The sequence below is a fragment of the Balneolales bacterium ANBcel1 genome (assembly GCA_029688905.1).
Taxonomy (GTDB): domain Bacteria; phylum Bacteroidota; class Rhodothermia; order Balneolales; family Natronogracilivirgulaceae; genus SLLW01.
In genome coordinates this window covers 230,687-288,357 of record JARULB010000004.1, presented here as the reverse complement: position 1 = coordinate 288,357, position 57,671 = coordinate 230,687, and the positions used below count along the sequence as shown (strand labels likewise).

Sequence of the window (57,671 nt, the reverse complement as noted above, 5' to 3'; positions counted from 1 at the left end):
CGTAGGTAACCGGGGCGCGGACCTCAACCCGGACGACATCGAAAGCGTGACCGTATTGAAAGGTGCCGCTGCCGCTGCACTCTACGGTTCAAGGGCCAAAGACGGTGTTGTTCTGGTTACCACCAAGCGTGGTACCCAGCAGGATCCGTTTTCCGTAACTATCAACTCCTCCGTACGGGTTTCTTCCGTTCTGGAGCTGCCGGATTTTCAAAATGAATTTGCCGCAGGTTCTGCCGGGAAATATAACCAGACCAGCCTGAATGGTTGGGGTGCACGCATCACCGGCCAGGAAGTGACCGATATTTTCGGTAATACGGTAAATCTGCAGGCTTATGAAAATAACGTAAGTGATTTTTATGAGACCGGGTTGCTCTCCGTACAGAGTGTCTCGTTTGCCACAGCAGATGAGAATTATGACCTGCGCCTTGGGATTACCCGCCAGGATCAGGAAGGTATTGTTCCCAACAGCCATCAGGGTCGAACCGCGATCAACTTCAATACAGGAAGCCGTCTTTCCGACCGTCTGAGCACCCGGATATCGGCTCAGTATACTGCGACCAATTCCAAGGGCCGCGCAGTAGCCGGTGGTAACGACCCCAACGTCATGACGTCAATCATGAACACACTTCCGAGAACCGTATCCCTTGACGATCTCAAGGATTACAAGGATGAGCTAGGAAATCAGACGAACACGTTGGGAAGCTTTACCAACAACCCCTACTGGATCGCCAAGGAAAACCAGTTTACCACGGAAGTGGAGCGGCTGTTCGGTAACACACAGCTTGTTTTCAACGCTACTCCCTGGCTGACCTTCACCGGCCGCGCGGGCCTTGACTACTACTCGGAGGATCGTCAGAATGTAAATTCCAAAGGAACGCTGGGTCGGATGGACGGACTCTTCTCCATGGACAACATCCAGGAGCGTCAGATGAACTTTGACTTCCTGTCGGAGATTCAGCGTGACATCAACCAGGATGTCTCTTTCCGCGGTGTACTTGGATATAACGTTAACATCATTGACCGTCAAATTTTAAGGAATGAGGGATCCGACCTTGAGGTCGACGGTTTGCTCAACTTTGCAAACGCCAATGCAAACACACCGAACAACCAGTTCCTCGAACGACGCCTTCATGGTGTATTTGGTGATGTTACTTTCGGATACCGCAACTACCTGTTCCTGAACCTGACGGGAAGAAACGACTGGTCATCCACACTGCCGACGGATAACAACTCGTTCTTCTATCCTTCGGTTAACCTGAGCTTCGTGTTTACAGAAGCCTTCAATCTTGCCTCCGATGTGCTCTCCTACGGTAAGCTTCGCGCCAACTGGGCACAGGTAGGTAGTGATGAAGATCCCTACCAGCTGAGATTTACCTACTCGCCGATTTCCAGCGTATTCGGCCAGTACGGTACCGGGGTCACCTTCCCATTTGGGGGCTTGACCGCTTTTGGTGCCACAAACACCATCCCGCCGGAAAACCTGAAGCCGCAAAACCAGGTTTCCGTGGAAGTTGGGGGTGAACTGCAGTTCTTTGACGGCCGCATTGGTCTGGATCTGACCTACTACGATGTAAGTACCGAAGATCAGATTATATCAATTCCGATTCCCCACACGACCGGGTACACATTGAACCGTACCAACGTAGGTGAGGTTTCGAACAAAGGAATTGAAGCGCAACTGTCGCTGAACCCGATTCGTACCCGTGACCTCAACTGGGTACTGGATGTCAACTTTACCAGAAACCGGAACGAGGTGGTTTCTCTGGCCGAAGGCCTGGATGAAATCGTAATTCAGAGCGGATTCAACTCACTGCAGGTGAAAGCCGAGCCTGGAAAATCCCTCGGTCTCTACGGACCCGGTTTCCAGCGTGATGAAGAGTCCGGCCTGCCCATCATTGATGCCAATACCGGCTTGAGGCTCGAAGGAGACATCATCCGCCTGGGTGATATTGACCCCGACTTCAGATTGAGCTTCAATAACTCATTCAACTTCAGAGGAGTGAACGTAGGCTTCCTGATTGACTGGAGACAAGGCGGAAGCCTCTTCTCACAGACGGTAGGTCTGCTTCGCAGAAATGGAATGGTTTCCGAAACTGCCGAAAACCGTGGCGGAACCTTCATTGATGAGGGTGTGATTGTGGAAGCCGACGGCTCTACCCGGCCCAATGATGTACCCGTAGCCAGCATGCAGAGCTTCTGGCAGCAGTATTCTGCCGCAGGTATCCATGAAGGCAATATCTTCAGCGCTACGAACGTCCGTCTGCGTGAAGTCCGTATCGACTACACCTTGCCGGCACGATGGATCGATTCCCTCCCGATCAGCAGTCTGGCGATCGGATTTGAGGCTCGTAACCTGTTTATCCTGTATAAAGAGGTTCCGCATATCGATCCCGAGACCGGACTCTTTGGATCAGCCTCTAACGGCCAGGGTATCGAATGGAACGTTCTGCCATCGACCCGCTCCTTCGGAACCAATATCCAATTACGATTCTAATCCATAAGTGTATCTATTATGAAATTATTCAAAGTATATCTTCTCACCGGATTGCTGCTGCTCTCGATGGCAGCATGTGACGGGTTTCTAGATGTGAATGAAGACCCCAACCGGGCTACAGAAGTTCCTGGCGATCTGTTGCTGCCGACCGTTCTTGTGAACGTGGCATCCAACAGAGCCATGGAAATCCAGCCCGGAACGGCATTCTTTATTAATGCCTGGGCATCTAACGGTTCTACGGGCGTATTCATCGACCCTGACCGGTACATCATCAGCTCCTTTTCAACAGGAAATACCTGGGTGAACTTCTATGCCACAGGCCTTAAAAATCTGGACCTGATGAGAGCTGATGCTGACGCAGTTGGCCGCGTGAATGTAGTTGCGCAGGCAGATATCCTCAAATCCTATCTTTTTTGGATGCTCACAGCCATGTGGGAGGATATCCCCTATACCCAGGCACTGGACGGGGACACCTATCCGCATCCCGAATTTGACGACCAGGAAACCATTCTCCGAGGTATCGTGGAAACACTTGAAAATGCCGTGGCGATGATCGATCCCGATGGCTTGCCGGGTGTGGATGATGGAGACCTCATCTTTGGTGGTGATATGGAGCAGTGGGAAAAATTCGCCAACTCCCTGAAACTCCGCACGCTCATGATGATCCGCAATCAGGATGCCGGTGTGGACAGCCAAATCGCCGCACTGCTGAACGAGCCGCTCATCCGTACCAACGCAGATGAAGCCGCCATTCCGTTTTTCGATGAAACCAACAATGAGAACCTCGTCTGGAGGCTGAATAACATGTTTGGTGGTTTCACCAATTCAATGAACGGCAACAGCTTTATCTACGCCGGAGAGACTTTGGTGGATCTTATGAAAGATCTCGGCGATCCCCGGATCGACACCTACTTCGAACTGGCGGTGGAAGATCATAATCAGTCACCTGATGGCGGCGGCGCAGCCACAACGGAGCATTTCGGCCAAACCGCCGGGGTTGCCAACTGGAACAACAGTGAGACCTCCATGGTCAGCCAGAACATCATCCGAAGGGACTGGCCCAGCCGTATTCTCCCCGCTGCTGAAGTCTGGTTCTATGAGGCCGAATTTCTTGCTCTGACCGGTGACCTCAATGGCGCTCATGCCAGCTATCTGCAGGGAGTGCAGGCCGCCCTGGACTTCTTTGACGGAAAGCCAGGTGCCATTGCCGCCGATGACAAGCAAGCTTACATTGACGGGTTGCCGGGCAGCTTTGGTTCTCAAGGTGTGGCACTAAACGCCATCCATGCCCAGCAGTATATTGAAGTTCTCGATCGTGCTCCTGAAAACTGGACACATTGGAGAAGAACCAAGTATCCGGATCTTCCGGTAGCCGAGCAGGCAGTTCTGGGTGACATCATCCGGCGCTTCCCGCTTCCGCCATCCGAGTTGTCCTCCAATCCAAATACCCCGGCCCCGCCGAATCTGGATGCGCCGATGTGGTTTGAAGGAAACTAATCTTGAACTTATATAGATGAGACAATCATTATGAAATATTTAAAAATAACGTTAATCATGGGGTTGGCTCTCCTCATTTATGCCGGTTGTGAGAATGTCGACAACCCGGTAAATGAAATGGGAGAACAAATCGGACCTTATGTACGCTTTCAAGCTGAAACTGCCGTAGGGGCACCTGAAAGCGTTGTAAACGTCATCGTCCAGTTGCCGACAACCATCGAGGAAGATGTGGATTATACCGTCTCCTTCGGTGGAGATGCGGTTTACGGCGAAGATTTCACTATCGTTGACACCGATGGCAATGTGCGTGGCGGCTTCTCCGCAGAAGGTGGTACCTCAACCATCTTCTATGATGCGGAAGAAACCAGCATCGACCGCGATACGCTGTTTGTCGCTATTGACTTTGACGCCGTTGACGGCAGACAGCTTTCGATCCAGCTTGTTGAAGCCGAATCGGCCTCGGGTCGTGAAGTCCTGCCCGGCCGGGGAGAGCTCTTTACAACCTTTGATCTCTCCCTTGAAGGGTTTGTTGACATCCCGGTCGGCACTTATGTCGGCAGCAGGGTAGGCTTCTCTCCCGCGGATGCAGAAGTGACCATTGCCAAACCGGATGGCGGCATCGATGTGGGTGGCGATCTCTACTTCTTCGAGATCTCCGACTTTACAGGCGCCGGTGACCTGTTCGGTGTTGGAATCCCCTGGGCTTTCAACGTAACCTCCGGTGGTACAGTGGTAGGTGCCGATGAATCCCATGTCTTCGATCTCGGAGCAGCAGTTTCCGGCACGTATAACTTCGACAGCCAGGCCCTGTCGCTGGATGTGGTTTATACTCAGAATGGTTCGGTATTTGAGTGGGCCGTGGTCGTTTCACTCGACGAATAACCTTTTCTGTTACTTTTGAAAAGGCCATCGGATGTAATCCGGTGGCCTTTTTTTTTGCCGATATGTGCAACTTGCTGTGCGCGGCGGCCGATTATGATCCGGCTGATGTTCCCTCGATCAGCAGAGTACAGGTGCTTGTAATATCCCTGTTAACTTGGCATGCATAAAGTTCTTATCTTTGCGGCAAGGCACAGAAATGTTATATCCAGAAAGTTGATCCGCACACTATGGAAGTAAGCACCCGAAGGACGAAACTGGTCTGTACCATCGGCCCGAGCACCAACTCCCCCGAAATGATCGAAAAACTGATACGGGGCGGGTTGAATGTCGTGCGTCTGAATTTTTCCCACGGCAATCACGAGGTCCACAAGAGAAACATTGACAATATTCGCCGCATATCGGAGCGCCTGGATGTCACTATCCCCATTCTGATGGACCTGCAGGGCCCAAAAATTCGTGTGGGACGCATGAAGGGTGAAGGAGCCGTGCTGGAAACCCATTCTTACGTCAAACTGACCCCGGATGATGTTGAGGGAGACAGTGAAATCATCCCCATAGACTACCCTAATCTGGCGCAGGATGTCAAACAGGGGAATACCATCCTCATGGATGACGGACTGATGGAGCTGCGGATCGTGAAAATATCGGATGGCGATATAACGGCACGTGTAATAAACGGTGGATTTCTCAAACCCCGAAAAGGGGTCAACCTGCCGGATGTTAAAACCTCCATTTCGGCAATTACCGAAAAAGACGAAGCCGACCTGAAGTTCGGTCTGGAGCAAGGCGTTGATTTTGTCGCTATCTCATTTGTCCGGTCTGCGGCCGATGTTCAGAGCCTGATATCCAAAGTACGTGTGCAGGGGAGCAACGCCGGAATCATAGCAAAAATCGAGAAGCCGGAAGCACTTAATGAAATCGACGATATCATCGAACAGGCCGATGGCATCATGGTGGCCCGCGGTGACCTTGGTATCGAAATCGCAAGCGAACGGGTTCCCCTGATTCAAAAAGATATCATCAACCGATGCAAAATCTCGGGCAAACCGGTGATCACCGCTACGCAGATGCTCGAGTCGATGATGAACAACCCCCGGCCCACCCGTGCCGAAAGTTCCGATGTGGCCAATGCCGTACTGGACGGGACCGATGCCGTGATGCTTTCCGGCGAAACGGCAGCCGGAAATTTCCCGATTGAGGCGGTGCAGCATATGGACAAGATCTGCCGCAATATTGAGGCAAAGGCACCTAAAATTTATCAAACCCTGGAATTTGTGCAGCCGGAGTGGCGAGAAAAACAGGTAGTAGAATCATTGAGCTACTCCTGCGTGACGATCGGTGAAGCCGTAGAGGCCAAAGCGATCGCTACCATTACCCACTCCGGAACAACCGCACGAAGGATTGCAAAATTTCGGCCAAAGGTTCCCGTTATAGCATTTACGGAAAGCGTTGAAGTACGCCGGCAGCTGATGCTGGTCTGGGGTGTAACCCCGGTGCAGCTGGACAAGATTTTCAACACGGATGTCAGCGTTAAACGCATAGAAGAGTACCTGAAAGATGCCGGCCTGGTGCAAATGGGAAATCGTGTGGTAGTTGCCACGGGAATGCCCATAACCAAACGGGGAAGCACCAACATGATCAAGGTCAGTACCATCGAGTAGGAAACACGGCAAGCACACACATGATTCGACTGGTCAGGCTTTTTGGAACCTTGCTCCTGCTTTCACTTTTTATGCAGAGTTGTTCCACAACATTGCGGAGCTCCTGGAGAGATTTCAACGCCTATTTCAATACCTACTACAATGCCAAAACCAGTTTTGAGCGCGGACTGGAGACGCAGGAGCAGCAGACCGTCGAGATAAATCCCGAGCGGCCCATCAGGGTGCACGTCACACCGCGGCAGGCGGGTCAAAATGATTTCGCTCACGCCGCAGAGAAAGCCGCCGACGTCATCAGGTTTCATCCACAATCCCGATGGGTGGATAATGCCATTAAAATCATAGGCATGTCGTTTTACTACCGCCAGCAGTATTTCTCGGCGGATCAGAAATTTGTGGAATTGCTGGCATCGACTACCGATCCAACGCTCAGGCAGGAGGCTATCATGTGGAGAGGCAAGGCCGCGCTGGAGATGGAAAACTATTCCGAAGGCATCAACTTCCTCCAGTCGCGACTGTTCTCCTCCGAGCTCGACTGGGATCCGAAAATTGAAGCAGGTGTCAAACTGCTCATCGCACAGATGTATGTTCTGCGCGGTGAGTATGAGGACGCCGAAGTGTATATGGCGGAAGCTCTCCCTGAGATCGGTGAACGGGACATGAGAATGAGGGCCTACTTCCTGCACGGCCAGATTCTGGAAAAACTGGAGCGTTTTGATGAAGCTTTTGAATCGTATGCCAAAGCCACACATCGTTCCAATCAGAACTATGACCTGCTCTATCACGCGGAACGAAAAATGGGCGTGGTTGCACGACTACGCGGGGACCTCGAATGGGCCTATGACCACTTTTCATCCATGAGCCGGGATGACCGGCACTTCGGGTATATGGCAGCCATTGAATATGAAATTGCAAGGACATTGCAGGAGCAGGCCAGTTATACCGCCGCAAAAAGAAGGTACGAGTACATTTTTGAACACCGTACGATGACCCCCCCGCCGGAGCTACAGTCGCGTATCTACTACGGCCTGGCTGAAATCTATCGCGATTTTTACCAGGATTATACTCTTGCGGCCGCCTATTATGACTCTTCAGCCCAGCAGGCCACCAACCGCCGGCTCCTGCCCGAAAACTTTGACGCGGATATTATGGCCAGTTCCTTTGGTGAATATTCCCGGTTGAAGGCGGAGGTCCACCATCTTGACAGCCTGCTGTGGCTTGGTTCGTTGTCGCCGGAGGAGCGCGATTCGGTCATCGCGGAAGTACGGGCACAACAAATCGCCGAAATGGAGGAGGAGGCCCGCAGACAGAACCGCGCCCGTATGGTCTCGGTAGATGGAATTGAAGAGGCGGGAGCACAGGCCGACGAGCACACCGATAACGGTTTTTTGAACCACCTTAATCCCCAGATCATGCAGCAGATGTCACAGGCGTTTCAGGCTTACTGGGGGCAGAGGGCCCTGGTGGATGACTGGAGGAGGATGGATATGGTGCGGGTTAATATTGTGCGGCAGGCCGAAGAGGGGGGAGAAGAGGTGGAAGATGTCGATGAAGTGCTGCAGGAAATGGCCGAACGACAAGCTCCGACCATCCAGATTGACCTTTCAGGGGTGCCTTTTACCGAAGAAGAGCAGCAGGAAACACGCCACAGGATTGCATCCTATGAATATGAGATCGGAAATGTGTTTTTTACATCTCTTGCAATGCCCGATAGTGCCGCAACGTATTTCCGAAGCGTGATGGGGAGATTTCCGGATTCCGAACTGGCCCCTCAGGCCATTTACTCTCTTTCGGAACTCTATCACGCCGCCGGCGATACTGTGCAGGCCCTCCAGTATGCCATGCAGCTGACGGATTTCTACCCCGGTACCATCTTTGCCCGGAGAATGTCCGACCGCTATATGCTGGATCTGGAGATTCCGGAGGAGGAGATGAGCCGTGAAGACAGCCTTTCACAAGTGTATAACCGCATTTTGTCATATGAGGATCCGATGAAAAGGGCGGAACAGTTGCGAAGGTTTGTCGTAGCATATCCCGATTTTGAAAAAGCTGCGGACGCTTTGTACCGGGCCGTCAATGAGTATGTGGCCGTGGCAAGGCAGGATGAACAGTATAACTTTAACCTCTATGAACTTTCGACCGTGGAATCAATCTGGCGTCAGGAACGTGCGACACGGGAATCGATGAACGAGTCTATCCAGGCAATGCTGGCCGATACCACCTTTATGGAGATGGTCAACGCATATACGATAGAGCCTGCAGTGACAGATACCTCCGAAACCGGATCTTCAGGTGGACTTCAGGATGATGGAGCAGGTGAAGAAACGGAATCGCAGAACGATGCTGGAGATCCGGAAGAATATCGCGACAGTGAAACGGAAACTGCAAATGGTACTCAAAATCGCCGGACGGAACGTGGTCGGCTTCTGGAAAGCGCTAATAGCGATCCGTACCGGTCCGCTGATGCGCAGGAAGTCTCCGAAAATCTCCAGGCGGACACCCTCCTGGCTGCTGAAGAACCGGAGGATACTACAGATTACGCCGAAGCTACAGAAGAAGCTCATGAAGCCGATGAGTCCGATTCCCGTCAAATGGACGAAAAGGACGAAGAAGCTGCAGAGGAAGCGGTTGCCGGTGTAACCACAGAGGAGCTGTTTCGGGATATTCTTTCGAAAGAGCTGCAGGAGCCCGACTTCAGTGAATGGTTCCCCTATGAGGGCGCTTATTGGGACAGTGCGCGAGTGGCGGTGTTTATTTTGCAAAGTAATTATCCGGACTTTCCCCGGCGGAGGGTGGTAACCGAACTGGCAAGAGAAATTGACGCGGATAGGGCCATATCCATAATGGTGGATCCGGATCGCGTACATGAATGCGGAGAACTTGAGAGCAAGCCGGAAATCATTGGTGGTTTTGATGCAACTCTCGAACAGAGCGGCTTGCAGGATGTGATCGATGCCTACCTGATTCGAGGTTCTGTGACGCTTTCTGTGTTGATCGACCCAGAGGGAAGTCCCGTCGAGATTGATTTTGCCGATATTGATTTGAGCGAATCCGCGCATGGTCTTCTTGAGCCTGGCACCACCGATAGCAACGATGAGGAAAACGTGGAAGCGTTGCGTGAAAATCCGGATCCGGTAGCAGACACGCTTGGCAACCCGCCGGATACGCTCGAACAATCAGCTGTGGTTCCGGATGGAGTTACGGAACGGGATTCGTTAGCGCAAGAAACAGAAGCGGTTGCAGATACGGCGGCTGTGATTGAAACGGGAGATGTGAGCAGTGAGGTCGGCGGTTTGGAGTCCGGACAGGAGCCGGTATCGGTGGAAGGGGAGCCCGATACAAGGGACGAGCAAGGGTCCGCGTCAGATGAAAGCGATGCCGGTGAGTTTCTCGAAGGTTTGCGAAGAGCCGTGCACGAACACCTGCGGTTCAATCCACCTGCGGTATTCGGGGTCTCTGTTCCGGCACAATGCGAGTACCATCTGGAATTCGAGCCACGCTCGCAATCAAGTGACGCCGGTCAGGCTGCCGTCGAGGAAGAGTGACATACACCGTCGGGCGGAAGTGAGGTGAAAGTCGATTATTCCGGATGATGCTGCGCCAGCCATGTGCGCATCGACCTGTGGCCGTTTTTGATAACAGCATCCGAAATGGCGCTGTGAATCGAAGGCAGCAGTGACGGGCCTTCATAAATAAATCCGGTGTAGACTTGCAGCAGATTGGCACCGGCTTTTAACACGCGAACAGCCCTCTCCGGTGCGTCAATTCCTCCGCAACCTATAATTACACGTGATTTTGGAACTTGTCGCCTGACATGCATAACGCGTGCTATGTTTCCCTCGAACAACGGAGCACCACTTAACCCTCCCGCTCCCGCGTCATTAACATTCTTTTCAGGAGTGACAAGACCCTCTCGGCCGGCAGAGGTGTTGGATAGCACATATCCGCTCACATTCTGTTCTTCACACACATCCAGCATGGCATCAAGTTCCTTAGTGGAAGAATCCGGAGAAAACTTTACCAGCAAAGGAGGATCTTCGGGTTCCACCACACCCTTCACCCCGTCAATCAGATCCTTTAGTGCATGGCGGTCTTCAAATGTCTTGCCCTCCCGGGTATTGGGACACGAAATGTTCAGTGTAATATATCCGGCAGTACTTTTCGCCTCGAGATAACTTGTAATATAATCTCTGATGGCTGCATCCCCCGTTATCTCCGGGCTGTGTGTTTTGGCGATATTGATTCCGACAGGAAATTGGTGAAAAAGATATGGGGAACGATATTTCAATGTTGATATGCGACGACATATCGTTTCCGCCCCCTCGTTGTTCAAGCCCATGCGATTGACAAGGCCCCGGTCGGACGGTAGTCGAAACAGTCTTGGTGCAGGATTGCCAACCGATGAAAGTGCGGAAATACTGCCGTACTCTGCAAAACCAAAACCAGATGCTCGCAGAAGATGAGTATGCCGCGCGTTTTTATCGAATCCGGCGGCAACCCCGACAGGAAGCGGGAACGGCATTCCAAGGCAGAACTGCTCCAGATTGGGCCATTTACCGATATATCGTTTGGTCAGTATTCGGTTAACAACAGGCAGGGATGCCAAACGTTCGCCCGCTGTGACGGCGAGGTGATGCGCTTTCTCCGGATCGAGCCGGAAAAAAAGTGGCTGAATGATTTCTTTGTACATCAATAACCGGTGCTTTCAAATTAATTCGTGCGTTACTGGCTGCAATATACGATATTCGAGGGCAGCTAACCGCACTGTTAACGCTCTGTTCTGGTGAATCGATTTTCAGATATTTCCGATGTGAACCGGTACCTTGACCGGTTGCCGTCTTTTCAGGTACACGGGGCCGTGGCGGCACGTCTGGGCCTTGGGCCCATGCGCGACTTTTTCAGCCGTACCGGGCGTCCCGAGCGAAGTGTGCCTGCGATCCATGTCGCGGGAACCAACGGGAAGGGGAGTGTGAGCGCAATACTTGCGAAAGTGTATCAGGAGGCCGGATTTACCTGCGGATTGTTCACCTCTCCCCATCTTATGGACCTCAGGGAACGGTTTCGGATTAATGGAATCATGATTGAGGAAGAGGAACTGATCCGGTTTTTCCAGCTGCATGCCGGGCTGCTGGAGGAACTGAAGCCAAGCTATTTTGAGATCAGCGTGGCGATCGCTTTTTGGTGGTTCCGGGAGCGGAATGTGGATCTGGCTGTAATCGAGACCGGTCTGGGCGGCCGCCTGGATGCGACCAATATTATCGTACCGATGATTTCGGTGATTACATCGGTCGGATACGATCACATGAACTTTTTGGGAAGTACCATTCGGGCAATCGCAACAGAAAAAGCCGGGATCATCAAGGAGGGGCGTCCTGTTGTTATCGGATCGATGCCCGCCACAGCCAGGGATGTCATCACTCGGATAGCTGAGAAGCACGGTTCGGAGCTGCTGGATGCGCGATCCATGCGGCCCCGGTTTACAGCGGAAAATCATACGAAGGGGATTCGGAGCCGTATCAGATTCAACGAAAATGGTCGAAGAATTGAAGTGAACACAGACCTCGCAGCCCCGGTTCAACGCTGGAATGTTGCCATGGCCAGACTCGTAACCATCCTCCTGAACCCGGACTATCCGGTTTCGCTGCCGTTGTTCCAGCGGGCGATACGCGATGTACACGGCCGAGGCTGGCTTCCCGGCCGTTTTGAACGGCTGCATCCCCGGTTGCCGTGGTACTTTGACGGTGCGCATAACACGGAAGCCGTTGGTTCGTTGATCGATACCATACAAAGGCACGAATGGGGCACTGAGCCCGTTATGGTATTGAGTTTGATGAAGGACAAGGCCGAAAAAAAAATCCTCACACCGTTTTCCGTTTTTAAAAAAAACTACTATTATACCTTGCACATGGAGAGGGCGGCAGATATTACGCAAATAACGCCATATTTGCCCGATATTAAACCTTTGCCCCCCCAGGAAGAGGAAATCATCGATTTCTTAGCAGGCTTAGAAGAACAAGTGGTAATTTTCACAGGAAGTTTCTATTTTTACTCTAGGGTCAAAAGATGGATTTCGAGAATCATCAGGACCTTATAGCTGTTTCCTCTCTCCGTATTGTTGCAAAACACCTCTTACCTATAGTCGCTGACTAAAATCCGCATAACCGGATTTTCGCTTATCCCTGATGAAATCGTTGCGCTTTCCAGCACTTCAGGAGGTATGCCTGCGGATTATGAATTTTACCTACACCAAGTTGGTATAGCATTGAAAGAACTGGATCATATACAAAACAAGACGCTTAAAGAATTGCAGGACCTGGCCAGAAAATCGGGCCTTAAACCTGTGACCGGATTGCGAAAACAAACACTCATCGAGCGGCTTCGGGAAGTTGCCAGCCAACAGGCGCAGCAGCTGATTTCCTTTGACGAAGAAAAGGCAGGTTCCGGGAGTAATCCCGATGTGCCCATGTACCGGAAGAAGGACCTGAGCAAGTACAAGAAGCCCCGGAAAGTGGAAGACGATTCCACATCGCGAAATCCTCAGAATGGACCTGAGACAGGTGAATCGCAAAATTCATTTGACCAACAGGAGCATCCTGGCAATATGAAGGAGAGCTCTGGACCGGGCGGGGAGTCACCGGCAGAGCGTAAGGGAGCGCCAGACCAGCATCGCAAAGAAGAGGGTTCCCGGAAGCCTGCCGATCAGGGCCGTAAGTCTGCCCCGGACACGCGTAAATCAGCGGGAGAGGGACAACCCTCCGGTTTCCGCAAATCCGACACGTCCGAAAGAAAGCCATCCCGAAAAGAGGGCGGGAAAGTCCGCGGTAAAAAGCAGAAAAGCAGAAATGAGCCACAGGCTCCATCCCCATCCCCCAAAAAACAAAAGCAGCAGAGCCAGGATCAGGAAAGCGGCAAAAAGCATGTGAATAACAAGCTTCCGATCTCTGAAGCCGAAACCCTGGAAGAGCGGCTTAGCGAGATTGAGCCCCAGCTCGGCGGACATTTAATGAACGAAGGCACTCTCGAAATTCTTCCCGACGGGTACGGCTTTCTGCGATCGGTCAATTATCACTATTCGGCCAGCCCGGATGATATCTATGTATCACCGTCACAGATCAAGCGCTTCTGCCTGAAACAAGGGGACAGTGTCATCGGGGTTATCCGGCCACCGAAAATCGGGGAACGCTATTTTGCCCTGCTTCGGGTGGATGGCGTCAACGGCCGGGTACCGTCGAATATGGATTCCCGGAAGGATTTTGATGACCTGCTTCCGGTCTACCCGGACAGCCGCTATGTTCTGGAGTACAGCGCTCCGGACTACACCACCCGGCTGGTCGATCTGTTTGCCCCTATCGGAAAAGGGCAGCGGGGCATGATTGTGGCCCAGCCCAAGACGGGCAAAACCACCATTCTGCGCAACATCGCCAACGCAGTGGCCGCCAACAATCCCGACACCAAAATCATCATTCTGCTGGTGGATGAGCGCCCTGAGGAAGTTACCGAAATGGAGCGAAATGTGACCAGCGCCGAGGTAGTTGCGTCTACCTTCGACCAGAAGCCGGAAAATCATATCGGACTTGCGGAGATCGTTTTTGAAAAAGCGAAACGCATGGTGGAGAGCGGACACGACGTGCTGGTGCTTATGGACTCGATTACCCGATTGGGACGCGCATACAACATCTGTTCCAACACCGGCCGCACCATGTCGGGCGGGGTGGATGCCGAGGCACTGAAAAAGCCTCGAAAACTTTTCAGCTCTGCCCGGAATATCGAAGACGGCGGAAGCCTGACGATCGTCGCCACCGCCCTGGTGGATACCGGCTCGCGGATGGACGATGTGATCTTTGAGGAGTTCAAGGGCACCGGTAACATGGAACTGGTGCTGGATCGCCGTCTCTCCGAGCGGCGTATTTTCCCGTCCATTGATGTGTTCAAGAGCGGTACGCGAAGAGAGGATTTGCTGGTTGACGAGGCCGAGCGTGAAAAAGTGGTGCTGTTGCGGCGTTACCTTACCACCATGACGCCCCATGAAGCCATGGAGTTTCTGCTCGATAAAATGAAGGGAACCCGAAGCAACCACGAGTTTCTTCTGTCGATGAATCAGTAGGGTTCAAGCGTCTTTCGGATGCCTGCAGCCGATGCCTGGATGCCAACGTCGGGGTCTGGCTGAGGTTCCTTGCTGGACTCTGGTTGCCGGTCATTTGCGGGAGTCTATCTGAGGTCCATCGCTGATGCCAGGTTGCCGGTCTATCGCCGGAGCAACGGAGCAGTATCGCTTCGGAGAGCCCGGGCTACTTGTTCCGGAGCACGAATTTCCGGTTTTTGTCACGAGTCACTTTGCCCGCCTTCTGGTAAACAGAATGGTAAAACAGCAGTGTTGCCTGATCGTGGTATGCCTGCTGCATCAGCAGCATTCTGGCTTTCCGGGCTTTGGTGATATCCGTATCGACCCTGCTCAGGACATAATGGTTCAGATGGAACTCGCTGGGGATGAGGTCGCCACAATAATAGGCAGTCTCTCTTCCGCTCCGGATTCGCACGATTTGGTGTCCGGGTGTGTGCCCGCCGGTACGGATGACGGTAAAACCGTCCAGAATTTCCTGCCGTTCCTTTTGGAGGAAGACAAACCTGCCGTCGGCAACCAGCCGGTAGAGGTCATCCGGGTCATAGCCCACTTCCCGGTTATACTTCCGGTTTTCCAGGCTGTGCATGGCGGCATCCCACTCGGCTTGCTGCACATAAATCCGTGCGTTGGGTAGCGAGGCGGTGACGTTGCCTGCGCGGTCGGTGTAGCTTAGCCCGGCGACGTGATCATAGTGGAGGTGGCTCAAAATGACGTGCCGTATATCTCCGGGGCGGTATCCGAATATCTCCAGGTTGGTTAGCAGGTTGGAGGTATTGCGGTCGGGTTCACTGGAGTCCAGGCCCATGCCCAAACCGGCATCCAGCAGCACCAGGGTGTTGCCGGTATCGATCAGCACGGGATCCAGCCCCACTCGCTGGACGGAAGCAAGCGCCGTCTTCTCCTGCTGATGATTTCGGATCTTCTGGATAGATCCACCGGAAGAGATTTCAAAAATTCCCTCACTCAGCTGTTCTGCCCGGAAACCACCGATGTCCATAGCCTGGTCCTGCGCGTGTTACCTGTTGATTTTAGTGGATTTTATGATCGAACGGAATGCGCGCAATCGCTGTGCGCGGATCGTTTCTCAATATATGAATAATCGGATCCAATGACTCCAGTTCCTTTAATCCCGGATTCATGAAATAGCGGATTTGTGCCTGTGCTGATCCGCTGAATAGATCAAAAAGGGATTTCGGTCTGGGAAGCATTTCTATATTATACTCGTCGATACCCGCTTTTTCCGCGGCAATGGAGATGGCGGTATCCAGTTCGCCGATAACATCCACCAGTCCGGTCTCCAGTGCGTCAGGCCCGGTCCAGACCCGTCCCTGGGCTACTTCATGCACGTCTTCGGGAGTCATATTCCGGCTTTCGGCAACCCGGTTCAGGAACACATCGTAAAAATCATCCACATAGCTCTGGATCATGCGGCGGGTCATTTCATCGAGTGGCTTGTCGGGAGAGCCCCATATTGCCTGCTCGTGTGAAGTTACTTCGTCGAAATAGATACCCAGTTTGTTGTTCAGGAGTTCCTGCATGTTCATATGCGCGCCGAAAACGCCGATGGAGCCGGTAATGGTCTGGGAAGACGCCACAATGGTGTCGGCCGACATGCCGATATAATACCCGCCGCTGGCGGCTACCGAGCCGAATGAGGCGATTACAGGCTTCTCTTCTGCAGCGCGTTTAACTTTGTGCCAGATAAGATCGGAGGTGGCACCCGATCCACCCGGACTGTTAATGCGGAGGACAATGGCCTTGACATCGTCGTCTTCGAGTGCGGATTCGATATTCTCGCTTAAATTCCTGGCTGTGATGTTGTCCGTAGACCCTGGGAACATGCCGGGTTCGCTGGTCTCGGGCATGATATTGCCATTGGCATAGATAACCGCAATTTTGTTGGAAGTGGATACTTGCTCCACCCCGGCACCTGAGGGGCTCACCCTGTTGTAACGGCCGAATCGGATGGTGCGCATTTCACGGTGCCCCATCTCCTTGATACGCTCCTCGATTCGGGTTTCCAGTTCATCAGGATAGACGAGCGCATCAATCAGGCCCTGTTCGTAGGCGCTTCTGGAAGTAAATATCTGCGCCTCGTTCATGATGGTATCCAGCTCATCCCTGGACATGCCTGTTCGCTCGGAAACGGCGCTCAGAAACGTGTCGGCCACATTGTCGATAATCGCCCGCATCTGCTCGCGGTTTTCATCCGAAAGATCGTTTCGGTACAGAGGCTCCATTGCGCTCTTGTAGGCCCCGGCACGGAAAATTTCCGCCTCCACACCTATTTTGTCGAGAAATTCACTGAAAAAGACCGTCTGCATGAAAAAGCCGTCAAATTCAAAAAATGTTTCAGGTGGTGAAAAAATGGAGTCTGCGGCGGTAGCCAGAAAATAACTCTGCTCATTAAAGCCGAGGTCATCGGTCGACACATAGATGAACTTGCCGGACTCTTCCCTGAACGTGAGCATCATCTCTCGAAGCGCGACCAGGTGGTTCCATGAGGCCGAGAGGTTGTTGACCTGGAACCAAACGCCTTCGATACGGTCGTCGGCGGCTGCTTTGGTCAGGCTGCTTTCCAGCCCGCGCAAGGTGACCGGCGCCCGTGAACTCTCCTGAAACAGCAGGCTGAGCGGATCATCCGGAGGACGTTCGCTGAGCGTCATACCCATGCGGATTTCAAGAACGGAACCGTCTCTTACATAGGGCTCCGTCTCCTTTTGAGACGAGATTACAAGGATCATGCCGATCAGGAACAAAAAGAAAAAGGAGACGATTATGGCCAGCAGAGTGGCAAAGAATGTTTTGAAGAAACCCATCATGTGTCGATTTTGTGGAAGGTGGCGGAAATGAAATTACGACTTTTGTACGTAAACAAAACTCGTAAATTGGCAGAATTATTCCCGTGCTGTACGAGTTTTTTGATAAAAATGTTTCAGTGAAGAATTTATTTCGCCATAAAAAATGGATATTAGAGGTAACTATTGAACAGCTATGATGTTATCGTAATCGGGTCGGGGCACAACGGACTCACGACGGCCTGTTATCTGGCAAAATCCGGGCATAAGGTGTGCGTGCTCGAGCGGCGGGAAACACCGGGCGGCGCCGTCTGTACCGAGCCCATGTTTGAAACGCCGGAGGCCCCGGAGGGCTATCGCGTCGATGTGGGCTCATCCGCCCATTTCATGATCCACCAGACACCGGTAATCCGCGATCTCGACCTGGAATCGTATGGGCTGGAATATATTGAAATGGATCCGTTCATGTCGTACCCCGTGCCGGGAGGAGGCGTGATCCATTTTCACCGGTCGGTGGAAAAGACCATGGAGTCGATCGCCGCCGTCTCGCCACCGGACGCGGCCGCCTACCGGGATTTTATCGATTTCTGGAAACGGATCAACAAGAGGGTGCTGACCACCTTTTTGACGCCTCCGGCACCCGGCGGACTGTTTCGGGAGATTTTGGCGGGGCAGCTCCGCGACGGCTCCATGTTCGGCAAAGGGGATCAGGTGGATGGAATTCGAAAGATATTGAGCAGCTACGGACAGGTAGTGGACGAATATTTTGAAAATGAGTCGGTAAAGACGGCTCTGTTGTGGTTTGCCGCGCAATCGGGTCCGCCGCCCGATCAGACGGCCACCGCCGATTTTGTCGGATGGCAGGCGATGCTGCATGAAAGCGGGGGCAAACGCCCGAAAGGAGGGAGCGGCATGCTGACGCAAGCGATGATCCGTATGCTGGAGGCCCATGGCGGGGAGGTCCGGTTGAACGCGCCGGTCGACAGGATTCTCATCCGGCCGGACGGCATCAGCGGCAGGGCGGTGGGCGTCAGGCTACAAAGCGGGGAAGAGATCGCCGCCCGGCGAGTGGTATCCAATGCCCATGTACAGACCACCATGCTCTCCATGGTAGGGCCCGAACATCTGTCACCCGCGCTGTTCAAACGGGTGGGCGATATCAATGTCGGGAACGGGTTCGGAATGATCATCCGCTGCGCGGTGGAAGAGCTGCCCGTATATGACGCATGCCCCGACGACCCGCTGATCCACAACGGACTGCAACTTCTGGTTCCATCCCGCGAATACATGGATGCCTCACTGGGGGATTTCAAGGCGGGAAGAACGCCGGAACATCCGTCGGTGCTGGCAATGACGTTTACCAAAATTGATCCCTCACTGGCTCCGGAAGGCCGCCATCTGCTCTATGCCTGGGCCCAGTGGCACCCGTGGAAGCTCTCCGGAGGACGGCAATGGGATGATATCCGGGAACAGGAGGCCCAAAAGATATACGATGTGGTCACCCGCTATGCACCCAATATGAAAGACAAGCTGATTGACTGGTACATCCAGGCACCTCCCGATATTGAACGAAAACACGGCATGCCGCGCGGCAATGTCATGCATGTGGAGATGACCTTCGACCAGATGTTCCTGTTCCGGCCTACTCCCGAACTGAGCCGCTATAAAACCCCGGTGAAAAATCTGTATCTTTCCAGTGCATCCTGCCATCCCGGCGGGGGGGTGTTTGCCGCGGCCGGATACAACGCGGCACACGTTATATTGAAAGACATCCGCAAAGAAAAACGATGGTTTGGCTGGAGGCGGTCCTGACCGTCCCCACAGATAACGCGAAAACAGAACAAGCGTGCACGGGCAACGGCTTACATATCGGAGAAGAACAGGCACCCGCCGTAACGGGCTCAGGATCACGATCGATCCTCTGTTGCCGGTAGTCATTATTTTCATGGCATGGATTCTCAGCGACCGCTACTTCCCGCAAATCATGTTCACACAGGCCACCTGGGTATACTGGGCCATGGGCATCGTATCCTCCCTGTTTTTGTCGCTTTCCATCTTTTTTCATGAGTACGGGCATGCGCTGGCGGCCCGGGCCCTGAAACTCCCGCTGGAACGCATTCATCTCTATCTGTTCGGGGGGATGGCCGAGTTGAAACAGCGGCCGATGAGGCCGGTCGAGGAGATGTTGATCGCCCTTGCCGGACCGGTAGCTTCTCTTCTTTTTGCCGGAGCCGCATGGGGGTTGTCACAGGTCATCCATCAGGACCACAACGAGGCGTTCCTCGTGCTTCAGTTTGTCTTCTACATGAATCTGCTCCTGTGCGGGTTCAATCTGCTCCCGATTTTTCCGCTGGACGGCGGCCGCGCCCTGCGGGCGGTACTCTGGCACTTCAAGCGATATTTCTACAAGGCATCCATCCTGACCTACTACATCAGTATCGGCATCATCATCGGGCTGCTGGTCATTACCCTGGTGCTTACATTCATTGAGGGCTTTAGAACCTCTTTCTGGGCCGCTCTGCTGGCCGGTTATCTCTGGTACACAGCCTACAGCGGGCGGGACGAGCTCATCTACCGGCCACGGTTTGAGGATCTGGTCTTCCGGATTCACGAAAAGCGCAGTCCGGCTTCCATCATCCGGCAGATCAACCGGATTGATGCCCGATACCTGCCGAACGCCGTGATTCCGGTATCCAGCAACGGAGAGCTGGAGTCGGTGGTTCTGGGCCGGGATATTGAAAAGCTTCCCGAGAACGAAGAGCCGCTCGACCATCTGTACCGGCCGGTTGAAAGGGGATACTTTGTGGATGTAGAGGATGAATCGACCTATAAACCCGGCGTCTCGCTGAAAGCGGACCTCCTCCCTGTGCTGAAGGACGGAACCATCCTGGGGATGAGCGACGCCAATGAAATTCGCTTTTGGTTATTGCAGCACAAGAGCGTAATATTTCCTCCGCAAAATAACGAGGAAGGTCTTGCATAAACCGCCGGAATTAACCGCGTCATGAACACCCTGTATCCGTTTTATCAATCCTGTCTGGAGCTGGACCGGGAGTCGTTGCGAGCCAACGCCCGGCAACTTCAGAAAAATCTGGCGCCGGGGGTACGGTCCATGGCCGTTGTCAAGGCCAATGCCTACGGGCACGGAGCCTCGTTGATTGCCCCCGTACTGGCGGACACGTATGATGCCTTCGCAGTGGCGAATGTTGCCGAAGGCATGGAGCTCAGGGATGCGGGTATCACCCGGGATATCCTGGTTTTCGGGGTGCCCGTCCGGGAGGCCGCCGGGACCTTCCTTTCACACGATCTGATTGCGGTAGTGAGCGCTCCCGACCATTTCCGTTTGTTGAAGTCAGGTACGCGCTATCATATGGAGATCGATACGGGTATGGGCCGGCTCGGTTTTTCGCATCGCGCCCTGGAGGAGGTCGCCCGGATGGTGGAAGAGCGGGCCGATCTGCATTGCGAAGGGGTGATGACCCACTTCGCTACTGCCGATGAATCCGGCTCCAGCCATATGGAACTCCAGAAAGAGCGGTTTCGGGAGATGCGCAGTTTTTTTTACGACCGTTTGCCGGATAGCCGGCAGATGATATTCCACGCAGCGAACTCCGCCGCTTCGCTCGATCACCCCGACAGCCATGGCGATATGGTGCGCCACGGCATCGCCCTGTACGGCTACGACCCGACGCCTGACCCATCACCGGAATTCCGCCCCGTGATGCGGTGGAAATCCCGGGTGGCCGACTGCAAGATCATCCGCAAAGGGGATACGGTGAGCTACGGCGCGACATGGGAAGCACCGGCGGACGGCCGGCTGGCAATCATTCCCTCCGGCTATGCCGACGGTTATCGCCGTAATTTGTCCGGGCTGATGCCGGTGGAAATCGACGGAAAGTGGTATCCGCAAGCAGGATGCGTAACCATGGACTATATCATGGTTTGGCTGGGAGATGACCGCTACAAGCCCGGTACGGAAGTGACGCTGATGGGAGGAGAGCGAAACCATGCCGCGCTGTGGGCAGATGCCATCGGTACCATCCCCTATGAAATATGTTGCGGGATTCATCCGAATATACCCCGAAAACTGGTCTGATTATCGCATCGTCAAGAGTTTCCGGCAAAACGAAATGAAAACCGGCGAAAATTGCGGCCAGACCCCGCGATATGTTTCGGAGCTGAAACCCTGCAGGGTGTTTCGTTTCGGCGGAAGTTAGTCCTGGAATGAAATTTCGATAATCTCGAAATCGAAAATCAGGGTGTCGCTGCCCAGCCAGTGGCCCGGGCTGTCTCCATAGCCCAGTTCCGGGGGGATGATGAGCGTCCGTTGTGTGCCTTCCCTTGAATAATACTTCCGTTCACCGTCCACATGTACCCCAACCAGGCCCTGGAAAAAGCCTCGAATCAGATCGTTTCTGCGGACATTCATGGAACGCGGACTGTCAAACTCGTTCCGGTAGGAACTGTCGAAAATTTCCCCGTCGGTCGTTCGGCCGGTGTAGCGTATCAGGACCTGGTGGACCTCTTCGGCGATCTGGGCTCCGTCTCCTTCCTGGTGTTCGTAGATGACCAGCCCTTCTTCGGTTTCGATGCGTTCAGCACCGGAGAGGTCGAAGGGACCAATATCGTGGTAACTGATGGATGTTATATTGTTGTCATCGCACGAGGCAAGTGCGACAGTCAGTGCCAGGGCCAGTGTAATAAATAGCAGGGAAGAGGAGGCGTTTTGATTCAACATGAATTCTTCGGGTTCTGTATGTGGTGTTGCGAATAATGATCATCCGGGAACAACTGATTAGGTAAACGAATACGTCATTCCCAAGTTGTGTTAAAAATTACCGGGATGATACGATTTTTTCCCGAAACATCTCTGGAGAATGCACCGGAGCACGACATTCAAAATCACGGCAGATGTAGGCGGTTGTTTGTCCGTTGCGGGCTTGCTTGTCACCGTACAACGCCTCGAACGCGGTGCCCTTGAAGGAGGTGTTTCCGGCGATTGTCACAAGATACGAAGACGGGTCGTAGTATTCTCGCCAGATGGCGGCCATTTTTTTTGCCACGGGATCGGTTTCGGGGGTGGATTCTGGCGGACATACGATTACGATTTCGTTGCCGGGATGGATGTGCCGATGCATCGTCTGAAGCAGATATCCGAAAGCGGTCGCGTGTTCGGCGGCGATTTCTGAAAGCGGCTCCATGGCAGTAACCGCGGTTCGAATCCATTCGGGGCGGCCGGCAAGGTGCCCGGCCCGGTACAGCGCGGCTATGGCTGCAGAGTTGCCGCCCGGCATGGCGTTGTCGAAAACGTCACGGGTTTCGGATACGAGCGGGGCCTGGCCGCGGGCGGAGTAGCGGAAAGCATTTTTATCCCGGTCGAAGAAAAGGTCCAGCATCCGTTCGGTCAGTTGTACGGCAAGCTCGAGCCGGGCGGGGTCGCCCGTGATTTCGAACAGGCGTGTGAATCCGTCCGTCAGCAGGGCATAGTCATCCAGAAAACCCGGTTGTTTGGCTGTGCCATGATTATCGATGATGCGGTAGAGGGTGTCGCCGGAGAGGGCGTGCCGGGTCAGAAAGTCACCGAGGCGAACCGCGTCATCATCACTGCGGCCGAGAGAGCGGCTGGAGTGGCACAGCGCGATGAGCATGAGCGCATTCCAGGATGTGATGATCTTGTCGTCCAGGCCGGGGCGGGTCCGTTTGTTGCGATAGTTCCGTATGGCCTCTTTTATTTTTTCCAGTTTCCGGTGGATGGATTCGGTGCTGCTGCCGCGGTCGGCGGCAAGCTCCCCGATTCCGGCAGCCCGGTGGAGGATATTGACTCCCTCCCAATTTCCGCCGGGTGTGAGCCCGAACCGGTCGGCGGCAAGCCGGAACAAATCGGGTTCCAGAAGCTCCTCCAGCTCCCGGAAGGAAAAGGTGTAGAATTTGCCTTCGACACCATCGGTATCGGCGTCGAGCGCGGTGTAATAGGCGCCGTTCTGGTGACGCATTTCCCTGTTCAGAAAACCGATGGTTTCCTCGACGGCGTCCCGGAAAAGCGGCGTGCCGGTAAGCTGCGCCGCCTCGGCCATCACCGGAATCAGCAGCGCGTTATCATAGAGCATCTTTTCGAAGTGGGGAACAAGCCATTCCCCGTCGGTGCTGTACCGGTGAAAACCGCCGCCTGCCTGGTCGTAAATGCCGCCGCATATCATTTTCTCGAGGCTGTGCAACGCCATTTGGTGGGCTTCCGATGTCGCCGGATCTGAAGGAGACGGAGGAGAGGCGGAGGTGTCTGAACGGGTACGGGTCGGCGCCGGATCGGGGGCGGATTCCGGTTTGCCGGGCTTGTGGCCGTAGCGCAGCAGGAAACCGATGCTCATGGCCATCGGGAACTTCGGCGCCTCCGAAAAGCCTCCGTGAATCGGGTCATAGTTCTGGGCATGAGCCTGAAAGGCACGATCAAGCTGCAACCCGGACAGGGCAGCGGGTTTCAGCCGGTCGTAGATATCACTGTTCAGAGCCTTTCGCATTTCGGCCGCTTGCTGTTGCACTTTCTCCGGGTACTGGCGAAAGGCATCGGCCAGGCGCCGGATGACGGTAGTGAACGAGGGCCGTCCATGATAATCTTGTGGCGGGAAGTAGGTGCCGGCGAAGATGGGAACCTGTTCGGGAGTCAGCCAGATGTTCAGGGGCCATCCACCGCGTCCGGTCATCATCTGCAGCGCCTCCATATAGACCGCGTCCACATCGGGTCGCTCCTCGCGGTCCACTTTGATATTGATGAAGTGGGTGTTGAGCAGGCGCGCGGTCTCCGGGTCTTCAAACGATTCCCGTTCCATCACATGACACCAGTGACAGCTGGAATAGCCGATACTCAGGAAAATCAAGCGTTTCTCGCGGCGGGCGCGTTCCAGAACCTCATCCCCCCAGGGGTACCAGTCTACCGGATTGTGGGCGTGCTGACGCAGATAGAGGGAGGACTCGTTAATTAGCCGGTTGGTCTTCATCATAAGTCATCGTTTGGAAGCAGGGTAGTGAAGTGGCCGGGTGCCATCCGCCGAAGGGGCCTCGTCTTCGGCAGTGGACCGGTGGTCGTTCCCTCTAAACGGTAGATTCCTCTAAATCCGTTTCCTCTGAAAACGGGATTGCCGGGCACTGCGAATTATTCCGGCCTGCCTTCCGGTCCCCATATTTCCCGGTCACGTTTCCTGTTAACCACCTTGCTGATGTAGATGCCCAGCTGGTAAAGCAGCAACAGGGGCACGGCGATCATGATCTGTGAAACCGGGTCGGGCGGTGTGAGGAAAGCGGCGAGGATGAAACAGACGATGATGGCCCATTTGCGGTGCTTTCTAAGTATTTCGGGGGTGAGCAGCCCGATTTTCGAAAAGACATAGCTTACCATGGGAAGCTGGAATATGATACCGCAGGAGAGGCTCCACATGGTCAGGGCCGAAAAGTAGGCGTTGATATCGATGTCGTTGCGCACCGAAGCGGATATCTGAAAGTTGCTGAAGAACTGCACGGCGAACGGTGTGAGAATCAGATATCCGAAGCCGACACCCATGATAAAAAGCAGAGTCATGTAAAAAACGAGCAGGCGGGTGCCTTTCTGTTCCCGCTTGTCCAGAGCCGGTGCGATGAAAGCCCATAGCTGGTAGAAGAGCACGGGAACCCCGATAATAAACCCGACCACCAGCAGTGTTCCCCAGTAGGTGAAAAACTGTCCGGGAAGGCGACGGTTCTGCAGGTCCAGGTCAGAGGCATTGATTCCGATCCATTCGTAGACAAAAAAGTCTGCTTTGGCCGGACCCAGCAGCACCTTGTCCATGATGAAATCGGAAAAAAAGAATGCTACGATCACGCCGATACCGATGCCCAGCAGGCCCTTCAGTATGCGCCAGCGCAACTCCTCGAGATGATCCAGAAAAGACATTTCATCCGGCAGGCCCGGTGAGGATGCTGCGGGCGGGATTTCCCCCATAACGCTGCGGTCGGTGGCTTCGCTTGTGGCCATGGCGTTTATTCAATCAGGCGACTACAAAGTCGTAGAGCGGGAATTTTTCGCACATATCGTGCACCTCGTTTTTGACCTTTGAAATGACGGTTTCGTCGGTCGGGTTGGTCATAACCCGGTCCATCATCCCGGCGATGCGCACAAACTCCTCATTGCCCATGCCGCGGGTGGTCATGGCCGGAGTGCCGATGCGGATGCCGGAAGTCACAAACGGACTCTCGGTGTCGTAGGGCACCATGTTTTTGTTGACAGTCAGCTCCGCCCGTCCCAGTGCTTCCTCGGCGGTTTTTCCGGTGATGCCCTTGTTTCTGAGGTCTACAAGTATGAGGTGATTATCGGTGCCGCCGCTGACCAGGTCGTATCCCATTTCCAGGAATTTGGTGGCCATCGCCTTGCTGTTGCTGATCACCTGTTTCTGGTAGCCTGCGAAATCCTTTTGCAGCGCTTCGCCGAAAGCGACGGCCTTGCCGGCGATCACATGCATGAGCGGCCCGCCCTGGGTTCCGGGGAAAACGGCCGAATCCAGCAGTTCGCTCCAGTTTTTGATACGGCCCGATTTCGGTGCGATTTTTCCAAGCGTGTTCTCGCCATCGCGGCCAAGCAGAATCATGCCACCACGGGGCCCCCGCAAGGTTTTATGCGTAGTAGTGGATACCACATGGGAATGGGGGAGCGGATCTTTAAGCAGTTTGGCGGCAATAAGACCGGCGGTATGCGCCATATCCATCCACAGAAAAGCATTTACCTCATCGGCGATCTGGCGGAAAGCTTCGTAATCGAAATCGCGCGGATAGGCCGAGGCGCCGATGGAGATCATCTTGGGGCGAACCTTTTTGGCGGTATCGCGGATGGCGTTCATATCCAGCCGGCCCGTCTCCTTGTCGACTCCGTAAAAACTGGCATTGTAGGTGATTCCGGAGAAATTGACCGGAGAGCCATGCGTGAGGTGGCCGCCATGAGAGAGATCGAGGCCGAGCAGCGTTTCTCCCGGCTGCATGAAGGTGAGGTAGACAGCGGCGTTGGCGGTAGCCCCGGAGTGGGGCTGTACATTGACCCATTCGGCATCGTAGAGGATTTTGGCACGGTCGCGCGCCAGGTCTTCCACAATATCCACATAACGGCATCCGCCGTAGTAGCGCTTGCCGGGCAGCCCCTCGGCGTACTTGTTGGTCAGCGACGAGCCCATGGCTTCCATCACCGCCTTGCTGGTGAAGTTTTCGGATGCGATGAGTTCCATCCCCCGGTTCTGCCGGTCGGTTTCTTTTTCAATGAGGCTGAATACTTCGGGATCCTGGTCTTTCAGATGCTTCATGGATGCGTTGAATGATTTGGGTTAGATATGCGAGTTCCGGGCAGGACCGGCGGAGTGACATGGGCAGCCGGCAGGCGCGAAACCATCCGTGCCGCCGCTGCGTCGCCGTCATCGCAAACGGGGTCAGTCACTGTTGGGGTTCACGGGTTTGATCTTCTCGACCCGGGTCTTGTGCCGGCCGCCTTCAAACTCCGTATTCAGCCAGATGCTGACAATGGAGCGCAGCTCCTCTTCATTGAGGTACTTGCCGGGAAGGCAGAGGATATTTGAGTTGTTGTGTTGCCGGGAGAGCCGGGCCATTTCATCGTTCCAGACCAAAGAAGCCCTGATTCGGGGATACTTGTTTGCCGTCATGCACATGCCCTGCCCACTGCCGCACAGGAGAATACCGACAGGATGCTCACGGTTGTTTACGGTCTGCGAAACCATGTTGGCAAAGTCCGGGTAATCCACAGACTCGCCGGAATCCGTACCGTAGTCGATCGTGGTGATGTCCATTTCGTCAAGTATGCGCTTCACAATTTCCTTGGCTTCGAAGCCGGCATGATCGGATGCGATCGGGATAATCATTTTTTCCTTTTTTTCCATTTTTGGAGTCCTTTCCAACCGTTATATGATATCGGGGAAATATGCGTAAAATACGCGTGAGATTAAAGTCTCATTGTGGCTCAATTTTCCCTGGTGAAAGCGTAAAGGAGCAGGTTAACACCCATCTGAAGGGATTTGTCGGTGATATGCTGCGGGTTGTCGTGCACGTCAAACGCCCAGCCGTCGGCCAGGTTGGATTCATAGGTGTAGTAAAGCGCCAGGCGGCCGTTGCGGAAGATACCGAACCCCCGGGGCGGCTTTCCGTCGTGCTCATGGATCTTTGGGAGGCCATCGGGAAAGTCGAAGACCATGGAGTATATGGGGTGCGATGCAGGCAGCTCGATCAGCTCTTCACCGGGAAAAATCTTTTCAATGACGGACCTGACATACGGGTCGAATCCGTAATCATCATCTATGTATAAAAAGCCACCATTGTCCAGGTAATCGCGCATGTTGGCCGCTTCGGTGGCGTTAACATCGATATTGCCGTGGCCGGTCATGAAAACGAACGGATAGGAGTGAAGATCGCGGCTGCCGATCGGAACATCGTCGTACTCGCGCTGAATCGATATCGGCAGGTAATCGACGGCAAAATCGATCAGGTTGGTTAGCGAGGACGGGTCGTTGTACCAGTCACCGCCGCCCCGGTATTCTATTCGCGCAATCCGGAACTTGTACTCCTCAGGCACCTCGTTGCGGAAACTTGCGGGTGCGTCGCCTGCCGGCTGCGCGTTAACGGATCCGGCCGGAGCCATGCCGAAAACGGCAAGTGCCGCAATGGTCAGTATCATCAGACCCGCCGCCAAAGATCGGTGAACCCATCCGGCATATCCTTTAATAAGACGCACTGGACCGCTGCAGGTTGTTTCGGACTTGCGAATTTCGAAATGATCCTGGCTGCCTGTTTCCTTTTGTCTACATCGCATATCTAACCGAATTGCTGGTGTGAAGTTGCTTCCGTTGCTTGTTGCCGCGTTGATTTGTCGTGTCTGATGATACGGACTTTATAACGCAACAGGCACCGGTATCGTTGTGGATGGTTTTGCATTGAAATCCGCCCATTTCATTTTTAATTCTGAAGGAGTTGTTCTATTTTGTAAGGGCTTACATTTTGTTTAATCACGGACATAATTACTATGACTATGGCTGGAAGATGGATTGTTGCACTGATGTTTTTGGTTTCGGTTTTGCCGTTTACGGCTGCGGAAGCGGTGGAGCCCGATCGGGTGGAACCGCCGTTCTGGTGGACCGGCATGAATGATTCCCGGGTTCAGTTGATGGTGTACGGAGAGGATATTGCGAAATCGCGCCCGTCGGTGGACTACCCCGGGGTTTCGCTGGAACGGATCATCGCCGTCGAAAACCCCAACTACCTGTTTATCGATCTGAAGATCGGAGAAAAAGCCCGGCCGGGTACCCTCGACATCCGCTTCCAGCGTGAGGATCGTTCCCATACCTGGAGCTACGAGCTTCGTGAGCGGCGAGACAATCGCATGCGCCACAGAGGGTTTGATCCATCTGATGTCATCTATCTCATTATGCCCGACCGTTTTGCCAACGGGGACCCCTCCATCAGTGAAATCGAGGGGATGTACGAAGGAGTGGACCGCAGCGAGCCTTTCGCGCGCCATGGCGGCGATATCCAGGGCATTATCGACAATCTGGATTATATCCGGGACCTCGGCATGACCGCCCTCTGGCTCAACCCCATCCTGGAAAACGACATGCCCTACGACTACAGTCAACAGATCGGATTCTACCACGGCTATGCCGCTACCGATAAATACCGTGTCGACCGCCGGTTCGGCACCAACGAAAAGTTTGTGGAAATGGTGGATCGTGCGCACGAAATGGGACTGAAAGTCATTATGGACATGATTCACAACCATATCGGCACCCACCACTGGTGGATGAAGGATCTGCCAACCAGCGACTGGATCCACGACCAGGAGGAGGTCGGTAATACCTCCTTCCGCACCAACACCATCATGGATCCCTATGCCTCGCGCAACGACTACGAGACCACCGTCAAGGGCTGGTTCGTTGATGAGATGCCCGACCTGAACCAGCGCAATGAGCTGCTGGCGAACTACCTCATCCAAAACACCATCTGGTGGATCGAGTATGCCGGCATCGACGGCATCCGCATGGATACCCACCCCTATCCCTACAAGGATTACATGGCCGAGTGGACCCGCAAGGTGCTCGAGGAGTACCCCGATTTTAACATAGTCGGTGAAGCATGGATGCCCAACGTGCCGACTACCGCCTGGTGGCAATACGACTTCCCCACCCAAAGCGGGTACAACTCCTATCTGCCGAGTGTTACCGACTTCCCGCTTTACAATGCCATTGTGGCCGGCCTCAACGAAGAGGAGGGATGGGATACCGGTATGAATCGCATCTATTTAACTTTGGGGCAGGACTTTCTGTATACCGATCCGCTCCTGAATGTCATTTTCGTCGATAACCATGATCTGGACCGCTTTTTCTCCTCCATCGGCGAAGATTACGACAAGTTTCGCCTTGGAGTGACCCTGATCTATACCACCCGGGGGATCCCGCAAATCTATTACGGGACGGAGATCCTGAAAACGGGCGCGGGTCCGGATGCCCTAAAACGCAAAGATTTCCCGGGCGGCTGGCCGGATGATCCGATCAACGCCTTTACCAGTGAAGGCCGGGCCGAACTTGGCGAAAAACGAGGCCTTCCGGTGTCGGATGCCTACGACCTGATCAAAACGCTGAGTTGGTGGCGGCAGGACAAGCCGGTGCTCCATTACGGCGACCTCACCCACTTTGTGCCGGAGGAGAATACCTATGTCTATTTCCGCCACAACGACGATGACGCCGTGATGGTGGTGCTGAACGCATCGGACGAACAGGCGGTACTGGATCTGAGCCGGTTCAGTGAGGTACTGGACGGCTACCCGGCCGCGCATGAGATCATTACCGATACACCGGTCACGCTTGATGGAATTCTGGAAGTGCCCGCGATGACCCCGATGGTGCTCGATTTGATGTCCGGTAAATAACCAGACAGCACGAGCTTGTCACCCGAATGCAAAAGCGGGCCGGATGGGCATTGCGCAAAGTTCATAACTTTTACCGCGCTATGAACGGCATGCATGGCCACCGGCTAAGTGTCTGCCGTAGGCATCCGCCTTCCGTTGAAAACCCAATTGTGACGAGTCGGCTGAGGTTGTTTGGCGGTGTGTCCCAGGTTCAGGGTTGCGGCGAAGGCGGGCGGTCGACCGTTACCAGGATATCCAGTTTCGACATGCCTCCGAACAGGCCGATTCCACCATCTACATGGTAGATGATGTTCTGGATTTCTCCGGGGGATATGGATCCTGCGCCCCCTCCGGCCTGCACCGGTTGTGAACGGAAGAAATCATAGGTGTTATTGTCGATGGAAAAGGTCGAAATGATATTCTGCCCGTAGAACGCGATCCCGATCCAGGGCATGCGCAGTGTGAGGGTGCCGTCGGGATTGATATCGAAATTCTCTTCATTGACAATACCGGTCCGTATGCGGATGGCATCGTCCAGATCGTCTGTGATGTCATCCCAGAAGGGTGTCAGATTTTCTTCGTACGGCTCAAGGGATTCGGTAGAATATATATAATGGTTTTGCCGGCCGGCCTGACGGTTGCGTGTAATCCGGAACTCGAGCTGTTCCGGGTCCTGGTAAACGGCCCGGTTGCGGACAACCTCCATCACCGAGAAAGTATCCGGGATGACGGTTTCCGCTTCTATACGGTGAAGGGTTCCGCTCGCAAGGGGCACATCGGCTTCCAGCCGGTACATATGGCGCGGCTCAACCTCTGTCGCCCGGTCCGGTTCCGCCGGAATGTAAATACCGCGCTCTTGTTCGATATAGCGGAAGCTGGACCGGCGCTGCCCGCCCTCATCATACCATGAGATGGTTATGTCGGCATCGCCGACGGCCCGCTCCTCAAAATAATAGCTTTCATCAAAAGGCGCCGTAATCGACAGGCGTACCTCCGGAAGCGGTTCTCCGGCAATCAGGTAGCTTTCAACGACAAACTGCTCTTCATAGTCATCCTGCCTGTACAGTTCGCATCCTGCCGGCACAAGGGACACGGCAGCGAAGGCCATCAGCCAGAACAACAGAAATACACCGGAACCGGTGCCCGGCGTTGTACGGGGCCGGGCAGGGTTCGTGTGCAGAGACGGATCCTTATGGGTTCGTTCGGAATATGGCATGGTTAAAAATGTATGGTGTAGCCTACGACCGGTATTATGGGTAGCATGGTGGCTTCCTCGCGCTTAACCGGGTTTTCGTCGAAATCATACATGTAAAACCAGACATTGCGTCTGGAGTAGAGGTTGATCGCCTGGAACTGCCACTCCGACTCGGCGATTCCAAAAAATGAGCTTTGCCGGGTAAAACCGATATCCAGCCGGTGGTATGCGGGTAATCGGGATGCGTTCACACGTCCTACGACAATGGCATCCACGGTTCCTCCGTCAAAGGGGTTGGAGGAGAGTGCGGTGCGACCGAGCGGTTCGGTGTATGCCTGGCCCGTAGCGTAATTAAACACGGCGGAGGCGGTCCAGCGGCTGCTCAGCTGGTAGTTGGCAACCACATTGATATCGTGGATGCGGTCGTATTTCGGCGGGTAGAACCGGTCGCGGTTGAAGCCTTCAAATTTCCGGCGGGTGATGCCCCATGTATATCCGATAAATCCGTAAAGGCGTCCGCGTGTTTTTTCAAGGAAGGTTTCGAAACCGGCGGCGTATCCCTCGCCAAAGCGGAAGAGCTCGGCGTAATCCAGGCCTGCAGCGTCAGCCAGAAAGGGATCAAACTCGAACAGGTCGCGCATGGTTCGGTAATAGAGTTCAAACTCGAAATTGTACCCGGGCAGGGAGCTGTTTTTGACGCCCAGTACGAACTGATCGCCGTAGGCGGGAGGTACGCCGGTATCGGTTATCAGCCAGAGATCGAAAGCGGATATGGCTTCGTTGGTGAGCAGGGTAAGGAACTGGTGGTAGCGGCCGTAGGCAGCCTGGAGGCGGGTTTCGGGAGTCAGATAATACTCGACGCTCAGTCGGGGATCGAGTCGGAAATAATCACCGCTGCTGAAATAGTTGGCACGCAGGCCAGCGTTGATGATCCAGCGGTCCCGGGGCCTCCAGATGTTTTGCAGGTAGAGGGAGCCGTAATCGGCGCCGATGCGTTCATCCATGGTCATCTGATCGTCGAAGTAGTCCCTGAGCCGGAAGGTTTTGCGACCGCCCCAAAAGCCGGCCAGCAATTCAAACTCGCCGGACGGAATCCACTCCAGATCTGCTTTGGCGGAGATGTCGTAAATGCGGTTCTGCCGCTCGAAATCGGTGCCGCCGAATTCAAAAGCAGGGTCGTTGAAATACTCCGAACCGGTTATGGTGATGTTGGTGAAAGTGCGCCGGGAGAGGAGGTGGGTCCAGTCGATGCTCAGGGTTCGGTTGCCGTAAAACAGGTTGAACTGGCTGTCGTCACCAAACGGAAAGCGAACCTTGTCGGTACCGGTGTAGGCGGCGATACTCAGCCGGTTGTTGTCCCAGTGGTCGTAGTTGATTTTGGCATTTATATCGTAGAAATAGAAGGCGTGCGGGACATTGTCGACCGATGTGCGCAGAGCGGCCAGCAATGGCTCCAGTGTAGATCGGCGAACCGCCAGCATATAGGATCCTCTGGAGTAGGGCCCTTCGATCATGGCTCGTGAGGAAAGCATGCCCAGGCTCAGTGAGCCCCGGGTTTCGTAGCGGTTGCCGTCCTTGTTGTACACATCAAGCACTGAACCGAGCCTGCCGCCGTATGAAGCGGGGTAGGCGCCTTTGTAGAGCCGGACATCCTTGATGGCATCGGGGTTGAAAGTCGAAAAGAATCCGAAAAAATGGGAGGGATTGTAAACGGTGGTGCGGTCGAGCAGGATGAGCGTCTGATCGGGCCCGCCTCCGCGGATGTAGAGGCCGCTGGAAAAATCGGAAGCCGCCTTGACGCCGGGCAGCAACTGGACGGAGCGGAACACATCGGCCTGCAGAACCGACGGCACGCTTTTGATGAGCTCCGTGGAGACCGACGCGGTACCGATATTCTGCCGTTCTTCGCGCTCGCGGGCCGACGTCACCACCAGCTCGTCAAGGACGAACTCGGCGGGTTCGAGATCGATGTCGATGCGAAGGCCGTCGCCGGCTTCGAGCGTGACTTCCACCCGCTTTTCGTTGTACCCCAGATAGGAAAAGCGGACGGTATAGGTACCGGGCGGGATATTGTTGACAATATAGTATCCGGAGTGGTTGGTCGTGGCTCCACGACTGGTATCCATCAGCAGAATGGTGGCTCCCATCAGGGTTTCTCCGTTATCAGCATCACGAATAAACCCGTTAATCGATGCTCTGGTCGTCTGTTCTTCGGTTGCCGTGCCGGGGTTGGCCGGCGGCGAACCGTTGCCGCCTGCGCTTCCTGTATCACCGGCGGCCGGAGTCATGCCGGCGAAAACAACGACAAAGAGGATCGAGACAATAAGGGGATAGTAATTGGCGAACGTGCGCATCTGCGGATTCTTCGGACGGACTGAATTCTGACGAAAGCGGGGTGGTTCTGTTGATGAAGCGCTGAACCGGAGCAGGTGCCGACCGAACCGGCAACCGCTGTCGAAACCGCGTTGCAATTTAACTTTTTCCCACGGATTGCGTACAACGAAAATATGCAATTTTTTGTACCTTTACGTATTGTTAATCCTCTTGTTTCAGGGCTGTCGGATGTGCTGACAGCCCTGTTTTTCACCCCTGCGCTGATATCCCAACAGCAAGACAAATCGACATGAATAAATGGTTCGCAATTACCGGAATGCTCCTGGTGGCCGCCACCGCAACCCTGGCGCCTGCCGCACTATGGAAGGCTTATGCAAATGAAACCGGGGACAAGGTGTATGTTATCCGGGTGGAAGGGCTTATCGACAACGGCCTTTACATGTATATCGACCGTGGACTCTCCGTCGCGGAATCCGACGATCGGACGGCCGGGGTTATTTTGCATATGGATACATTCGGCGGACTTGTTGATGCCGCCGACAAAATCCGAAAGCGGTTGCTTGCGACCGACCTCACCGTCGTCACGTTCATCGATGCCAACGCAGCTTCGGCCGGAGCCCTAATTTCTTATGCAACCAGCAATATTTTCATGGCGCCCGGAGGTTCCATCGGTGCCGCTACCGTCGTTGACGGAACCGGGGAGAAAGCCGACGAAAAACTGCAGAGTTACATGCGCGGACTCATGCGCTCCACCGCCGAAGCCAAAGGTTACGATCCTGCAGTAGCAGAGGCAATGGTAGATGAACGCATTGAAATCGAAGGGATCATCGCCGAAGGTGAGTTGCTCACGTTGAGCGCCTCCGAAGCCCTGGCACTCAACGTTTCCACCGCTACGGTGCGCTCAATTCGGGAAGTGGCCGCCGAAATGGGGTGGGAGGAGGTCGAACTGTTTGATGTTGATGAACGCTGGCAAGAGTCGGTGATCCGGTTTTTCGCTTCCCCGATCCTCCAGAGCCTCCTGATGCTGATGATGCTGGGCGGACTCTATTTCGAGCTGCAGTCGCCCGGTATCGGATTCGCCGGAGCCATCGCCGGTATCGGCGCGTTGCTCTTCTTTCTGCCACTCTACATTATGGGGCTGGCGCAGTTCTGGGAAATTCTCATCGTAATCCTTGGCATCGGGTTGATTCTCGTGGAGCTATTTGTGCTGCCCGGATTCGGAATCGCGGGTATTACAGGGATCGTTCTGCTCTTTTTCGGGCTTTTCGCTTCTCTGGTTGGCAACGTAGGTTTCAATTTTCCTCAGCTTGAGGAGATGAGAATCCAGCTCTGGACTCTGTTCATCACCCTGGTTCTGACATTTGCTTTTATCGGATCCACACTGCGCTATGCTATGAAAACACCTTTTTTTGGTCGACTTGTACTCACCAGATCCACCGACAAAGACTCCGGCTATACCTCCTATTCCAGCAGGGATGATCTTATGGGGCAGGAAGGGGTCACACTTACCACCCTCAGAATCTCCGGCACCGCCAGGATCGGTGACCGTCGTGTTGATGTGGTTTCCGATGGTGAGTATATCGACAAGGGGACGCGCGTGAAGGTCATATCCACCGCCGCCGGTCAAGTGGTCGTAACCCGCGTCGAAGAGTGGTAGCGGTTCTGAATCGTATCCACCCCCGATCCTGGAGTTTGAATAATGTAAATCAGCGTCGAAGAGTGATAGCGAATCCGGATCACTTCAGGCCCGCTTCCAGCTTTCCCGGGATACCGCATTTCTTGGCGCCGCTTTCTGTCGGGTTGCAGCCGGTTGTTGCCAAACCCGACCCACTGAAACCAATACCGCTGATAAATATCCGAAAAACCGTAGCGACTGGTTGGTATCCATGGCACACCTCATTATATTTCACGGAATACGATTTTTTATAGCAGATGCAGTACCTCGTTAACCAAGTCCCGCCATGCCGTTCTTAAAGGCAAGCGGGTGCGGTATTTTCCGCGGCACGCATCCACAATAAACCGGTGATTGCCGAATCGTAACTGGTGATTCCGGATTTTTTTAATCAACTACTAATTTGTGGGATCTATGGACGCCTATTTTCCCCTTGGAATGATAGCCGGGGGTATCCTCCTGCTATTCATTTTCTTCTATTTTGTTCCCATCGGACTCTGGATCACTGCGCTTTTTTCCGGAGTGCGCATCGGTATTTTCCGTGACCTGGTGGCCATGCGCCTTCGCAAGGTGCCTCCCGGCCCGATTGTCAAAGCCGCTATTACCGCCACCAAGGCGGGCCTCAAAGATGTGGAAATCGGCATGCTGGAAGCTCACTACCTGGCCGGTGGAAATGTTCAGAGAGTGGTCAACGCCCTTATTTCGGCTGACAAGGCCAACATTGCTCTCGGTTTCGAACGGGCGGCCGCTATCGACCTGGCCGGCCGTGACGTATTCGAGGCGGTTCAGATTTCGGTGAACCCCAAAGTGATCAACACCCCGGTGATTACCGCGCTTGCCAAGGACGGTATTCAGGTGAAAGCGACCGCTCGTGTGACCGTGCGGGCCAACCTCGATCGCCTCGTGGGTGGCGCGACCGAAGAGACCGTCCTGGCCCGTGTGGGTGAAGGGATTGTTTCGACTGTCGGTTCCTCCACTGATCACAAAGCGGTACTCGAGAATCCGGATCAGATTACCAAGACGGTACTGGACAAAGGGCTTGACAGCGGCACTGCGTTTGATATTCTTTCCATTGATATCGCGGATGTGGATGTCGGTGAGAACATCGGTGCGAAACTGCAGACCGATCAGGCAAGCGCCGACCTTAAAGTCGCCCGTGCACGCGCTGAAGAGCGCCGCGCGATGGCTGTTGCCGTCGAGCAGGAGAATCGCGCCAAGATCGAAGAGATGCAGGCTCGTGTGGTTGAGGCCGAAGCCGAGGTTCCGAAAGCCATTGCCGAAGCCTTCCGCAGCGGTAAGCTGGGTGTCATGGATTATTACAACATGAAAAACGTAATGTCCGACACTGATATGCGCGAATCGATCGCCAAAGGCACCGAATCGAAGGATACCGGCGATCCGGATGATGAAAAATCCTCCGGCCGACGCAAGTAACCGTTAGCTGACTGTTTGAACGTGGATTCTCCGGCCGGTGCAGGTGATGCATTGGCCGGGGATCGCGTTATATCGCTTTCCCCCGATGTGCCGGTGTGCTCCTGTTGGTGAATGTGACTGTATGCTTCTATTGGTGCCGCAATCCGGAGAGATCAACGCCACCGAACGTATTCATATTCATCCCATACTACAGAGAGCCGGGCGCACCCAACCGTGCCGTGGCTAGACCGGCCACAAAGGATGAAAATGGTGCACCGGGCCGTACCCCTGGCCGATCTGCCAGTCGACGGATTTTCGCAGCGCCCGGTTTACATAGGAAAGCGCGCTGCCGACAGCCTGTTCACGACTCATGCCCCTGGCCAGTAACGCTGTTATGGCGGATGACAGGGTGCAGCCGGTCCCGTGGTTGTTGCGGGTTTCGACCCGCGGCATTTCATACCACCGTAATGTGACCTGTATACTGCTATCGGACATATCCGCCGGATGTTCAGCGGCATGTTCAATGAGGCAGTCGGGACTGAGATCCGAGCCGGTGAGGTGTCCCCCTTTTACCAGCACGGCCTCGGGACCCATTGCCAGCAGTGCCCGCCCCGCATGTTCCATTTGCTGACGGTTTGTTACATCCGTGCCGGTCAATACACCGGCTTCCGGCAGGTTCGGTGTGATGAGGGTAGCCAATGGGAGCAGTTCCGTTTTCAGGGCGGTGATCGCCTCATCCTGCAGCAGCCGGTCTCCGCTTTTGGCAACCATAACCGGGTCCAGGACAATATGCGGCGGTTTGTAACGGGAAAGAACTTCGGTGACCGTGTGGATCACCTCCGGCCGGTTCAACATGCCGATTTTGACGGCATCAACCCCGATATCGCTGAATACAGCTTCCATCTGATCGCGAATAAACCCGGACGGCACATCGTGGATGGCTGTCACGCTGCGGGTATTCTGTGCGGTGAGGGCGGTGATTACGCTCATGCCATAACACTGCAGCGCCGAAAATGTTTTGAGGTCCGCCTGGATGCCGGCTCCGCCGCCGCTGTCAGAGCCTGCTATGGCAAGTACTTTTGGAGGGTGCATCGGTCTATCGTTGAAAGGATGAACATTGCTGTGATTTTGACTGGAAACTGCGTTTTTGCGTCACGGTTGGAATTGCAACCGGGGCACCGTTTCAGGCGCTCCTGAAATGGTCAAAGCCGGGGCGGCCGGGTTCGGCAGGCTCGCCGTTCCGTGTAAAGCGCACTTCCCCTCCACGGAGCAATCCCGCGGACTTTTCATGCGTCTTCTTCCCGTCACCGCTGACTTTTCGAACAGTACCCACAGCATGCAGGTCGGAGTCGAACACGTTGCGGTATTGCACTGACAGGGTGTCCCATTCTGCCGGGGCGCATGTACCCATCAGAACATAATCCTCACCGGCCGAGCAGGCCAGTTGCACCGGGTCCCAGTTGCGTTTCCGGGCGACCCGTCTCAGTTCGCTGCTTATCGGCAGGGCTGACAGCTCGATGTTCATGGCCACTCCGGATCGGTTGGCAATATGCCCGGCGTCCGATGAAATCCCGTCCGATACGTCAATGAGGGCATGAACGGCAGGTTGCTGCCCCAGCCAAACCCCTTCGTCAACACAGGGCCAGGGCAGGTTGTGAGCGGTTATCAGTTTCTGCTCATCCGGATCGGTTGTGTAGAGATCTCCCTCCAGCAGCAATTGCAGCCCGCCACCGGAATCGCCGACTGGATCGGTTACAAAAATGATGTCGTCCGGGCGGGCGGAGGATCGGAATTTCACTCTGTCGGGAGCAGCCTCACCGGTCACCATGATATTAATGACCAGGTGATTCTGAGAGCGTGTGGTATCGCCTCCCATCAGTTTGACTCCGTATTTATGAGCCAGGTCCTTCATCCCCGAAAAAAAATCTTCGAGCCAGTTGAGGTCGGCCCGTGTGGTGAGTCCGATAGAGAGCCAGACATTTTTGGGGCGACCACCCATAGCGGCGATATCGCTCAGATTAACCGCCAGGGCTTTATGCCCAAGTTGGTATGGCGTGATTTTTTCAAACAGAAAATGTGTCTCTTCAATCAGCAGGTCGGTGGTTACCAGATCGACGGAGTCGCCGTTGCGTTTTAATACGGTACAGTCGTCTCCGGCGCCTTCCAGGTCGGTCGTTTCGGCACCGAACCAGGATAATATCCGGTCGATTAATCCGAATTCGCCGATTTGTTTGAGGGGGTGCTCTTCCATGGCTGTCATTTTGCGTTTAATGCCGAATCAATGATGGCCAGCAGTTCCCTTGCGGCCATTCGGGGGTCGCCGGCGGCACAAATAGCCGAGACAACCGCAACTCCGTCGGCCCCGGCTTTGAGGGTTTCGGCGATGGTTTCCCGGTTCATACCGCCAATAGCGACAAGCGGAATGCGTGTGGATGTCCGCAGTGTGCGAAGGCCGTCCAGCCCCCACGGGATTCCGGTATCGGTTTTGGTCGGTGTTGCGAAAATCGGGCTCACTCCCAGGTAGTCGATGTCCCATAACTCTGCCATTTGAGCCTGTTCCGGTGTTTCAACCGAATAGCCGATAATAGCATCGGGTCCCATGAGCCTTCGTGCCGTTTGCGGATCCATGTCGTTCTGCCCGACATGTACGCCGTCGGCACCGATAGCCAGGGCCACATCCACCCGGTCGTTGATGATGAGCGGAATACCCATTGGCCGCAGCTTATGGAGCAGGGTTTCTGCCTCCCGGATCAATTGTGCGGTGGAAGCGGACTTTTCTCGATACTGGACCATAGTGGCTCCACCCATGGCAGCTTCGGCCGCGCAATCTGCCAGGCGCCCGGGCCCGGTCATCCCGCTGTCGGTTACCAGATAGAGGCGATAATCCGGTGTCGCCGGGCGGGATGTGGCGGGAGGATGGCTCCGCGCCCCTTTCTTGTATAAGTCAGTTTTGCTCACCTTCATCGAATTTGGCCAGTTTGGTGACGGTTTCCGCATCCAGTTTCGCGAGGGTGTCAAGCAGAACGACCGGAAAGCTGCCGGGACCGCGGCTGTCCATTTCGGCAATTTCGCCGGCAATGCCGAGGGTCGCCATTGCGTGGGCGGCGGCTTGGAGGTACTCCTCATTCACGGCACAAAAAGCACCGGTAAATGCCGAGGCGGTGCAGCCCATTCCGGTGATGCGCGCCATCAGGGCGGTTCCGTTTTGAACCCGGATGTGCTGTTCTGCAGAGATAATGTGATCGGTTTTACCGCTTACCGAAACGATGACATCGTGCCGGAGAGCCAGCTCCCGGATGGCATCCAGGGCCTGGTCGGCGTCGTCGGTACTGTCAACGCCCTTGGTCCGGCCCCCGGCCGGGGTAAGGGCCAGAATTTCCGATGCGTTGCCACGAAGCACGGTGATGCCGCCGGTTTTAAGCAGTGCAAGAGCCGTATTCGTTCGGTAGGAAGTAGCTCCGGCACCGACGGGATCCAGCACTACCGGTGTACCGGCGTCCACGGCGGCTTCCAGGGAAAGATGCATGGCTTCCACCCACAACGGACTCAATGTACCGATGTTCAGGACCAATGCCCCGGCGATTCGGGTCATATCCGCGGCTTCTTCCCGGGCATGAGCCATCACCGGGGAAGCGCCCAGTGCCAGCAGGCTGTTGGCGGTGGTATTCATCACCACATGGTTGGTGATGCTGTGGACCAGAGGATTCGATTGCTGAATTGTGGTGATGTCACGGGAAAGAGATTCGGTCGTCATGGCAAAATCTGTTTTTGGGATTCATAAGTCGGTTTAGCCGAATCGGCGGCCGGCAAAAAAAAAGCCACATCCCTTCGCCGGTTGTATTCTGTCGGAGAGGGGGATATGGCTTCAAATGACCATTTCCTTCGCCGGCATGACCCGGATCAGGTTGTTGAGGGTGTAATCTCAGCCGATTTCACGGCACCCCTATGGTGGAGTATGTTATTATTGTCCAGAACAAAAGGTTCGGTGTCCAGCATTCCATCATGTCGTGGACAATCGGGCTTTGTTCCAGTGATTCTATTCTATCGATTTTTTGATGTTGATTCCCCATTCCTCAAGGTTTTTGAGGAATGGTTCGGCATCGATGACCTCTTCTGGCGCCTTCACACCGGGAGAGCCGGAGACTTCGCCATTGAGCACCGACATGGCGATCATGGCGGTGGGCACGGCGGTGCAGGTCATGATCGCGGAGTGGCCGTCATCGGGGTTGTACTCATAGACCAGTTCGTATCGGTGTGTTTGCGACTTGCCATCGATTTTTCCGATGAGGCGCACCTTGGCCAGAACAATATCGGGCAGGTTTTCGGGAAGCTGGGAGCGAAACTTGCGGATCAGCAGATCACGGTACGTCATGCTGGTGCCGATATCGATGATCCGTTTCTCGGCAAATCCGAGTTTTATCAGCGCCTCCATAATATCGTGGTTGCCGCGGTGCCGTATGGTTTTATAGCTGATGTTGTCCACCGAACCGGCCAGGGTTTTTGCTATGGAGGTGATATGGCCGCCGGTGTGGAACTTTTCCAGGCCTTTCAGCTCGGGATGGGAAGTAAACGAAACCGGTTCAAGTCCGCTGAGGGGTTCCACGTTAACCGGTTTGCCGTCGCGGACAGCCAGCACCGGGGGCAGGTGTTCTTCAAGAAAGCCGACAGCCGAAAAGCTGAGGTGATGGTTGAGAGGTGGTTTGGGGTTCAGGGGGAGGCCGCCGCTCATAATCTCCAGGGTCGAGACACTGTCAAACTGTTTGTAACCGTTATAGGCGATGATGTTGAGAAGGCCTGGAGCCAGGCCGCAGTTGGGGACGATATAGGTACGGTTTCTCGCGGCAAGGTCGTCGAGTTCCAGCTGTTTTTCAAACACCTGGTCATTGCCGCCGAGGTCAAGGAAATGGCACTCGTTGTTAGCGGCAATCCGGGCGAGCTCCAGGTTATACTTGTATGGAAGTGCCGAGATCATCACATCCATATCCTTGATCAGGGTCAGAATCGAAGCGTATTCTTCCATACCAACCTTGAAGGTGCGCATTTTGGAAATGGAAGGGTGTCCGGCCATCTCCTGTTTGAGTTCGTCCAGGGCATTCCCATTGCGATCGAGGATGATGAGCGTATTGATGGCCTCCTGCTCCATCAGGACATGGGTGAGTGCGGATCCAACAGAACCCGCTCCAATAATGGCAATTTTCATGGTTTCAGAAAGTTTGTGATCGGGTTGGATTCGGTCTTTCGGTTTGGAAAACCCGGTCCCTTGGTCTGTAAAACAGGAGGCGGGCTTTCTGTATGGGAATTCAGAATAACGGAACAGTCGGGCAGCGCCATAAGGTTCATGGAAGCGTCCGGCGGGCGCTGCCTTTGATGAAGATCAGCATGTCTGAAGATACACATTTGCCAAAGCAATATCGGTTTGTGTGAAAACAATCTGTCGGATGTTCCCTGCGGGACGGTGTTTTTTTTGAGAACGGAAAACCTGTTGCAAGAAAAGCGGTGTTCGCACGTTGTACCATTGTGATTGACGCTTGCGCTGGTTACCTTAGGTGTCTGCCGCAAGCATTGAGCGGCACCGATAACACAGAGCCGGCTGTTGAAGCGGTTTGACGAATTCCCGAAGGGGGTGACATGGCTTCGACGGGGTGATCGTGATCACAAGTGGCATGCCGAGTTTCCGTCACGGGTATCTCGTAAAAAAATCAGTGGCACTTTAAATGTAAATGCTGAAAATACTCAGTTCCGAATGGCAGCCTAACAGCGCCATTCCGTCCGTTTGGCGGTTTTCTTGCTAACTGCCTCTCAGGGCGCCAAACCTGAGCAAGATAGTGTGACGTCCCGGCCGGTGGCGTTACGCGAAACCTGACCCGGCCTGGCCTGAAGATCGCCTTGTTGCCCGGCAACCCTTCAGGCGAGATACATAGGGCGACTAAGCATGTAGAAGCTTGATGGGGCGTTATCTCGGACCCGGGTTCAATTCCCGGCACCTCCACCAGTAAAATTGGGCTTGCAAGATCGATACTTGCAGGCCCTTTTTTTACCCGGACTTTCCGCTATATTGGCTGCATGAGCACACCTCTGGAACAGATACTGTTATCCCACTACAAGAAGGAGATACTGGCCAGGAAAAGCCGAACCAGGCATATCCCGGGTACCCGAAACAAGAAGATTTCGGATAACCGGAATACCTGGCAAGCGACCTGCCGGAAAAAAATCCTTATTTGAGAAACTGCATTTTGCGGGTCCGGGCCGCATCACCAACCTGCAGGCGGTACAAGTAGACGCCGCTGGAGAGCCCTCTTGTGTGGAAGTGAACGGAGTGTTCACCTGCCGGCCGGTATTCGTCCACAAGCAGTGCCACGCGTCTTCCCAGGATATCATATACGGAAAGACGCACCTGTCCGCTTTCGACGGTTGCGTAGACAATGGTTGTTGAGGGATTGAAGGGGTTGGGGTAGTTTTGATCCAGACGCACCCGGGAGGGGATATGGGTCTCGGCAACAGGAGCATCGGTCACTGTTAACCTTTCATGAATAAAGGGATAGCCATCGTTGGCGATTCCATCGCTGTCATGCTTCCACACCTGATTGAAATCCCATTCTTCATAGGTGTTTTCGGCATAAGGCCAGGTCATCTCATCGGTGGTGCGTCCCATCACGCCGTCACCGCCGGCACTTTGCATCTGTCCCGAAGTTTCGGTGTTCCAATAACTTTTTTCAGGAGATGCGGAAAATACAGAACCGATCAGCCCGCCGACATCATCGCCGCTACCGGTCACCTGCCCGATGCTGTAGGTATTCAGGATGTCTCCCCAGGTAAAATTGCCAATCAGGCCGCCAACGTGATTTTCACCTTCTACGCTGGCATGACTGTAGCTGTCGCCGACTACACTGGTGCCGCCCGAATGACCGATGAGGCCGCCTGCATTACCTACATCGGCCCACACATGTCCGTATGAGGCCGACTGATATATCTCTGAGTCGATAAAGTCGCCTATAAGCCCGCCCACTCTTCGTGTCCCGGTAACGGTTACATGAGCAAGATTATGGCGAAACACGCTGTTATCTACCTTGCCAGCAATACCACCGGCCTGAGACCATCTGCCGCCTGCTGACCGTATATCACCATTCATCTGAATATTTTCCATGACCACCGATTCGCCCTCTCCGATAATCCCGCCGATGTAGTCCGATCCGATTACATAATGATTGTCCAGGATGAGGTCCCGGATAACGGCGTCTTCAGCATGACGGATGATTCCGGTGTGATCACGCATGGGGGCGTTGATCACCATGCCGGTGATGCGGTGGCCGTCACCGTCCAGCACACCCGTGAAGCGCTCGCCTTCATCGGTGCCGGCCAGAGGCGTCCATCCCCGCCCATAATTCCAGATGGCACTGGACTCCAGGTCAATATCGGCGGTCAGTCGGTAGTGGCCGTGGACATTATCCGCCATGGCCAGCAGCTCAGAGGGCGAGGAAATGAGCCAGGGCGAGTCGCTGTTGCCAGAGCCTCGGAGATCATCGGTGGAAGCCGGTTCGGGAATCTCGTATTCGGACAGGGCCTGGAAAGAGGGGTAGGAACTGCCATCATTGATCTGCCAGAGGGAGTGGAAATTGAAGCCGTCGTAGGTTTCGCGCTGCATCAGCTCCGATGTGGAAAGGCCTTTCACACCCTCTCCGCCCGCGCTTTCACTTTGGCCGGTAGTGGTTTCGTCCCAGTAACAGTGGCTGATGTTCATGCGTGTTGCCGAGAAGACCGAGCCCAGAAGTCCGCCCACATCATCACCGGTGCCGGTTACCCGGCCGGTGCTCAGGCAGTTCTGGATGCGTCCACTTTGGAAATTGCCGATCAGTCCGCCAACATGTCTTTCGCCTTCCACGTCGGCATGGCTGTAGCAGTCGGTGATCACACCTGCGCCGCTGGAATTACCGATGAGCCCACCTGCATTACTTACATCGGCCCACACATGACCGTATGAGGCCGAATGATACATCTCCGAGTCGATAAAGTCGCCTATAAGCCCACCCACTCTTCGCGTCCCTGTAACGGTTACATGAGCAAGATTATGGCGAAACACGCTGTTATCTGCCCTGCCTGCAATACCACCGGCCTGAGACCATCTGCCGCCTGCTGATCGTATATCACCATTCAGCTGAATATTTTCCATGACCACCGATTCGCCCTCTCCGATAATTCCGCCGGTGTAATCCGAGCCGATCACATAATGATGCTCCAGTATGAGGTCATGGATAACGGCATCTTCAGCATGACGGATGATCCCGGTGTGATCACGCATGGGGGCGTTGATCACCATGCCGGTTATGCGGTGGCCGTCACCGTCCAGAACACCCGTGAAGTGCTCCCCTTCATTGATGCCCCCCAGAGGCGTCCATCCCCGCCCATAATTCCAGATGGCACTGGACTCCAGGTCAATATCGGCGGTCAGTCGGTAGTGTCCGTGGACATTATCCGCTATGGCCAGCAGCTCGGAGGGCGAGGATATCAACCAGGGCTCATCGGCTGTGCCATCGCCCTGAAGCTCATCGATGGAAGCCGGTTCGGGGATCTCGTAATCGGACAAGTCCTGGAATGAGGGGTAGGAGTTGCCATCATCGATCTGCCAGAGGGAGTGGAAATTGAAGCCGTTGTAGGTTTCGCGCTGCATCAGTTCTGTCATGGACAGGCCTTTCACGCCCGCTCCGCCCGCGCTTGCTGTGATATCGGAGGCGGAAGCATTCCAGAAACAGTGGCTGATGTTCATGCGTGTTGCCGAGAAGACCGAGCCCAGTAGCCCGCCCACGTCGTCGCCGGTGCCGGTCACCCGTCCGGTGCTCAGGCAGTTCTGGATGCGTCCACCTTGTGCAGAAAAATTGCCAATCAGTCCGCCGACGGTATTATCACCTTCCACGTTGGCATGGCTGTAGCTGTCGGTGATGACACCGGTGCCGCCCATAAGACCGATAAGACCACCACTATTTGATCCTTGCCCCGAAATCTGGCCGTAGGAAGCCGATTGGTATATTTCAGCAGAATTGGTGAAGGATCCGATCAAACCGCCAACTGTTCTGTGTCCTGTGACTACCACATCCGCAATACAATGACGCACGATGCCACCTCGAATCGAGCCGGCCATGCCACCGGCCTCTGACCAATTCATTCCTGTACTTCCGTGGGAAATCACCTCACCGCTTACCGAAATGTTTTCGAAGATTATGCCCTCGGCAACCCCGACCAGGATGCCAACTCTTCTGCTTCCTTCCACGGAAGCATCAGTGAAGATCATATTGCGGAATACGGCTTCTTCGGCCGCCCTGAAGAGTGCCTGCTCGTTCATTTCCGGTTCGGAAATGCTCATGTTGCGGATCTCATAATGTGCTCCGTCGTAATACCCGGTGAACGGGTTCGAGGGGCTTCCGATGGCTGTGAAACTGATGCCGGCCATGTCTATGTGGCCGGTCTGGATAAAATATCCGTCCAGGTGATCGTCGATATTGAGCAGTTGGGTCGGACTTTCAATCTGCCAGGGGGCTTCTGCAGATCCGTTCCCACCTGCGAACTGTGCTTGCAGTGGCGACAGAGCGGAGGAAGAAACGACAAAAATGATGGTCAGAAGTATTCGTAGCGAGTTCGTCATAGAGGCTCCCCATTATGTGTACCCGTTGATGACGGTCTGCCGGCGATGTACTGTGCTCTGGTACCATAACCGCCATGTATGTCAAAGGAAAGCGATGCCTTGCGCGCTGTGACAATCTAAATAATTCCCGGCGATTCACTTTCCCGGTGCAGTATTTCCGGAGGTGCAGGTTTATTTCCGGATTTATCAAAAGGTTAAATACTTTCTTCAGTCAACATAATAAAGGGTATGGGCAATTTCAAGAACTTTCGAACTGGCCGGAGACACCCGAAAGAAATGTGAGGTACGCTCTTACCGGATGCGCTGATTCAATGAGCTCAAAGGTATTGGCGGGTGATGCAAAACGGGAAGCCGGAAGGCGGGTAGGAGAAATTTTGGCAGGATGAGGTTGCGATTGTATGGGGTTATTATGGTAACATGAGATTACGGCTGGATATGGCTGCGGGGAGAACGGGTAAGGCATAAAAAAAGGCCACACTCCGGTGGAGCATGGCCTTTCAGTAATTTTGCGCCGTCTGCCATACAAGCAGTGCGGCGTTTGCCGGATTAAGTCAACGGCAAAGCATATCAGTCGGTTCGGCAACCTGTGACGATGCCGCCCGGACATGCGGGATTATTTGATCAGTGTCATTACACGGGTCTGCATATGCTCGCCGGCAGTCAGACGGTACATGTACATGCCTGATGAGAGGTTGCTCCCGTCAAAGCTGTAGGTATGCTGACCGGCTGCCTGATGCTCCTGATTCACCAGGGTAGCTACCCGTTGCCCAAGCGCGTTGTACACTTCCAGAGTTACCTGGGCGGACTGATCCAGGTTGTAACGGATTTGGGTGGTCGGGTTGAACGGATTGGGATAGTTTTGCTGAAGTTCGATATGGCGGGGAGCTTCGGCTACCGGCTCGGAGCTGGTCGGTACCACTGCCCAGACGTCGTTGACTTCCATATCCTCGGTAGCGTTGATTTCACGGTTGGGGTCACCGTCCCATTCGCCGCCGTCCCAGGTGGGGGCATCTTCCACTATGAAGTACTTGTACATATGTTCTCCCTGGTCGATGAAGACGGTAATGGTGTAGATGTTTTCGTCATCTTCGTGGGGAGCCAGCACAAAATCAGGATTGCTTCCGGGCTCGACCCATCCGGTGAATGTGCCGGTAACAAACACTTCGTGCGCTTCCGGGTCAAAATCTTCGGCGCCGGACATATCTACGTTAAAGGTGATGTAGACAGGGGGAACTGCCCAGACGTCATTCACCTCGGTATCCTCATTTACCACTACTTCACGGTTGGGGTCGCCATCCCATTCGCCGCCGTCCCAGTCGGGCTCGTCTTCTACCAGGAAGTATTTGTACATATACTCACCGGCCGGAAGTGTTACCGTAAGTGTATAGATATCGGGGTTGTCGGCATGGGGTGCCATCATAAAATCCGGATTGCTTCCGGGTTCGGCCCATTCCGCCATGGAACCGGTTACAAAAACATCATGGGCCTCGGGATCAAAATCTTCGGCTTCCGACATGTCCACATTGAAAGTGACTTCATACTCGTCACCGTGTTCATCGGCGACCTGGTCGTTTGCCCAGGCATATGCCCCGGTAAGGCCGAATCCGATCACCAGTGCAAAAAACATACGCAGTATCTTGTTACTCATGGTTGTATCCTCGTTTATTTTATTGTTAAGCCGCATATCATGTCACTCATGTTCCAGGTAACCTTCAACGGTGAGTCGGACCGTCAGATTGTCTTTGCATGATACACGTATATGTAAGCGCTTACTTGTAATGTAAATAAAATCCGGGTAATATATCAAGCAAAATTTGGAAACGGTTTTTTGCGGCTTGATGGGCCATTGTACGGGCCCATGCCGACCGTGTCCCGTGCCCGTATCTTCGACTTTGACGCCTCTGCTGCCGCAAGATTCCGTGAAAGAACAGAACCCGGCAAAAGTTCAGATGTCTAATGTTCACGACCCCGGCTATGTCATCAGGGGCTGCCAGAAAAAAACATCCGGAGACAATATTCCGGGTTTGAGTCCTGGAAAATCCATATCTTACCAAGCTTCAAATTATTGAGGCTTACAGGACTTTGCCGGCCGCCAGTCGCACCACCAAATTGTCCGGCATCGGCACTGCCAAACCTGCCCTGCAGTGTGACGGCAACCGGTTTCTTCGCCGGCTATCACATTGTGCCACGAACGACAACGATTATAAACGGGCGCTCGAAACGCCTCCGGACGCCACTATTGGAGAACGCTATGAACCAACCCATCAGAAACATTGCCATCATTGCCCACGTTGATCACGGCAAGACGACCCTGGTTGACCAGATGCTCATGCAGAGCGGCACCTTTCGGGAGAACCAGGAAGTTATGGAACGGGTGATGGACTCCAACGCGCTGGAGAGAGAACGCGGAATCACCATTATGGCCAAGAACACGGCTGTAAACTGGCATGGCACCAAAATCAATATTGTCGACACTCCCGGTCACGCTGATTTCGGGGGAGAGGTGGAGCGTATCCTCAAGATGGTCAATGGAGTGATCCTGCTGGTGGATGCCGCCGAAGGCCCGCTGCCGCAAACCCGTTTCGTTCTTCGCAAGTCCCTTGCCCTGGGATATCGCCCTATTGTGCTGATCAACAAGATCGATCGCCACGACGCCCGTCCCGATGAGGTGGTAAACGAAGTATTTGACCTCTTTGTAAGCCTGGACGCCACCGACGAGCAGCTCGATTTTCCGGTGCTTTACGCGGTCGGCATCAAGGGATTCGCCCGCACCAACCTCACCGATACCAACGAAGACCTGGCTCCGCTGTTCGATGTAATCGTATCGAATGTTCCCGAACCGGAGAGGCCGGTTGAAAAACCGTTCAAGATGCTGGTTTCCAACGTGGAGTGGAATGATTACGTCGGGCGTATCGCCATTGGGCGGATTGAGCAGGGAGCCGTGGAACGCAACCAGCCGATTCTGCTGGTGAGCCGCGACGGTAAGGTCAAGGAAAAGTCCCGTATCACAAAACTTTTTACGTATGCCGGACTGGAAAAGGTGGCCGTCGACCGGGTCGAAGCCGGGGATGTGGCCGCGTTGGCCGGATACGAAAATACCGAAATCGGAGATTCGATGGCATCGGAACAGGATCCGGCTCCCGTTCCCTACTACGATATCGACAAGCCTACCATCGCCATGTATTTCCGGGTAAACGACTCTCCGTTTGCCGGACAGGAGGGCAAATATGTCACCTCCAACATGATTAAGGACCGGCTCATGAAAGAGCTGCGTACCAATGTATCGCTGCGGGTGGATACCACCGATAACCCCGATATCTTCAAGGTGTCTGGACGTGGTGAGCTGCAGCTGGCCATTCTTGTGGAAACCATGCGGCGTGAAGGGTACGAGTTTGCCGTATCGCGCCCGGAAGTGCTCATGCACGAAGTGGATGGCGTGATGCACGAGCCGGTTGAGGAGGTGATTGTAACGGTGGAAGAACAGTACAGCAGCCGTGTGATTGAAATTCTGATGAGCAGGAAGGGAGCCCTGAACAGCATGTCGCAGGAGATGGAAATGACCCGACTGGAGTTCCGGGTTCCGTCACGCGGACTGATCGGCTTCCGTGGCGATATCATGACCGAGACCCGCGGCACGGCAATGATCCATCAGCAATTCGATACCTACGAGCCCTACAAAGGCGATATCCCGGGCCGGGCCAACGGAGTGCTGATTGCCCTTGATAACGGAGGCGTCACACAATACGCCCTGGAAGGACTCCAGGACCGCGGGCAGTTTATTGTGAACCCGGGGGATCCCGTCTATATGGGGCAGGTAGTTGGTATCAACAACCGCAGTGACGACATGATCGTCAACGTCGTCAAGAAAAAGAACCTGACCAACCACCGGGCTTCCCAAAGTGCGGACAGCGTTAAAATCGCAACCGCCAGAAAGTTGAGCCTGGAACAGTATATGGAATTCATCGACGATGATGAGCTGCTGGAAGTGACACCCGTGAGCTTCCGGGTCCGCAAGAAGTACCGGGATCCGAATGAGCGTAAACGGATGGCATAGGGTTCACAGGCTTGTTATATTTTCGGTCATCAATACTGCAGCCGCCGGGCAGCCCGTTACCGCTCCAGATTCCATATTAGATCATGTTGTGTTTTTGATTCCGCACGGAACATTGCCACAAGCGCATCGGAGCACGAACCATTCATACTGAACTTCACTTTCAGGATTATTTGCCATGATGAAAACCCGCTACCATTTTTTTTATAATGCTATCCGTTTGATGCTGATTACCGCGTGTATCACTCTTGGCGCGGGAGCCGGCGTGATTCAGGCCGGGGAGCCGACTGGCGGAAATGGCAATTCGTCTGCTTTTTCGAATCCAAATTTCCAATCCACCCAAGGCGCAATCGTGCAGGCGGAAGATGAAATCCTGATTCACCACTGGAACTTCAACGAGATTCCCAACGATTCCAATTTTGCCATCGCCACGACGCTGCTTATGGACGTTTCCAGCCGGCGGTACGGCGCCTTTCTTATGTATGACGGAGCCCGCTGGGACCGGGTCAATGACCCTACGCCACTTAACGCCCGCGAACAGCCGTATGAAGAGGACGATGACCGCGCCCTGAGGCTCAGAAATCCGGCCGGTTCCCTGCACCTGTTCCTGCCGACATCCGGTTACCGTGATGTGGTTTTCCGTTATGCTGTCAGCCGGACCTCCAACGGAGCGCGTGATCAGCTGGTGGAGTACTCTGTTGACGGCGGCGAAACGTATACCGATGAAGGATTGTCGGGTAACCTCGTACAGGTCAATGAGGACCAGTACAAATGGGTGGAATTTGATTTTTCCGGAATCGCGGGCGTGGATGATAATCCTGATTTCAGGATCCGGATCACCATGACCGGCGCCGGATCCGACCCCGGAAATGACAGTGGCAACCAGCGAATCAACAATGTCACCCTCGACGGCAGATGGATCGATGACGGGCCGGATCGCAGCCTCATCCACCTTTGGGAGTTCAATGACATCCCCAACCCGGACGATCCGGATAACGGCGAATTTACCTTTCCGCTTGGCATAGACATCAGTGCGGGCGGCATTGTCGGCGGACACAGTACCGTCGCCGGTGCTACCATCCGCTATGACGGGGCCCGCTGGGACCGTGTGAACGCCCCGACTCCGTTCAACGCACGCTCCATCCCCTATGAGGAGGAATCCGACCGGGCCCTGCGCTTGCGCAACCCCTCCGGCCCATTTACCCTCAGGCTGCCGACAACCGGCTATTCCGATGTGGTGTTCCGTTATGCCGTGAAACGAACCTCAAATGGAGCCCTGAATCAGGATATCGCCTACTCCATTGATGGAGAGAATTTTGTGTCCGACGGACTGAAACACGCATCGGTGCAGGTCGGTGAAAACTACATCCTGCACGAATACGACTTTTCCGAAATGGAGGAGGTTGGCGACAATCCGAATTTCGCCATTCGGATTACGGCGAGCGGACCCGGTTCCGAACCCGATAATGAAAGCGGGAACCATCGTTTCAACAATATCACCGTGGACGCCCTCGCGCTGTCTGCATCTTCCGTGGAGGAACCGGAGGAAGTCCCGCTCCGTACACGCCTCGAGCAAAATTATCCGAATCCCTTCAATCCGTCGACAAGGATTCGGTTTTCACTACAGGAGCAGGTTCATGTGACGCTCGAAGTTTTTGATATCACGGGCCGCCACATCCAGACGCTCATCGACCGTCCCATGCCCGGCGGCGAACATATTCAAACTTTTGAGCCGACCGGCCTGTCCAGCGGAATCTACCTGTACCGGCTGCAGGCAGGCGAACGGACATTCACCAAACGCATGACCTACGTGAAATAGTCCGGTGTGTGACCGGCATCACTTTTCCGTGTCCATAAAGCGGTAGTGCCTGACGCCCTCAATGATTCCGGCCGCATAGTTGCTGTCGGCGAAATAGACGCGCCGGTTGCCCCGCAGGCGTTCAATTTCCGGCGCGTGGTTACCGACCACCACCGCAAGGCGTTTGCCATAGAGCATTTCGTAGTCATTGCCCGAATCGCCGGAAACCAATGTTCTTTCCGGGGGGATGTCCCATTTTTTTCCAAGATACTGAATTGCCTTGCCCTTGGATGCACGCAATGGAAGGATGTCCAGATACGCGCCGTGAGAGTAGATCAGCTGGTAGCGAAGATTTTTTTCGGTCAGCTTTTGATGAACCTTGGCGAGGTTGTCGTCATTGGGGTTCATATTGAAGCTGAGCTTGAAATCGCGCTCCCCGTCCCGGTTCTGCGGAGTCAGAAAATCGAATTGTGAAAGCACCTCTTTGATGCGGTCGGGTTTCCACTGGTAGGAGATGTGATTGCGCCATCCGGAATCCTGACTGAGGTTGTCGAGGTCGGGGCCATAGTAGATCTCGGTACCGACCGACGATATAATCACATCCGGGGTGGGGATGTTTTTCTCCTTGAGGATCTCCTCTACCAGTTCCAGGCTGCGTCCGGTTGCTACGCCAAAGCCCACGTACTCCCGGTTTTTCTCCATGACTTCGATGAATGCTTCGAGCGCGTCATCGTCGCCGACAAGTGTGTCGTCGATATCGGTGATGAGCATTTTCTCCAGGTCGGCAAAACGCCATCCGGGGGCCTGTGATATACCATGCTTTTTTGTGGATTTGGCGTGGTCGCCAATTACATCATCCACTGATTTCAGGAAGGTATCGGCGTGTGCGGTCCAGGAATAGTGTTCCCGTACACCATTAACTCCGTTGTTGGAGTATTCCCGCCATTTCTCCTCATCGATCAGCACAGACTTGATGGCGTTGCCCAGGGCGGTGCTGTCGCTGGTGTCTACCAGTATCCCGTTTTGGCAGTTCTTTACGATATCCTGCGGACCACCGTCATCCGGACCTACAATCGGTACTCCGGCCGATGCCGCCTCGATCAGAGTGATGCCGAAAGGCTCCGAAAAGGCGGAATTGACGAACACACCCTTGCGATCGGCGGCAATCCGGAACAGCTCCGGTACCTCGTTGGTCGGATCATGCTTTTTTGGAAGTGCCATCTTGCCGTAGAGATCGTACTTGTCCATGAGCAGGAGCATCTCGGTAAGCACCTCCTTTTCATTGTCATCGAGGTTGTCGATATCCTTCCGGATTCCGGCAAATACTGCGAGGTTGGCGATGGCCTGCAACTCCTTGTTTTCGCCGTAGGCGGTGATCAGTCCCTGAATGTTCTTGCGGCTGTCCGGCCGGCAAATAGTGAGAATCAGCGGTTTGTCGCTGTTGTAGTAAAACCGTGCGAACTCCTGCTCCATCTTGTCACGCGCCTGCAGACAGGATTCCGGCTTTTGGAAATTTTCGTCGTGGTCGTAGTAGTAGGGATAAAATTTTTCCACATCAATACCGGGAGGGATAACCGTGAAGGCCGCTTTATCGAAATTATCATACAGCTTGTACTGTTTTTCGATTTCGTGATGCGTGCTCACGATTACATGGGCGGCAGTTCTGAGGATATCCTCCTCTGCCTGGATCCGCTCATTGATATTAAATTTCTCAACCATCTGCTTTTGGGTCATTCCCTTGTTGGAGAGCGAATTCTTTTTGGAACGCCCCAGCGAGTGACCGGTGAACACATAGGGGGTGCCGATCAGTTTGGACAATTGACGGGCTACGTACCCCGCATCGGCGTAATGGCCGTGAAGCAGATCCGGCGTTATGTTCTCTTTTTTATTGAAACGCACCACATTGTCGACAAACTCCGAAAGGTGAGGCCAGAGCAGCTCCTTGCGCATATACCGTTTCCCGCCGCAGCGGATTCTTACAATCCGGGCGCTGTCGCTAATCTCTTCTATGGGCTTCTTATAATCGGAGCTTACCCTTTTGTCGTCGATGAGCCGGGTGACCAGATCCACCTGTTTGACGCGTTCTAGGTCTCCCAGCGCCTTGGCCAGTTCCACAACATACTTGGTTTGGCCGCCGGTATCGGCATCACGCCCCAGCTCAAGATTTTCACCCCGAATCAATCCATGAATACTGAATAGTTGCAAATGGAGCTGATTGTTTTTTTTGGTCGGCTGCTTTTTCTTATCCTCTGAGCTCATCAAAACAAAAGTTAAGTTGTTGGGGTTTTGGTGTTATTATGTTTTGTAGTTTTTACCTGCTGCCTAATATATTGCAAATGCTGATCACTTTCCTGCAAGTATCGCAAACAGGAGAATGAACCGGTATGTACCCTCTGTAACAATGAAAGGGCGTGCCGGTGTTCGCAGCAGGAACAATGGTACGATTCGGACCGGTTGCGGAGGGCCGTAATGACCGAGGAATCACGATTCGGAAGCTTCGTCATCATCGCTGATGTCTTTGTAGTAGTCTTCATCGGTGTACATTCGGGTGAATTTCGCATGACTGGCTGCTTCTACCCCTGCTCCATGCCGCATGGTATAGATGTAGGTGAACTCCGCGCCCAGGAAAAAGACCATCGTGTTGTAGTAAACCCAGACCAGGAAAACCACGAACGACCCCGCAGCTCCGTAGGTGGAAGTGGTTGCCATCCCCATATACACGCCGATGAGATACTGGCCAAGAACGAACAGCAGGGCGGTGACCACCGCGCCCACAGCGACATCCGACCAGCGAACCCGTATGTCGGGCAGCATTTTGAAGATCACGGCAAACAGTATCACAAGCACAAGAAATGAAAAGATCGAGTTCACCTTGTTCCAGATTTGAACTCCGCCGGGAATCACCGGGTCAATCTGCGATTCGAGCGTATTCAGTACCACGTCCATCATCATGGAAAGCACAAACAGGCTGGAAAAAATGAGAATGAGCGCCAGCGCGATCAGGCGGTTGATGAGAAATCGCTTGATGCTGCTGTCCGCCTGCCTGACTTCCACATTCCATATGTTGTTCAAGGCGTTTTTCAGCTGTGTGATGATCGTTGTGGCCATGAAAATAATGATTCCCAAACTGATCAGGGTGGCGATGATGCCGGAGCGGGGCTGATAGGCGTCAAGGACAAAATTCTGGATGGTTCGCGCCAGGTCGGCGCCCATCAGCTGGCTCATGTATTCTTCGAGCTGGCCCGTAGTCGCCGATTCTCCGAATACGAATCCGGCGACGGCGACCATAATGAGCAGCAGGGGCGCAATGGAAAAAATCGTGTAGAACGCGAGAGCGGCTCCATAGGTCGGCACATTGTCGGCTACCCAGTCGCGGAGAGTATCGCGCAGCACGATGGCCGTCTCGACAAAAAAATGCTTTACTTTCTGATATATGGGGAATTTCATGGTACGGCGGTTTGGGTCACCGGTTATCTTTGTCGGCTCTTAATCCATCAGGATAGCCCGGACCTGCTGCACCGCAATGTCGATTTCCTCCGGGGTGTTGTAGCCGTGCGGTGCGAAACGGAGTTTGTTGTCACGTATTGAAACGAAGACCTTCTTTGTACGGAACACCTCTTCGAGCCCCGGAATTTCGTCTGTGCGTGATCGGGTTTCCGGGAGGTGGAAGGTGAGAATGCCGGAAGCGTGGTTTGGGTCGGAGGTGGTGAACGCCTTCAGCCCCGACTCCTCCAACGCGGATCGAAGCTGGCTGGTGCACTGGAGGATACGATCGAATATGTGCTCAATACCGGTTTCCAGCAGCAGGCCGATGGAAGCGTTGAGGCCGTAAACACCGGGGATGTTGACGACCCCGCCCTCAAAACGGCCGGCATCGGAGCGCAGGGGTTGATCGGTGCGAAACAGATCCCATGGCTCATCCACCGAAAGCCATCCGGGATCGGGAGTTCGCAGCTGCTCATTGAGGCGTTCCGAGAGGTAGAGAAAGCCGATACCGGTCGGCGCCATGAGCCATTTGAGTCCGCCGGTGGCAAACGCGTCCACGCCCCACGCCTGTACATCAACCGGCAGGGATCCCGCCGCCTGGATCCCATCCACCACATACCAGAGCCCGTGACGACGACAAAGCGCGCTGATCGCCTCCATATCCGCCCGGTAGCCGCTCAGGAACTGCACGGCGCTGATCGCGATCATCCGGGTACGCGGGGTGATTGCCGCCTCAAGCCGGCTGACCGGTACCGTGCCGTCATCCGCATCCACAAAAACACACTTCACGCCCTGTTTTTCCAGCTTTCGGTATGGATAGACGTTTGATGGAAACTCCAGGGTGTTGAGGATGATCTCGTCGCCGGGCTGCCAGTCGAGTCCGGAGGTAACCCGGTTCAGCCCCTCGGAGGTGTTGCCGATGAAGGCGATATGTCGCGTATCGCCGGCATTTATCAGTTCACAGATACGTTCGCGGCACTGTTCGATGATTTTGATGTCTTTGGCGAACGGCATCATCATTCCGTTGTGCCGCTCACCGAGGTGGTCGTTGATGGCGTCGATGGTGACTTTGGCCAGCGGCGACTGGGCAGCGTGGTTGAGGTAACAGATTCCCCGTTCGGTGTGCGGAAACTGGTCCCGGAATCGGCCAAGCCTTGCGTCGGTGATTATGTTCTGTGTCATTTGCCGGTTCGTTGAGGCGCTCCTGATTGCTGGTTTGTATAGGTGTTGAATGATCTGGCCGATCCGGTTCTCATGCGAGCAATTGTGAAATATTTTCGGGACGTCCGTTTGCTGCCGGAGCAGTCGGCCGGTAGCCGTATCAGCTGTGAATTGTTGGAAATATAATCGATAGCGTGATTATTTACGAAAGCGATCGGCGGTTGGTCAGGGTAACAAGAGCTCCATAATGTAAATATTGCCGCTGTTGTAGCAGGAAAAGACAAGGTGCCGACCGTCGGGTGAAATGTCCGGTTGCAGGGCGATCAGGTCGGTATGGCCGGTGAGCAGTATCCGTTCTCCGCTTTCTGAATGAACCGCGTAGAGGTCGGATTCGGTGATGTGATGGCCGTCGTCGCCGGATACGGTTACGATGATGTGTTCACCGTCCGGCATCCAGACCGGTTGTTCGCCCTGACCCAGTTGTCTGTATGTGTCGGGTGGAGATTTCGGTTGATCCGCCGTCATCACATAAACAGTATCACCCATGAGCTGGAAGGCGA

39 protein-coding genes, 1 other RNA gene and 1 riboswitch (2 of these 41 running past the window's edge) are annotated in these 57,671 nt (G+C 54.3%); of the genes, 18 read left to right on the top strand and 22 right to left on the bottom strand.

Annotated features, from left to right (window positions below; translation table 11 throughout):
- From QA596_07395 to QA596_07375, 5 genes are all read left to right on the top strand, one after another.
- Window positions 1-2,494 carry the 3' portion of a SusC/RagA family TonB-linked outer membrane protein gene (locus tag QA596_07395; GenBank protein ID MDG5767283.1) on the top strand. 569 nt of this gene lie to the left of the window's left edge, so only the last 2,494 of its 3,063 coding nucleotides appear in the window; its start codon lies beyond the left edge, outside the window; the stop codon is at window positions 2,492-2,494.
- Window positions 2,495-2,512: 18 nt separating this feature from the next.
- Window positions 2,513-3,991: a SusD/RagB family nutrient-binding outer membrane lipoprotein gene (locus tag QA596_07390; protein ID MDG5767282.1), complete on the top strand. Its 1,479-nt coding sequence runs from the start codon at window positions 2,513-2,515 to the stop codon at window positions 3,989-3,991.
- Between the two features lie 57 nt (window positions 3,992-4,048).
- Window positions 4,049-4,873, top strand: a complete 825-nt coding sequence (locus QA596_07385) for a hypothetical protein (protein ID MDG5767281.1) — start codon at window positions 4,049-4,051, stop codon at window positions 4,871-4,873.
- Between the two features lie 227 nt (window positions 4,874-5,100).
- Entirely contained in the window at window positions 5,101-6,534 is a 1,434-nt protein-coding gene (gene pyk, locus QA596_07380; protein MDG5767280.1) for a pyruvate kinase, read from the top strand.
- A 20-nt stretch (window positions 6,535-6,554) separates the two neighbouring features.
- Entirely contained in the window at window positions 6,555-10,076 is a 3,522-nt protein-coding gene (locus QA596_07375) for a hypothetical protein (GenBank protein MDG5767279.1), read from the top strand.
- Window positions 10,077-10,111: 35 nt separating this feature from the next.
- Here the strand turns inward: QA596_07375 and QA596_07370 are convergent, their stop codons facing one another.
- Entirely contained in the window at window positions 10,112-11,221 is a 1,110-nt protein-coding gene (locus QA596_07370; GenBank protein MDG5767278.1) for a quinone-dependent dihydroorotate dehydrogenase, read from the bottom strand.
- 93 nt (window positions 11,222-11,314) lie between these two features.
- On the opposite strand from QA596_07370, the gene QA596_07365 reads away from it, so the two are divergent.
- Window positions 11,315-12,625, top strand: a complete 1,311-nt coding sequence (locus tag QA596_07365) for a Mur ligase family protein (protein MDG5767277.1) — start codon at window positions 11,315-11,317, stop codon at window positions 12,623-12,625.
- A 123-nt stretch (window positions 12,626-12,748) separates the two neighbouring features.
- Window positions 12,749-14,635: a transcription termination factor Rho gene (rho, locus tag QA596_07360; protein MDG5767276.1), complete on the top strand. Its 1,887-nt coding sequence runs from the start codon at window positions 12,749-12,751 to the stop codon at window positions 14,633-14,635.
- A 184-nt stretch (window positions 14,636-14,819) separates the two neighbouring features.
- Here the strand turns inward: rho and QA596_07355 are convergent, their stop codons facing one another.
- Window positions 14,820-15,650 carry an MBL fold metallo-hydrolase gene (locus tag QA596_07355; protein ID MDG5767275.1) on the bottom strand — a complete coding sequence of 277 codons (831 nt, stop codon included), beginning with the start codon at window positions 15,648-15,650 and terminating at the stop codon, window positions 14,820-14,822.
- 31 nt (window positions 15,651-15,681) lie between these two features.
- The gene (sppA, locus tag QA596_07350; protein ID MDG5767274.1) at window positions 15,682-17,475 is read right to left on the bottom strand and encodes a signal peptide peptidase SppA; all 1,794 of its coding nucleotides are present in this window, start codon (window positions 17,473-17,475) and stop codon (window positions 15,682-15,684) included.
- Between the two features lie 162 nt (window positions 17,476-17,637).
- Between sppA and QA596_07345 the strand changes: the two genes are divergently transcribed.
- The 3 genes from QA596_07345 (at window position 17,638) to alr (ending at window position 21,547) form a co-directional block, all read left to right on the top strand.
- Complete coding sequence (locus tag QA596_07345; protein MDG5767273.1) at window positions 17,638-19,263, top strand: NAD(P)/FAD-dependent oxidoreductase; 1,626 nt, start codon at window positions 17,638-17,640, stop codon at window positions 19,261-19,263.
- A gap of 133 nt (window positions 19,264-19,396) precedes the next feature.
- Complete coding sequence (locus tag QA596_07340) at window positions 19,397-20,434, top strand: M50 family metallopeptidase (GenBank protein ID MDG5767272.1); 1,038 nt, start codon at window positions 19,397-19,399, stop codon at window positions 20,432-20,434.
- A gap of 21 nt (window positions 20,435-20,455) precedes the next feature.
- Window positions 20,456-21,547 carry an alanine racemase gene (gene alr / locus QA596_07335; GenBank protein ID MDG5767271.1) on the top strand — a complete coding sequence of 364 codons (1,092 nt, stop codon included), beginning with the start codon at window positions 20,456-20,458 and terminating at the stop codon, window positions 21,545-21,547.
- Between the two features lie 117 nt (window positions 21,548-21,664).
- Here alr and QA596_07330 read toward each other — a convergent pair whose 3' ends face one another.
- From QA596_07330 to QA596_07305, 6 genes are all read right to left on the bottom strand, one after another.
- Window positions 21,665-22,189: an FKBP-type peptidyl-prolyl cis-trans isomerase gene (locus QA596_07330; GenBank protein MDG5767270.1), complete on the bottom strand. Its 525-nt coding sequence runs from the start codon at window positions 22,187-22,189 to the stop codon at window positions 21,665-21,667.
- Window positions 22,190-22,286: 97 nt separating this feature from the next.
- Window positions 22,287-24,446 (bottom strand): thioredoxin domain-containing protein, encoded by a 2,160-nt coding sequence (locus QA596_07325; protein ID MDG5767269.1) that lies wholly within the window; start codon window positions 24,444-24,446, stop codon window positions 22,287-22,289.
- A 152-nt stretch (window positions 24,447-24,598) separates the two neighbouring features.
- A complete protein-coding gene (gene tatC / locus QA596_07320; GenBank protein ID MDG5767268.1) occupies window positions 24,599-25,453 on the bottom strand; it encodes a twin-arginine translocase subunit TatC in 855 nt (284 codons plus the stop codon).
- 13 nt (window positions 25,454-25,466) lie between these two features.
- On the bottom strand, window positions 25,467-26,765 hold the full coding sequence (glyA, locus tag QA596_07315) for a serine hydroxymethyltransferase (GenBank protein MDG5767267.1): 1,299 nt from the start codon (window positions 26,763-26,765) through the stop codon (window positions 25,467-25,469).
- 123 nt (window positions 26,766-26,888) lie between these two features.
- Window positions 26,889-27,353 (bottom strand): ribose 5-phosphate isomerase B, encoded by a 465-nt coding sequence (gene rpiB / locus QA596_07310; protein ID MDG5767266.1) that lies wholly within the window; start codon window positions 27,351-27,353, stop codon window positions 26,889-26,891.
- 80 nt (window positions 27,354-27,433) lie between these two features.
- Window positions 27,434-28,201, bottom strand: coding sequence for a DUF4159 domain-containing protein (locus QA596_07305; GenBank protein MDG5767265.1), 768 nt, complete (start codon window positions 28,199-28,201; stop codon window positions 27,434-27,436).
- A 288-nt stretch (window positions 28,202-28,489) separates the two neighbouring features.
- Between QA596_07305 and QA596_07300 the strand changes: the two genes are divergently transcribed.
- The gene (locus tag QA596_07300; GenBank protein ID MDG5767264.1) at window positions 28,490-30,388 is read left to right on the top strand and encodes a glycoside hydrolase family 13 protein; all 1,899 of its coding nucleotides are present in this window, start codon (window positions 28,490-28,492) and stop codon (window positions 30,386-30,388) included.
- A gap of 190 nt (window positions 30,389-30,578) precedes the next feature.
- Here QA596_07300 and QA596_07295 read toward each other — a convergent pair whose 3' ends face one another.
- Window positions 30,579-31,583, bottom strand: a complete 1,005-nt coding sequence (locus tag QA596_07295) for a DUF4249 family protein (protein ID MDG5767263.1) — start codon at window positions 31,581-31,583, stop codon at window positions 30,579-30,581.
- Window positions 31,584-31,585: 2 nt separating this feature from the next.
- Window positions 31,586-33,916 carry a TonB-dependent receptor gene (locus tag QA596_07290; protein MDG5767262.1) on the bottom strand — a complete coding sequence of 777 codons (2,331 nt, stop codon included), beginning with the start codon at window positions 33,914-33,916 and terminating at the stop codon, window positions 31,586-31,588.
- A 75-nt stretch (window positions 33,917-33,991) separates the two neighbouring features.
- Between QA596_07290 and QA596_07285 the strand changes: the two genes are divergently transcribed.
- The 3 genes from QA596_07285 to floA all read left to right on the top strand — a co-directional run bounded on the left by QA596_07285 (window position 33,992) and on the right by floA (window position 37,002).
- Entirely contained in the window at window positions 33,992-34,189 is a 198-nt protein-coding gene (locus QA596_07285; protein MDG5767261.1) for a hypothetical protein, read from the top strand.
- A complete protein-coding gene (locus QA596_07280) occupies window positions 34,186-35,553 on the top strand; it encodes an NfeD family protein (GenBank protein ID MDG5767260.1) in 1,368 nt (455 codons plus the stop codon). The genes QA596_07285 and QA596_07280 overlap by 4 nt, the downstream gene beginning before the upstream one ends.
- Window positions 35,554-35,982: 429 nt before the next feature.
- Window positions 35,983-37,002, top strand: a complete 1,020-nt coding sequence (floA, locus tag QA596_07275) for a flotillin-like protein FloA (protein MDG5767259.1) — start codon at window positions 35,983-35,985, stop codon at window positions 37,000-37,002.
- A 222-nt stretch (window positions 37,003-37,224) separates the two neighbouring features.
- Here the strand turns inward: floA and thiD are convergent, their stop codons facing one another.
- The 5 genes from thiD to QA596_07250 all read right to left on the bottom strand — a co-directional run bounded on the left by thiD (window position 37,225) and on the right by QA596_07250 (window position 42,181).
- Entirely contained in the window at window positions 37,225-38,073 is an 849-nt protein-coding gene (gene thiD, locus QA596_07270; GenBank protein ID MDG5767258.1) for a bifunctional hydroxymethylpyrimidine kinase/phosphomethylpyrimidine kinase, read from the bottom strand.
- Window positions 38,074-38,164: 91 nt separating this feature from the next.
- A complete protein-coding gene (gene thiL / locus QA596_07265; protein ID MDG5767257.1) occupies window positions 38,165-39,232 on the bottom strand; it encodes a thiamine-phosphate kinase in 1,068 nt (355 codons plus the stop codon).
- Between the two features lie 5 nt (window positions 39,233-39,237).
- Window positions 39,238-39,945 (bottom strand): thiamine phosphate synthase, encoded by a 708-nt coding sequence (gene thiE / locus QA596_07260; protein MDG5767256.1) that lies wholly within the window; start codon window positions 39,943-39,945, stop codon window positions 39,238-39,240.
- The gene (gene thiM, locus QA596_07255; GenBank protein MDG5767255.1) at window positions 39,926-40,735 is read right to left on the bottom strand and encodes a hydroxyethylthiazole kinase; all 810 of its coding nucleotides are present in this window, start codon (window positions 40,733-40,735) and stop codon (window positions 39,926-39,928) included. The genes thiE and thiM overlap by 20 nt, the downstream gene beginning before the upstream one ends.
- 106 nt (window positions 40,736-40,841) lie before the next feature.
- Window positions 40,842-40,936: riboswitch (TPP riboswitch) on the bottom strand.
- Between the two features lie 81 nt (window positions 40,937-41,017).
- On the bottom strand, window positions 41,018-42,181 hold the full coding sequence (locus QA596_07250) for a saccharopine dehydrogenase C-terminal domain-containing protein (protein ID MDG5767254.1): 1,164 nt from the start codon (window positions 42,179-42,181) through the stop codon (window positions 41,018-41,020).
- A 419-nt stretch (window positions 42,182-42,600) separates the two neighbouring features.
- Here QA596_07250 and ssrA point away from each other — a divergent pair.
- Both ssrA and QA596_07240 read left to right on the top strand, forming a co-directional pair.
- Window positions 42,601-42,973: a transfer-messenger RNA gene (gene ssrA, locus QA596_07245) on the top strand.
- A gap of 71 nt (window positions 42,974-43,044) precedes the next feature.
- Window positions 43,045-43,203: a hypothetical protein gene (locus QA596_07240; protein MDG5767253.1), complete on the top strand. Its 159-nt coding sequence runs from the start codon at window positions 43,045-43,047 to the stop codon at window positions 43,201-43,203.
- Here the strand turns inward: QA596_07240 and QA596_07235 are convergent.
- Together QA596_07235 and QA596_07230 are read right to left on the bottom strand one after the other, a co-directional pair.
- Window positions 43,196-46,615, bottom strand: a complete 3,420-nt coding sequence (locus QA596_07235) for a T9SS type A sorting domain-containing protein (GenBank protein MDG5767252.1) — start codon at window positions 46,613-46,615, stop codon at window positions 43,196-43,198. The genes QA596_07240 and QA596_07235 overlap by 8 nt on opposite strands.
- A 613-nt stretch (window positions 46,616-47,228) precedes the next feature.
- Window positions 47,229-48,263 (bottom strand): T9SS type A sorting domain-containing protein, encoded by a 1,035-nt coding sequence (locus QA596_07230; protein MDG5767251.1) that lies wholly within the window; start codon window positions 48,261-48,263, stop codon window positions 47,229-47,231.
- A 603-nt stretch (window positions 48,264-48,866) separates the two neighbouring features.
- On the opposite strand from QA596_07230, the gene typA reads away from it, so the two are divergent.
- Both typA and QA596_07220 read left to right on the top strand, forming a co-directional pair.
- A complete protein-coding gene (typA, locus tag QA596_07225; GenBank protein ID MDG5767250.1) occupies window positions 48,867-50,669 on the top strand; it encodes a translational GTPase TypA in 1,803 nt (600 codons plus the stop codon).
- A 175-nt stretch (window positions 50,670-50,844) separates the two neighbouring features.
- Window positions 50,845-52,485: a T9SS type A sorting domain-containing protein gene (locus QA596_07220; protein MDG5767249.1), complete on the top strand. Its 1,641-nt coding sequence runs from the start codon at window positions 50,845-50,847 to the stop codon at window positions 52,483-52,485.
- Window positions 52,486-52,503: 18 nt separating this feature from the next.
- Here the strand turns inward: QA596_07220 and QA596_07215 are convergent, their stop codons facing one another.
- The 4 genes from QA596_07215 to QA596_07200 all read right to left on the bottom strand — a co-directional run.
- Window positions 52,504-54,723, bottom strand: coding sequence for an HAD-IIB family hydrolase (locus tag QA596_07215; protein MDG5767248.1), 2,220 nt, complete (start codon window positions 54,721-54,723; stop codon window positions 52,504-52,506).
- A 222-nt stretch (window positions 54,724-54,945) separates the two neighbouring features.
- On the bottom strand, window positions 54,946-55,911 hold the full coding sequence (locus QA596_07210) for a YihY/virulence factor BrkB family protein (GenBank protein ID MDG5767247.1): 966 nt from the start codon (window positions 55,909-55,911) through the stop codon (window positions 54,946-54,948).
- Window positions 55,912-55,950: 39 nt separating this feature from the next.
- Window positions 55,951-57,132 (bottom strand): aminotransferase class V-fold PLP-dependent enzyme, encoded by a 1,182-nt coding sequence (locus QA596_07205; GenBank protein ID MDG5767246.1) that lies wholly within the window; start codon window positions 57,130-57,132, stop codon window positions 55,951-55,953.
- A 204-nt stretch (window positions 57,133-57,336) separates the two neighbouring features.
- On the bottom strand, window positions 57,337-57,671 hold the 3' portion of the coding sequence (locus QA596_07200) for a hypothetical protein (GenBank protein ID MDG5767245.1). Its footprint extends 520 nt past the window's final position; only the last 335 of its 855 coding nucleotides appear in the window; its start codon lies off the right edge, out of view; its stop codon occupies window positions 57,337-57,339.

Excerpts from the sequence above, each read along its gene's own strand:
- QA596_07390 (MDG5767282.1), top strand. The coding sequence starts at position 2,513 with ATGAAATTATTCAAAGTATATCTTCTCACCGGATTGCTGCTGCTCTCG.
- QA596_07385 (MDG5767281.1), top strand. The coding sequence starts at position 4,049 with ATGGGGTTGGCTCTCCTCATTTATGCCGGTTGTGAGAATGTCGACAAC.
- pyk (MDG5767280.1), top strand. The coding sequence starts at position 5,101 with ATGGAAGTAAGCACCCGAAGGACGAAACTGGTCTGTACCATCGGCCCG.
- QA596_07375 (MDG5767279.1), top strand. The coding sequence starts at position 6,555 with ATGATTCGACTGGTCAGGCTTTTTGGAACCTTGCTCCTGCTTTCACTT.
- QA596_07370 (MDG5767278.1), bottom strand. The coding sequence starts at position 11,221 with ATGTACAAAGAAATCATTCAGCCACTTTTTTTCCGGCTCGATCCGGAG.
- rho (MDG5767276.1), top strand. The coding sequence starts at position 12,749 with ATGCCTGCGGATTATGAATTTTACCTACACCAAGTTGGTATAGCATTG.
- QA596_07355 (MDG5767275.1), bottom strand. The coding sequence starts at position 15,650 with ATGGACATCGGTGGTTTCCGGGCAGAACAGCTGAGTGAGGGAATTTTT.
- sppA (MDG5767274.1), bottom strand. The coding sequence starts at position 17,475 with ATGATGGGTTTCTTCAAAACATTCTTTGCCACTCTGCTGGCCATAATC.
- QA596_07340 (MDG5767272.1), top strand. The coding sequence starts at position 19,397 with ATGGCATGGATTCTCAGCGACCGCTACTTCCCGCAAATCATGTTCACA.
- alr (MDG5767271.1), top strand. The coding sequence starts at position 20,456 with ATGAACACCCTGTATCCGTTTTATCAATCCTGTCTGGAGCTGGACCGG.
- QA596_07330 (MDG5767270.1), bottom strand. The coding sequence starts at position 22,189 with ATGTTGAATCAAAACGCCTCCTCTTCCCTGCTATTTATTACACTGGCC.
- QA596_07325 (MDG5767269.1), bottom strand. The coding sequence starts at position 24,446 with ATGATGAAGACCAACCGGCTAATTAACGAGTCCTCCCTCTATCTGCGT.
- tatC (MDG5767268.1), bottom strand. The coding sequence starts at position 25,453 with ATGGCCACAAGCGAAGCCACCGACCGCAGCGTTATGGGGGAAATCCCG.
- glyA (MDG5767267.1), bottom strand. The coding sequence starts at position 26,765 with ATGAAGCATCTGAAAGACCAGGATCCCGAAGTATTCAGCCTCATTGAA.
- rpiB (MDG5767266.1), bottom strand. The coding sequence starts at position 27,353 with ATGGAAAAAAAGGAAAAAATGATTATCCCGATCGCATCCGATCATGCC.
- QA596_07300 (MDG5767264.1), top strand. The coding sequence starts at position 28,490 with ATGACTATGGCTGGAAGATGGATTGTTGCACTGATGTTTTTGGTTTCG.
- QA596_07295 (MDG5767263.1), bottom strand. The coding sequence starts at position 31,583 with ATGCCATATTCCGAACGAACCCATAAGGATCCGTCTCTGCACACGAAC.
- QA596_07290 (MDG5767262.1), bottom strand. The coding sequence starts at position 33,916 with ATGCGCACGTTCGCCAATTACTATCCCCTTATTGTCTCGATCCTCTTT.
- QA596_07280 (MDG5767260.1), top strand. The coding sequence starts at position 34,186 with ATGAATAAATGGTTCGCAATTACCGGAATGCTCCTGGTGGCCGCCACC.
- floA (MDG5767259.1), top strand. The coding sequence starts at position 35,983 with ATGGACGCCTATTTTCCCCTTGGAATGATAGCCGGGGGTATCCTCCTG.
- thiD (MDG5767258.1), bottom strand. The coding sequence starts at position 38,073 with ATGCACCCTCCAAAAGTACTTGCCATAGCAGGCTCTGACAGCGGCGGC.
- thiL (MDG5767257.1), bottom strand. The coding sequence starts at position 39,232 with ATGGAAGAGCACCCCCTCAAACAAATCGGCGAATTCGGATTAATCGAC.
- thiE (MDG5767256.1), bottom strand. The coding sequence starts at position 39,945 with ATGAAGGTGAGCAAAACTGACTTATACAAGAAAGGGGCGCGGAGCCAT.
- thiM (MDG5767255.1), bottom strand. The coding sequence starts at position 40,735 with ATGACGACCGAATCTCTTTCCCGTGACATCACCACAATTCAGCAATCG.
- QA596_07250 (MDG5767254.1), bottom strand. The coding sequence starts at position 42,181 with ATGAAAATTGCCATTATTGGAGCGGGTTCTGTTGGATCCGCACTCACC.
- QA596_07240 (MDG5767253.1), top strand. The coding sequence starts at position 43,045 with ATGAGCACACCTCTGGAACAGATACTGTTATCCCACTACAAGAAGGAG.
- QA596_07235 (MDG5767252.1), bottom strand. The coding sequence starts at position 46,615 with ATGACGAACTCGCTACGAATACTTCTGACCATCATTTTTGTCGTTTCT.
- QA596_07230 (MDG5767251.1), bottom strand. The coding sequence starts at position 48,263 with ATGAGTAACAAGATACTGCGTATGTTTTTTGCACTGGTGATCGGATTC.
- typA (MDG5767250.1), top strand. The coding sequence starts at position 48,867 with ATGAACCAACCCATCAGAAACATTGCCATCATTGCCCACGTTGATCAC.
- QA596_07220 (MDG5767249.1), top strand. The coding sequence starts at position 50,845 with ATGATGAAAACCCGCTACCATTTTTTTTATAATGCTATCCGTTTGATG.
- QA596_07215 (MDG5767248.1), bottom strand. The coding sequence starts at position 54,723 with ATGAGCTCAGAGGATAAGAAAAAGCAGCCGACCAAAAAAAACAATCAG.
- QA596_07210 (MDG5767247.1), bottom strand. The coding sequence starts at position 55,911 with ATGAAATTCCCCATATATCAGAAAGTAAAGCATTTTTTTGTCGAGACG.
- QA596_07205 (MDG5767246.1), bottom strand. The coding sequence starts at position 57,132 with ATGACACAGAACATAATCACCGACGCAAGGCTTGGCCGATTCCGGGAC.